Source organism: Variovorax rhizosphaerae (assembly GCF_037889975.1).
In the GTDB taxonomy this organism is placed as follows: Bacteria; Pseudomonadota; Gammaproteobacteria; order Burkholderiales; family Burkholderiaceae_C; genus Variovorax; species Variovorax rhizosphaerae.
The window spans coordinates 1-55,747 of sequence record NZ_JBBKZT010000020.1; the positions used below are offsets into that span (position 1 = coordinate 1).

At 66.0% G+C, this 55,747-nt stretch carries 52 protein-coding genes and 1 pseudogene (1 of these 53 cut by a window edge); 29 read left to right on the forward strand and 24 right to left on the reverse strand.

Annotated elements, in window-relative coordinates; translation table 11 throughout:
- Positions 1–198: pseudogene (locus WKW82_RS31215) on the reverse strand (tripartite tricarboxylate transporter substrate binding protein); the annotation flags it as partial.
- A 380-nt stretch (positions 199–578) separates the two neighbouring features.
- Here WKW82_RS31215 and WKW82_RS31220 point away from each other — a divergent pair.
- The 5 genes from WKW82_RS31220 to WKW82_RS31240 all read left to right on the forward strand — a co-directional run bounded on the left by WKW82_RS31220 (position 579) and on the right by WKW82_RS31240 (position 7,828).
- Complete coding sequence (locus tag WKW82_RS31220; protein WP_340346675.1) at positions 579–1,937, forward strand: TAXI family TRAP transporter solute-binding subunit; 1,359 nt, start codon at positions 579–581, stop codon at positions 1,935–1,937.
- Positions 1,938–2,140: 203 nt separating this feature from the next.
- Positions 2,141–3,163 (forward strand): alpha/beta hydrolase, encoded by a 1,023-nt coding sequence (locus WKW82_RS31225; protein WP_340346676.1) that lies wholly within the window; start codon positions 2,141–2,143, stop codon positions 3,161–3,163.
- A gap of 155 nt (positions 3,164–3,318) precedes the next feature.
- The gene (locus tag WKW82_RS31230; RefSeq protein ID WP_340346677.1) at positions 3,319–4,287 is read left to right on the forward strand and encodes a PQQ-dependent sugar dehydrogenase; all 969 of its coding nucleotides are present in this window, start codon (positions 3,319–3,321) and stop codon (positions 4,285–4,287) included.
- Positions 4,288–4,531: 244 nt separating this feature from the next.
- Entirely contained in the window at positions 4,532–6,928 is a 2,397-nt protein-coding gene (locus tag WKW82_RS31235) for a membrane-bound PQQ-dependent dehydrogenase, glucose/quinate/shikimate family (RefSeq protein ID WP_340346678.1), read from the forward strand.
- Between the two features lie 135 nt (positions 6,929–7,063).
- Positions 7,064–7,828 carry an SDR family NAD(P)-dependent oxidoreductase gene (locus WKW82_RS31240; RefSeq protein ID WP_340346679.1) on the forward strand — a complete coding sequence of 255 codons (765 nt, stop codon included), beginning with the start codon at positions 7,064–7,066 and terminating at the stop codon, positions 7,826–7,828.
- 28 nt (positions 7,829–7,856) lie between these two features.
- Here the strand turns inward: WKW82_RS31240 and WKW82_RS31245 are convergent, their stop codons facing one another.
- The 6 genes from WKW82_RS31245 to WKW82_RS31270 form a co-directional block, all read right to left on the reverse strand.
- The gene (locus WKW82_RS31245; RefSeq protein ID WP_340346680.1) at positions 7,857–9,464 is read right to left on the reverse strand and encodes a GMC family oxidoreductase; all 1,608 of its coding nucleotides are present in this window, start codon (positions 9,462–9,464) and stop codon (positions 7,857–7,859) included.
- A 183-nt stretch (positions 9,465–9,647) separates the two neighbouring features.
- Positions 9,648–10,685, reverse strand: a complete 1,038-nt coding sequence (locus WKW82_RS31250; RefSeq protein ID WP_340346682.1) for an amidohydrolase family protein — start codon at positions 10,683–10,685, stop codon at positions 9,648–9,650.
- A 58-nt stretch (positions 10,686–10,743) separates the two neighbouring features.
- Positions 10,744–11,436: an ABC transporter ATP-binding protein gene (locus WKW82_RS31255; RefSeq protein ID WP_340346683.1), complete on the reverse strand. Its 693-nt coding sequence runs from the start codon at positions 11,434–11,436 to the stop codon at positions 10,744–10,746.
- Positions 11,437–11,438: 2 nt separating this feature from the next.
- A complete protein-coding gene (locus tag WKW82_RS31260; protein ID WP_340346684.1) occupies positions 11,439–12,212 on the reverse strand; it encodes an ABC transporter ATP-binding protein in 774 nt (257 codons plus the stop codon).
- On the reverse strand, positions 12,209–13,204 hold the full coding sequence (locus WKW82_RS31265; protein ID WP_340346685.1) for a branched-chain amino acid ABC transporter permease: 996 nt from the start codon (positions 13,202–13,204) through the stop codon (positions 12,209–12,211). Before WKW82_RS31265 ends, WKW82_RS31260 begins: the two co-directional genes overlap by 4 nt.
- 1 nt (position 13,205) lies before the next feature.
- A complete protein-coding gene (locus WKW82_RS31270) occupies positions 13,206–14,072 on the reverse strand; it encodes a branched-chain amino acid ABC transporter permease (RefSeq protein ID WP_340346686.1) in 867 nt (288 codons plus the stop codon).
- 380 nt (positions 14,073–14,452) lie between these two features.
- On the opposite strand from WKW82_RS31270, the gene WKW82_RS31275 reads away from it, so the two are divergent.
- From WKW82_RS31275 to WKW82_RS31305, 7 genes are all read left to right on the forward strand, one after another.
- On the forward strand, positions 14,453–15,643 hold the full coding sequence (locus tag WKW82_RS31275; RefSeq protein WP_340346688.1) for an ABC transporter substrate-binding protein: 1,191 nt from the start codon (positions 14,453–14,455) through the stop codon (positions 15,641–15,643).
- A 52-nt stretch (positions 15,644–15,695) separates the two neighbouring features.
- The gene (locus WKW82_RS31280; RefSeq protein ID WP_340346690.1) at positions 15,696–16,574 is read left to right on the forward strand and encodes an SDR family NAD(P)-dependent oxidoreductase; all 879 of its coding nucleotides are present in this window, start codon (positions 15,696–15,698) and stop codon (positions 16,572–16,574) included.
- A 24-nt stretch (positions 16,575–16,598) separates the two neighbouring features.
- On the forward strand, positions 16,599–17,996 hold the full coding sequence (gene leuC, locus WKW82_RS31285; protein ID WP_340346691.1) for a 3-isopropylmalate dehydratase large subunit: 1,398 nt from the start codon (positions 16,599–16,601) through the stop codon (positions 17,994–17,996).
- A gap of 1 nt (position 17,997) precedes the next feature.
- Positions 17,998–18,618 carry a 3-isopropylmalate dehydratase small subunit gene (leuD, locus tag WKW82_RS31290; protein ID WP_340346692.1) on the forward strand — a complete coding sequence of 207 codons (621 nt, stop codon included), beginning with the start codon at positions 17,998–18,000 and terminating at the stop codon, positions 18,616–18,618.
- Between the two features lie 43 nt (positions 18,619–18,661).
- A complete protein-coding gene (locus tag WKW82_RS31295) occupies positions 18,662–19,216 on the forward strand; it encodes a carboxymuconolactone decarboxylase family protein (RefSeq protein ID WP_340346693.1) in 555 nt (184 codons plus the stop codon).
- Between the two features lie 211 nt (positions 19,217–19,427).
- Complete coding sequence (locus tag WKW82_RS31300; RefSeq protein WP_340346694.1) at positions 19,428–20,702, forward strand: CaiB/BaiF CoA transferase family protein; 1,275 nt, start codon at positions 19,428–19,430, stop codon at positions 20,700–20,702.
- Between the two features lie 22 nt (positions 20,703–20,724).
- A complete protein-coding gene (locus WKW82_RS31305; protein ID WP_340346695.1) occupies positions 20,725–21,699 on the forward strand; it encodes a Bug family tripartite tricarboxylate transporter substrate binding protein in 975 nt (324 codons plus the stop codon).
- A gap of 112 nt (positions 21,700–21,811) precedes the next feature.
- On the opposite strand, the gene WKW82_RS31310 is transcribed toward WKW82_RS31305, so the two are convergent.
- From WKW82_RS31310 to WKW82_RS31320, 3 genes are all read right to left on the reverse strand, one after another.
- Positions 21,812–22,609 (reverse strand): shikimate dehydrogenase family protein, encoded by a 798-nt coding sequence (locus WKW82_RS31310; protein ID WP_340346696.1) that lies wholly within the window; start codon positions 22,607–22,609, stop codon positions 21,812–21,814.
- Positions 22,610–22,671: 62 nt separating this feature from the next.
- Complete coding sequence (locus tag WKW82_RS31315; protein ID WP_340346697.1) at positions 22,672–23,646, reverse strand: Bug family tripartite tricarboxylate transporter substrate binding protein; 975 nt, start codon at positions 23,644–23,646, stop codon at positions 22,672–22,674.
- Between the two features lie 60 nt (positions 23,647–23,706).
- Positions 23,707–24,546, reverse strand: coding sequence for an enoyl-CoA hydratase/isomerase family protein (locus tag WKW82_RS31320; RefSeq protein WP_340346698.1), 840 nt, complete (start codon positions 24,544–24,546; stop codon positions 23,707–23,709).
- A 292-nt stretch (positions 24,547–24,838) separates the two neighbouring features.
- Here WKW82_RS31320 and WKW82_RS31325 point away from each other — a divergent pair, with 292 nt between their 5' ends.
- The gene (locus WKW82_RS31325; protein WP_340346699.1) at positions 24,839–25,618 is read left to right on the forward strand and encodes an SDR family oxidoreductase; all 780 of its coding nucleotides are present in this window, start codon (positions 24,839–24,841) and stop codon (positions 25,616–25,618) included.
- Between the two features lie 9 nt (positions 25,619–25,627).
- Here the strand turns inward: WKW82_RS31325 and WKW82_RS31330 are convergent, their stop codons facing one another.
- From WKW82_RS31330 to WKW82_RS31340, 3 genes are all read right to left on the reverse strand, one after another.
- Entirely contained in the window at positions 25,628–26,038 is a 411-nt protein-coding gene (locus WKW82_RS31330) for a hypothetical protein (RefSeq protein WP_340346700.1), read from the reverse strand.
- 73 nt (positions 26,039–26,111) lie between these two features.
- Positions 26,112–27,383, reverse strand: coding sequence for a serine hydrolase domain-containing protein (locus tag WKW82_RS31335; protein ID WP_340346701.1), 1,272 nt, complete (start codon positions 27,381–27,383; stop codon positions 26,112–26,114).
- A 25-nt stretch (positions 27,384–27,408) separates the two neighbouring features.
- A complete protein-coding gene (locus tag WKW82_RS31340) occupies positions 27,409–28,398 on the reverse strand; it encodes an NADPH:quinone oxidoreductase family protein (RefSeq protein ID WP_340346702.1) in 990 nt (329 codons plus the stop codon).
- Between the two features lie 403 nt (positions 28,399–28,801).
- Between WKW82_RS31340 and WKW82_RS31345 the strand changes: the two genes are divergently transcribed.
- Genes WKW82_RS31345 through WKW82_RS31385 form a run of 9 tightly spaced genes read left to right on the forward strand, consistent with a single transcriptional unit; the run spans position 28,802 to position 37,399 of the window.
- Entirely contained in the window at positions 28,802–29,968 is a 1,167-nt protein-coding gene (locus WKW82_RS31345) for a CaiB/BaiF CoA transferase family protein (RefSeq protein WP_340346703.1), read from the forward strand.
- Between the two features lie 12 nt (positions 29,969–29,980).
- Positions 29,981–30,760 (forward strand): enoyl-CoA hydratase-related protein, encoded by a 780-nt coding sequence (locus WKW82_RS31350; RefSeq protein ID WP_340346705.1) that lies wholly within the window; start codon positions 29,981–29,983, stop codon positions 30,758–30,760.
- A gap of 19 nt (positions 30,761–30,779) precedes the next feature.
- Entirely contained in the window at positions 30,780–32,456 is a 1,677-nt protein-coding gene (locus WKW82_RS31355; RefSeq protein WP_340346706.1) for a class I adenylate-forming enzyme family protein, read from the forward strand.
- A complete protein-coding gene (locus WKW82_RS31360; protein WP_340346707.1) occupies positions 32,453–33,217 on the forward strand; it encodes an enoyl-CoA hydratase/isomerase family protein in 765 nt (254 codons plus the stop codon). The genes WKW82_RS31355 and WKW82_RS31360 overlap by 4 nt, the downstream gene beginning before the upstream one ends.
- Positions 33,210–33,977 carry an SDR family NAD(P)-dependent oxidoreductase gene (locus WKW82_RS31365; RefSeq protein ID WP_340346708.1) on the forward strand — a complete coding sequence of 256 codons (768 nt, stop codon included), beginning with the start codon at positions 33,210–33,212 and terminating at the stop codon, positions 33,975–33,977. Before WKW82_RS31360 ends, WKW82_RS31365 begins: the two co-directional genes overlap by 8 nt.
- Positions 33,978–33,989: 12 nt before the next feature.
- Positions 33,990–35,156 carry an acyl-CoA dehydrogenase family protein gene (locus WKW82_RS31370; RefSeq protein ID WP_340346709.1) on the forward strand — a complete coding sequence of 389 codons (1,167 nt, stop codon included), beginning with the start codon at positions 33,990–33,992 and terminating at the stop codon, positions 35,154–35,156.
- An 18-nt stretch (positions 35,157–35,174) separates the two neighbouring features.
- On the forward strand, positions 35,175–36,050 hold the full coding sequence (locus WKW82_RS31375) for a 3-hydroxyacyl-CoA dehydrogenase family protein (RefSeq protein WP_340346710.1): 876 nt from the start codon (positions 35,175–35,177) through the stop codon (positions 36,048–36,050).
- A gap of 4 nt (positions 36,051–36,054) precedes the next feature.
- Positions 36,055–36,705 (forward strand): 3-hydroxyacyl-CoA dehydrogenase family protein, encoded by a 651-nt coding sequence (locus WKW82_RS31380; protein WP_340346711.1) that lies wholly within the window; start codon positions 36,055–36,057, stop codon positions 36,703–36,705.
- 34 nt (positions 36,706–36,739) lie between these two features.
- A complete protein-coding gene (locus WKW82_RS31385) occupies positions 36,740–37,399 on the forward strand; it encodes a DUF2889 domain-containing protein (protein WP_340346713.1) in 660 nt (219 codons plus the stop codon).
- Here WKW82_RS31385 and WKW82_RS31390 read toward each other — a convergent pair.
- On the reverse strand, positions 37,343–38,323 hold the full coding sequence (locus WKW82_RS31390) for a Bug family tripartite tricarboxylate transporter substrate binding protein (RefSeq protein ID WP_340346714.1): 981 nt from the start codon (positions 38,321–38,323) through the stop codon (positions 37,343–37,345). The two genes, WKW82_RS31385 and WKW82_RS31390, sit on opposite strands and share 57 nt — an antisense overlap.
- A gap of 44 nt (positions 38,324–38,367) precedes the next feature.
- Complete coding sequence (locus tag WKW82_RS31395) at positions 38,368–39,537, reverse strand: iron-containing alcohol dehydrogenase family protein (protein WP_340346715.1); 1,170 nt, start codon at positions 39,535–39,537, stop codon at positions 38,368–38,370.
- A 135-nt stretch (positions 39,538–39,672) separates the two neighbouring features.
- Between WKW82_RS31395 and WKW82_RS31400 the strand changes: the two genes are divergently transcribed.
- Positions 39,673–40,611, forward strand: coding sequence for a LysR substrate-binding domain-containing protein (locus tag WKW82_RS31400; RefSeq protein ID WP_340346716.1), 939 nt, complete (start codon positions 39,673–39,675; stop codon positions 40,609–40,611).
- A gap of 61 nt (positions 40,612–40,672) precedes the next feature.
- Here the strand turns inward: WKW82_RS31400 and WKW82_RS31405 are convergent, their stop codons facing one another.
- The 3 genes from WKW82_RS31405 to WKW82_RS31415 all read right to left on the reverse strand — a co-directional run bounded on the left by WKW82_RS31405 (position 40,673) and on the right by WKW82_RS31415 (position 44,108).
- A complete protein-coding gene (locus WKW82_RS31405) occupies positions 40,673–41,461 on the reverse strand; it encodes an enoyl-CoA hydratase/isomerase family protein (protein ID WP_340346717.1) in 789 nt (262 codons plus the stop codon).
- Positions 41,462–41,475: 14 nt separating this feature from the next.
- Positions 41,476–42,702: an acyl-CoA dehydrogenase family protein gene (locus tag WKW82_RS31410; protein ID WP_340346719.1), complete on the reverse strand. Its 1,227-nt coding sequence runs from the start codon at positions 42,700–42,702 to the stop codon at positions 41,476–41,478.
- 122 nt (positions 42,703–42,824) lie between these two features.
- Positions 42,825–44,108 (reverse strand): CaiB/BaiF CoA transferase family protein, encoded by a 1,284-nt coding sequence (locus tag WKW82_RS31415; protein ID WP_340346720.1) that lies wholly within the window; start codon positions 44,106–44,108, stop codon positions 42,825–42,827.
- Positions 44,109–44,174: 66 nt separating this feature from the next.
- Between WKW82_RS31415 and WKW82_RS31420 the strand changes: the two genes are divergently transcribed.
- The 6 genes from WKW82_RS31420 (at position 44,175) to WKW82_RS31445 (ending at position 49,621) form a co-directional block, all read left to right on the forward strand.
- The gene (locus WKW82_RS31420) at positions 44,175–45,416 is read left to right on the forward strand and encodes a CaiB/BaiF CoA transferase family protein (protein WP_340346722.1); all 1,242 of its coding nucleotides are present in this window, start codon (positions 44,175–44,177) and stop codon (positions 45,414–45,416) included.
- 459 nt (positions 45,417–45,875) lie between these two features.
- Positions 45,876–46,307, forward strand: a complete 432-nt coding sequence (locus tag WKW82_RS31425) for a Zn-ribbon domain-containing OB-fold protein (RefSeq protein WP_340346723.1) — start codon at positions 45,876–45,878, stop codon at positions 46,305–46,307.
- Positions 46,304–47,482, forward strand: coding sequence for a thiolase C-terminal domain-containing protein (locus WKW82_RS31430; protein ID WP_340346724.1), 1,179 nt, complete (start codon positions 46,304–46,306; stop codon positions 47,480–47,482). Before WKW82_RS31425 ends, WKW82_RS31430 begins: the two co-directional genes overlap by 4 nt.
- A 39-nt stretch (positions 47,483–47,521) precedes the next feature.
- Positions 47,522–47,995, forward strand: coding sequence for a MaoC/PaaZ C-terminal domain-containing protein (locus tag WKW82_RS31435; protein ID WP_340346726.1), 474 nt, complete (start codon positions 47,522–47,524; stop codon positions 47,993–47,995).
- Positions 47,996–48,420: 425 nt separating this feature from the next.
- Positions 48,421–48,816, forward strand: a complete 396-nt coding sequence (locus WKW82_RS31440) for a (R)-mandelonitrile lyase (protein ID WP_340346807.1) — start codon at positions 48,421–48,423, stop codon at positions 48,814–48,816.
- Between the two features lie 25 nt (positions 48,817–48,841).
- A complete protein-coding gene (locus tag WKW82_RS31445) occupies positions 48,842–49,621 on the forward strand; it encodes a carboxymuconolactone decarboxylase family protein (protein WP_340346728.1) in 780 nt (259 codons plus the stop codon).
- A gap of 57 nt (positions 49,622–49,678) precedes the next feature.
- Here the strand turns inward: WKW82_RS31445 and WKW82_RS31450 are convergent, their stop codons facing one another.
- The 6 genes from WKW82_RS31450 to WKW82_RS31475 all read right to left on the reverse strand — a co-directional run.
- Positions 49,679–50,671, reverse strand: a complete 993-nt coding sequence (locus WKW82_RS31450) for a tripartite tricarboxylate transporter substrate binding protein (protein WP_340346729.1) — start codon at positions 50,669–50,671, stop codon at positions 49,679–49,681.
- A 211-nt stretch (positions 50,672–50,882) separates the two neighbouring features.
- Positions 50,883–52,370, reverse strand: coding sequence for an NAD(P)(+) transhydrogenase (Re/Si-specific) subunit beta (locus tag WKW82_RS31455; RefSeq protein WP_340346731.1), 1,488 nt, complete (start codon positions 52,368–52,370; stop codon positions 50,883–50,885).
- The gene (locus WKW82_RS31460) at positions 52,367–52,690 is read right to left on the reverse strand and encodes an NAD(P) transhydrogenase subunit alpha part 2 (protein ID WP_340340206.1); all 324 of its coding nucleotides are present in this window, start codon (positions 52,688–52,690) and stop codon (positions 52,367–52,369) included. Before WKW82_RS31460 ends, WKW82_RS31455 begins: the two co-directional genes overlap by 4 nt.
- A gap of 16 nt (positions 52,691–52,706) precedes the next feature.
- Positions 52,707–53,837, reverse strand: coding sequence for a Re/Si-specific NAD(P)(+) transhydrogenase subunit alpha (locus WKW82_RS31465; protein WP_340346732.1), 1,131 nt, complete (start codon positions 53,835–53,837; stop codon positions 52,707–52,709).
- Positions 53,838–53,925: 88 nt separating this feature from the next.
- Positions 53,926–55,131: a 3-oxoadipyl-CoA thiolase gene (gene pcaF, locus WKW82_RS31470; protein ID WP_340346733.1), complete on the reverse strand. Its 1,206-nt coding sequence runs from the start codon at positions 55,129–55,131 to the stop codon at positions 53,926–53,928.
- Between the two features lie 44 nt (positions 55,132–55,175).
- Positions 55,176–55,747: the end of a 3-hydroxyacyl-CoA dehydrogenase gene (locus tag WKW82_RS31475; protein WP_340346734.1), read on the reverse strand. 955 nt of this gene lie beyond the right edge of the window; only the last 572 of its 1,527 coding nucleotides appear in the window; its start codon lies beyond the right edge, outside the window — the gene reads right to left on this strand; the stop codon is at positions 55,176–55,178.

The following is a 55,747-nucleotide window of genomic DNA, read 5'->3' on the forward strand; positions in this document are numbered from 1 at the left end:
CTTGCGCGAGAGCTTCTCGGCCACCACGCGGGCAATCGTGTCCGGTGCGCCGCCCGTCGGATAGGGCGTGACCAGGCGGACGGTGCGCGTCGGCCACTTGGCGGCGTCCTGTGCCTGGGCTGCCGGGCCCCAGGCGGCCAAGGTCATGGCGGAGAGGGCGAACAATGCGGCGCGCCGCTTGAGATGAGATGTCGTCATGGCGTTGGCTCCTGGAGTTGCGATAGGTTGTTTGCACCAAGCCGTGCGGTGATTGCTTGCTTGGGATGAGCAACGATATTCGGCTTGCCCGTCGGCAGGCATGCTTCAATTGCGCGTGCGGTATGAATGTCGTTCGCCGCCGATCGATGATCGCGCGTTGTTCGGGACTACCACTACGCAGATGCTGGCTACGAGTCCGCTTCCAGTCAGCCTCATGTCCACGCTGATGAGATTGGGTCATAGGCCCTTCCCACTGGCGAGAGGAACTGCGGGCGCCTCTGCAGATAGACTGCCTTGAGCGGGCGCGATCGGCTGCAGCGAGTGAATAGTGCGGTCGTCCATGTCGTCGACTTCGCACGCCAACCCCGAAGGTAAAGCAGATGCGGCACTTGCCCTGGAAGCCCTCGGCCATTTCGATACTGTGGGCGATCGTCGTGGTCGGCGTGCTGTGCATCGTCTATCGCCTGGTGGACCCCTTGCCTCCGCGCCAGTTCACCATTGCGGCCGGCATTCCCGGGACCACCTACGACGTCTACGCCAGGAAGTACGCTGCCATCCTCGCGCGCGATGGTGTCGACCTGAAGGTTCGGAACTATCCGAGTGCGATACAGCACTTCGTTGCGTTGCGCGACAGCACGTCGGGCGTCCAGGCAGCCTTGACGAACTTCAGCTTCACGCAACCGGGCGATGCAGCCATCCTGCAATCGCTCGGAGGCATCTCCGACACGCCGATCTTCATCTTCTTCAAGGGGGCCGAGCCGTTGGAGCGCCTTGCCCAGCTCCGGGGAAAGCGAATTGCCATCGGCCTGCCCGGGTCGGCCCTGCGCGCGCTGATGCTCGATGTGTTGCGTGCCACGGGCGCGTGGGACGACTCCATCCACCTTGCGGACCTCGACTACAGCGACGCCTTGCAGGCATTGAAAGCCGGAACGCTCGACGTGGCGATGATCCCGGCGCAGATCGATGATCCGGTGGTTCGGAGCGCGCTGGACGCCGCCGACCTTCAACTGATGAACGCCGCCCAGGCCGATGCCGTTGCCAAGACGGTACCGGGCCTGAAGCACGTCGTCCTGTCGCGAGGCCTCATCAGCCTGAGCCGCGACATTCCGAGTGCCGACGTGGACATGCTGGCCCTGCACAACCGCCTGCTGGTTCGCAACGACCTTCATCCCGCGCTGCAATACCTGCTGCTGCGTGCGATGCGCGAGGTGCATGGTGGGCCGGGGCCCTTCAATCGCCTGGGCGAGTTTCCGGCCGAGCAGTCCGGCGACCTGCCGCTCTCGCCGACGGCGGAGGCCTTCTATCGAAGCGGGCCGAGCCTCTGGCAGCAGTACACGTCGTTCTGGCTATCGTCGCTGCTCAACCGGATCGGCTTCTTCGTGATCCCGATTCTTGCGACCCTGATTCCGTTGCTGGGCGTCGCGCCGAGGATCTACAAGTGGCTGCATCTTCGGCCGGTGGGTCGCTGGCATCGAGGACTCACGGATCTCGAGCGGGATGTGAGGCTGCGTCACGACGATGTGCAATGGGAAGAGCTCAGCAGCAGGGTTGCCGAGGCGGACGCCGAGATCGGCAAGCTTCGACTTCCGCGCGCCTACGAGTCCGAACTGCACCTGCTTCGTTTGCACCTGCGCTCGGTGCAGGACCTCCTGGCTGAGAACGCGCCTCTGGCGGGAAGGTCCGTGAAGAGACCCCTGAGGAGGCAGGGCCCGAACAGAAGCCATCGCATGCTGTCCTGAAGCCCGTGGCCGAGACGGGGCCTGTCGTTCGATGGCGCGCGCGTCGACTGATGCATGGAGGTCATAGGTGCATGCGGAATGGGGCATCTAGTCCTGGAAGGCGCGAGCGCCTAAATTTCACTGAACAGACGTTGCTGGCTTCATCCACCTGTATCAGGCCGCGGAGCCACTTCGATTCGCATCAACTTCGGAGGCTCAGTGATATGTCGATTGTGAAACGCACCGCCGCCTCGGCGGCCATCCTGCTCTCCCTCGCTTCAGCAGCGCCTGAAGCCGGCGCCCGCAGCGTGGCGGAGGGCGCGAACACCGTGGGCGCCGTGAAGGTCTCGTTCAAGAACCGCGCGATCACGATGGTGGGCCATCTCTACACCCCGCCCAACTACGATCGGAACAGGAAGTACCCCGCGGTGGTCGTGACCCATCCATGGGGCGGCGTGAAGGAGCAGACCGCCGGCCTGTACGCGCAGAAGCTGGCTGAGAAGGGCTTCGTGACCTTGGCGTTTGACGCCTCCCACTACGGAGAGAGCGGGGGAGAGCCGCGCGACCTGGAGAACCCCGCGGACCGTGTCCAGGACATCCGCAGCGCGATCGGGTATCTCAGCAATCTACCCCAGGTGGATCCCAAGCGCATCGGCGCGCTGGGCATCTGCGCCGGTGGCGGCTACACGCTCGACGAGGTGCAGACCGACCTTCGCGTAAAGGCGGTCGCGGGTGTCGTGAGCTACGACATCGGCGCCGCAACGAGGGAAGGCATCGAAGGCGTTCCGGTCTCAGCGCAGGATCGCCTCGACCTCCTCGCCAGCGTCGACCGCCAACTCAACAAGGAGGCCGGTGGCGAACCCGTCCTGGTCGAGCAACTCATTCCGGGACGCGACAAGTGGACCGATGCCACACCGGGCTTCTTTCGCGAAGCCTACGACTACTACCTGACGCCGCGGGGCGCGCATCCGGGCGCGCGCAACCGTTATGTGGTGACGAGCCCTGGCTTGCACATGGCGTACTTCCCGTTCTCGCAAATGGACGCGATTTCGCCCCGGCCGCTGCTGCTGATCGCAGGCAGCAAGGCCGAGACGCTCAAGTTCAGCCAGGATGCGTTTGACAACGCGAAGCAGCCCAAGGAGCTGATGGTGATCCCGGGCGCCTCGCACTTCGATCTGTATGACAAGCCGCAGTACGTGACGCCGGCGGTGGCAAAGCTGGCCGAGTTCTTCGGCAGGAACCTGTAGGGCATTGCCCGCGGCGCGCCATGTCAAGAGCAGGGCACAAGGCAATGGGCAAGGGGACGCGGCTGTACCTCGTCGGGTGGCTCTGTGCGATTGCCGCCTGCCTGCCTGTCGCCGCGGTTGCACAGGTTCTAGGCAGCGACAGGCCGCTGCAACGGATGACCACCCCGGACTGGTCTGTGGAGGTCGTTGCGAAGGGTCTCGTCTATCCGTGGGACATCGAGCGATCGGGCAAGCAACTGCTGATCACTGAAGCTGCCGGCAACATCGTCACGATCGAGAACGGCCGGCTCACACGGCACGCGCTCAAGACCTCGGATCCGGTTGCGCGGGAGGGCGGCGCAGGCCTGCTCGGCATGGCCCTTGCCAAGGACTTCCGGCAGAGCGGCGTCGCCTACGTGTACCACTCGTACCGCTCTGATGCAGGTCTCGCCAACAAGGTGATCGAGGCGCGCTTCGACGGCAACGCGTGGCGAGAGACACGTGTGCTGCTTGCGGGCATCCCCGGCCACCGCCTCTACAACGGCGGCCGGGTGGTCATCGGGCCCGACGGCCTGCTCTACGTCACGACCGGCTGGACCGAGAGCCGCGAGCGACCGCAGGACCTGCGCAGCATGGCGGGCAAGGTCTTGCGCATGACGCTCGATGGCCAGGTGCCGAAGGACAATCCGTTCCCGGGCTCCCTTGTGTATTCCTACGGCCATCGCAATCCGCAAGGCCTGGCCTGGAATGCGCAAGGCGTGCTGTTCGTGGTCGAGCATGGCCAGTCGGGTCATGACGAAATCAACATCGTCAAGCCAGGTGCCAACTACGGTTGGCCATTGGTCGAGGGCAGCGCGAAGCGCACAGGCATGGAAGCCGCATGGCTCGAATCGGGCAGCGACACCTGGGCGCCATCGGGTGCCGCCTTTGCAGGAAACGACCTGCTCGTCGCGGCGCTGGGTGCGCGTGGGGTCTACATCGCGGATGACGCGAGCAAGTCACTGAAGCCGCTGTTCAGTTCGAACGATCGCATTCGCGACGTGCTGCCGGCGGGGCGGGATCTCTACGTGATCACGACGAATCGCTCGCCCCGTGCCGAAGGTCCTTCCGAGGACCGGCTGCTGAGGCTGTCGCCCCGTCGCTGAAGGCTGGTCACTGCGCCCGACTTGCGCGGCGGCATTCATGAGCTCTCATCATGGGGGCATGCGGCCCCGGGGGCTTTTTCCGCTTCGTCCCTGCGTCTCCAATGGAGGTCATGCTCGCCGGAGGATTGCGCGCGACGTGCGAGCACGGCGCTCCTGCGCAGACCTTCCTCACCTTCACCGCGGATCGGTTGGATGGACCGTCATCGATCCGCATCTTTTTTCAGAGTCCCAACACCCGATGGCAATGAACACCCTTTCGAATGACGACGAACCGACCGCAATGCGCTGGCTGAAGCGTGGCTACGCGACGCTGCTGATCATCGTCGGCGTGGCGCTTGCGGGCGCAGGGGCCATGCTCGTCAGCGACGGCGGGTCGCTCTACTACCTGCTGGCCGGCCTCGTGTTCGGCATCAGCGGCCTCCTGGTCTGGCGCCGCAATGGACTCGCGCCCTGGCTCTACGGCGCCATGCTCATCGCAACGCTGACCTGGGCCATCTACGAGGTTCGTTTCGATGCCTGGGGGCTCGTGGCGCGGCTTGCAGCCCCGGTCGTGCTGGGCCTGCCGATGTTGCTCCCGTCGCTGCGAATTCCCCGGCGCCACTCGACACCATCACGGCGTTGGACCAACGCGCGTGTGCTCGCCGGCGCGCTGATCCTTGCGCCGCTTGTCGGCCTCGGCCTGCAAAACCTGGGCCCGGAGCTGCCTATCGATCCGCTGTGGGAACGCGGCGCGACCGCCGCGCCCCGGCGACTTGCGCAACCTTTGGCGCAGGCGACGGACACCGACTGGAAGCACTACGGCAACGATCAGGGCGGCACACGGTTCAGCCCGCTCACCGAGGTCACGACGCAGAACGTCGACAAGCTCGAGGTGGCCTGGGAGGCCGATGTCGGCCCCTTTGAAGGCGTGCGTGGCAGTTTGCAGACCACGCCGATCAACATCGGCGACGCCCTCTATGTCTGCAACGGGCACAACGCGGTGATCGCACTCGATGCGGAGACCGGTCGCGAACGATGGCGCTATGTCATGGAGGGCCTGCCGTCGGGCAAACCGTGTCGCGGCGTGTCGTACTACCGGGTGCCGCAGGCGAAGGGCGCGTGCGCCGAGCGCATCCTGGCGACCAGCCAGACGCCGGAACTGTTTGCGCTCGATGCCGCCACGGGCCAGCCCTGTGCCGGCTTTGGCGAAGGTGGCCGGGTCAAGCTGCTGGAAGGGCTCGGCGATGTGCCTGCCGGCTACCACTACGTGAGTTCGGCGCCGCAGGTCGTGCGCGGCAAGGTGGTGTTCGGCGGGGCCATCATGGACGGGCAGTACTGGGGCGAGCCCTCGGGCGTCGTTCGTGCCTTCGACGCCGTGACCGGCCAGTTGGCCTGGGCCTTCGACGCTGGCCGGCCGGAGCGCCGTGGTGCCCCGCCGCCCGGCGAGAGCTACACCGCGGCTACACCGAACAGTTGGGCGCCCATCAGCGCCGACGAGGCGCTGGGCCTGGTCTACCTGCCGATGGGCAATGCCACGCCGGACTTCTACGGCGCGCAACGGCGGCCCTTCGACGACGATGTCGCCAGTTCGGTGATTGCGCTCGATGCCGACACCGGCCAGCGCCGCTGGCGCTTCCAGACGCTGCACCATGACATCTGGGACTACGACGTGCCCTCGCAGCCGACGCTGGTCGACCTGCCGACTTCCACGGGCGTGCGCCGCGCGCTGATCCAGCCGACCAAGCGCGGCGAGATCTTCGTGATCGACCGCGAGACCGGCGAGCCGATCAAGACCGTCGACGAGCGCCCGGTGCCGCGCGAAGGCGCATTGCCCGGCGAGCGGCTGTCCCCCACCCAACCGTTCTCGACCGGCATGCCTTCGTTTCGTGGCGCCCGGCTGCGCGAGGCCGACATGTGGGGCCTGACGCCGTTCGACCAGCTGGCGTGCCGCATCCTCTTCAAACGGGCCAACTACGACGGCACCCTGACGCCGGTGTCGCTGGATCGCACGACGATCTTCGATCCTGGCTATTCAGGCGGCATCAACTGGGGCAGCGTGTCGATCGATGTGGACCGCGGCATCATGATGGTCAACTGGATGCGCTTGCCGAGCATCGTCGAGGTCTTTTCGCGCCAAGAGGCCGAGAGGCGTGGCCTGCAGCGCTTCGACGGCACCAGGGGGCAGGGCGCACCCGCAGCGCCGCAGGAGAACACGCCCTACGCCGCGAGGAACGCGCAGTTCCTGTCCCCGCTCGGTGTACCGTGCAGTGCGCCGCCCTGGGGCTTGATCACGGCGGTGGACCTGCAGAGCGGCCAGGCCATCTGGAGCAAGCCGCTCGGCACCGGCCGGGACAGCGGACCGCTGGGCCTGCGCACGCACCTGCCTTTCACGATGGGGGTGCCGAACAGCGGGGGCACGGTGACCACGCGCGGTGGCCTGACCTTCATCGGGGCCAGCGTGGACAGCATGTTCCGCGCGTTCGACACCGCAACCGGAGAGGTGCTCTGGCAGGCGGACCTGCCGGGGGCCGGGATGGCGACACCGATGAGCTATCGATCGCCGGCCAGCGGACGGCAGTTCGTCGTCATCGCCGCCGGTGGGCGGGCCGCGCTGAAGACTCGCCTCAGCACCAGGATCGTCGCCTATGCGCTGCCGAAGTGAGCATGCCGGCACAGGGTCGCAAGCGGGGGCGCATTGATGAATCCGGCTTCTGGGTCCTTGCGCAATAGCGCCTTTTTCCACGGATGAACAAGACCTACAGTTCCTCATTCGCCGCTTTCGGCGTGGAGATACATGGTGAACATTTCATTTGAGAACAAGGTGGCGCTGGTGACCGGCGCCGGATCCGGCCTGGGGCTTGCAACCGCGCGCGCATTCGCCGCATCGGGTGCAGCCGTGGTGCTCGCGGACTGGGACGAGGCTTCGGTGCATGCGGCGGCCGCGCAGTTGACGAGCGAGGGCCACAAGGCCCTCGGCCTGCGGTGCGACGTATCGGACGATGCCGCGGTCGAAGACTTGGTGGCGCAGACGGTGGCGCGCTTCGGTCGGCTCGATGCGGCGTACAACAACGCGGGCGTCCAGAACGCATTGGCCGAGACGGCCGACGCGACGCGAGAGGACTTCGACCGCGTGACGTCCGTCAATCTGCGCGGCGTCTGGAGCTGCATGAAGTTCGAACTGCAGCAGATGCGCAAGCAGGGCAGCGGCGCCATCGTCAATTGCTCCTCGCTCGGAGGACTCGTGGGCGGCGCGGAGCGCGGCACCTACCACGCCGCCAAGCACGGCGTGCTGGGCCTGACGAAGAGCGGGGCGCTCGAATACGCCGCACGAGGCATCCGCATCAACGCGATCTGCCCGGGATTGATCTGGACGTCGATGGCCGAACAGATGGCCGCCTCCGGCCAGGCCGACGCGCTCGATGCGATGCTCAAGAGCGTGCCGATGGCGCGCTACGGCCGTCCCGAGGAAATCGCGGACATGGTGCTGTTCCTCTGCAGCGAAGCGTCGAGCTACGTGACCGGCCAGTCGATCTCGGTGGACGGCGGCTTCGTGATGCGCTGAGACTCCGGTTCGGAGTCTCTCTCAGCACCTAACGCGCCTTCGCGTCGGCCAGGATCAGATCGGCGGCCTTTTCCCCGATCATGATGGACGGCGCATTGGTGTTGCCCGCGGTGACGGTTGGCATGATCGACGCGTCCGCAACGCGCAACCGGCCCACGCCGCGCACGCGCAGCCGTTCATCCACCACTGCCATGTCGTCATTGCCCATCTTGCAGGAGCCGGCCGGATGGAAGGCGCAGTTGCCTTCGCGCCGCAGGTAGTCCAGGAGCTGCTCGTCGGTCACCGCGGCGGCGCCCGGTGTCAGCTCCTCGATCACACGCGCAGCAAGTGGCTGGGAGGCGAGGATCGAGCGGATCATGCGCAGGCCCGAGATCATTGCCCGCACGTCCGCAGGGTCCGCGAGGAAGTTGGGCACGAAGGCCGGCGGCTCCAGCGGATCGCGCGAGCGCAGCCGCACTTCGCCGCGCGAGGCCGGGCGCGTGTTGTAGACCGACGCGCTGATGGCGTCGATGCCGTCGATCTCGACCTTGCCGTTCGGATAGTGCGTGAACGTCATCGGCCGGAAGCTGATCTCGAGGTCGGAGTATTCGATCTCGGGCGAACTCTTCACGAAGGCTGCGGCCATCGACGAGGCGAGGGCGAGGTAGCCGCCCTTCGTCGCCACGTAGCGAACGCCCTCGGCGTACTTGCGCCAGCCGGCCAGTGCGCTGTTGTAGGAGCTCTCTGGTGTCGATCGCGCCTGCACCCGGGCCACGAAATGATCCTGAAGGTTGCGGCCGACGCCGGGCAGGTCCACCTTCGTCTCGATGGCATGGGCATGCAGCGCTTCGCCATCGCCGATGCCCGAGAGCATCAGCACCTGTGGTGAATTGAGCGCACCGGCCGAGACGATGACTTCGCGTGTGGCGCCGAAGGTGCGCACCTGGCTGCCTTGCAGGACCTCGACGCCGACGGCCTCGCCCTTGTCCAGGATCACGCGGCGGACGTGCACGCGAGATTCGACGACGAGGTTGGGCCGGTTGCGCACCGGCGCGATGTAGGCCTCGTAGGCCGACTGTCGGATGCCGTTGCGGATGCTTGCCGGGAGGAAGCCGACGGATTCCGGTTCGGTGCCGTTCGGCATCTCGACGTGCGGCACGCCGATGCGTCGCGCGGCCTCGATGAAGTCGACCGCGGTCGGATGCTTGACGGCGGGTTCGGTGACGGACACCGGACCGTCGTTGCCAAGCATGGAGTTGGAGAGGGAACCGTAGTTCTCCAGGCGCTTGAAGTAGGGCAGCACATCGTTCCAGCCCCAGCCCGGGTTGCCCAGGTCGCGCCAGTGATCGAAGTCGCGCGAATTGCCGCGCACGTACACCATGCCGTTGATGGCGCCGCTGCCGCCCAGCGCCTTGCCGCGCGGAAAGTAGACGCGGCGGTCGTTCAGGGTCGGCACGGGCTCGGTGAAGTAGCCCCAGTTGTAGCGCTTGTTCTTGAAAAGCTTCGCCATCCCCGCCGGGGTGCGGATCCAGAATTCGTTGGCCGGTGGTCCGGCTTCGAGCAGGAGGACCCTTGTTGCGGGGTCGTCGGAAAGGCGTCGTGCCACCGCGCAGCCGGCGGAACCGGCCCCGACGATGATGTAGTCAAAGTTCTGCAAATCTGCCTCGCTTGGTGTCTGGTCGTCAGCGTATCAATGGATGTCTTCAGTGCAATAAGCGCGCCCGTGCGGTTTGCCTGTGAAGCATCGGCGAGGCGATCCCGCAGTTGCGCACGATGCGCACAGCCTCGACCGATTGGTAGACAGTCGTGTCCTCTGGGACGACATGGAAAGGCCAAGCGGTCACGTCACGCTCGATGGCAACTCGATGCGATAGACCCGTGCCGCCGTGCCATGGAAGAGGGCCGCCTTGTCATCCGGGGAAGCGCCGCGCACGATGTGCTTCAACGCATTCCAGGCCGGCACGAATCCGGCGGAACGGGCGTCCGGTGGGTAGTTGCTTTCCATCATGCAGCGCTCGACGCCGAACGCCTCGATCGCGGTCTCGACAAAGGGACGCCAGAGCGTGGCGAGTTCCTGGTAGCCGATCAGGTCCTGGCGTTCCTCGAGCCGAAAACCCCAGAAGGGCATGCCCAGGCCACCGACCTTGCACTGCACGCGGGGCCGACGCGCGAGCTCGAACATCAGTGCGCGATGCTGCCGGAAGACCTCCGCCGCTTCTTCTTCACCCATGTCCATCGCCATGGCATGACCACAATGATTGAGCACGATCGCCGCATCGGGAAAGGCATCGGCAAGATCGATCACGTCTCGCAGCTGATGATGGAACACGGCCGCATCGAAGCTCAGCTCCCGCTCGACCAGGTGCCTGAAGGCCGGGCGGAAGCCGGGGCTTCGCATCACGCCGCTGGGTGGACGCACCGGGATGAACCGGTAGGGCGCGTCGGTCGGGTCTTCGATGGCCACCTGCCGAACGCCGCGGAAGCGCTCGGGGGCGGCCTGCATTGCGCGATCGAGCAACTCCGCGACCGCATCCCCGAGCCGCAGGTCGGCATGGCCGACGATGGCGGCGCAGACGCGGATGTCGCCGTAACGTCCGCTCGCGCACATGGCGCCGACGCCGTTCGCGAACTCGATCTCGCCGAGGGGGCGAAGCACGTCCGGCCCGTCAACGCGCGCGAAGGCCATCGTCTCGATATACACGCTCGCCACGATGCGATGGCCTGCCTGGGCATCCTCCAGGTAGTCGTCGAGCAGGTAGCGTTGCGTCGGTCGGTCGTACAGGTGGTGGTGCGCGTCGATGATCGCGAGGTCCGGATCGAGGATCGGTTCGTCGCGGCCCGCGAACAGTTGAGGGTGGGTACTTGGGGCGGTCTTCATGGACTCGGGGGCGCGCAGGGCATCGGCGGATTCTGCCGGGCGCGCGGGGCGACCGTTCTCAGAGATATTCCTCCGCCAGCGCAACATCGCGGATCTCGTCCACGGTGCCGCTGCGGCGCACTTCGCCGCCGCGGATCACGTAGGCGCGGTCGACCAGCTTGAGCGCGGGGCGGGCCATCTGCTCGGTCATGAGGATGGTGGTACCGCGGCGCTGCAGTTCACGGATGGCGTCGCTGATGTGGCCAATCCACACGGGTGCCAGGCCGAGGAAGGGCTCGTCGAGGAGCAGCAGTTTGGGCATGGTGCTGACCGCACGCGCGATGGCGACGATCTGCTGCTGGCCGCCGCTCAACTGGTTGGCCGGTTGGTTGGCGCGCTCGCGCAGCAATGGAAAGGTGTCCTGGATCCATTCGAGGTTGGCCTTCGCCTCCGCCATTGGCGTCCCCAGGGTGCCGGAGAGCACGTTCTCGGTCACCGTCAGCGACCGGAACACGCGACGGCCTTCGGGCGAGTAGCCGATGCCCAGCCGCGCGCGCACCGGGCAGGACGTCCCCGCGAGATCCTTGCCGTCGAACACGATGCGGCCCGAAGCGGCCGGCACAAGCCCGATCACCGCATTGATCAGGCTGGACTTGCCGGCGCCGTTCGAACCGACGAGCAGCACGGATTCCCCCTGCCGAACCTCGATGGAGACCTTGTTCAGGGCTTCGATGCCGCCGTAGCGGACGCTGAGATTTTCGATGGTGAGCATGTTCAATCCTCGCTGGCGCCCAGATAGGCATCGATGACTTCGCGACGGGACAGGACTTCGGCCGGCGGCCCCTCGGCCAGCAGCCGGCCGGCCTCCAGCACCAGGATGCGCGGGCACAGCCGCTTCACGAGATCCATGTCATGTTCGACGATCAGCACGCCGCAGCCGAGCTTCGTACGCGCATGCTCGATGAAGCGATCCACCTGCGTGCGTTCGCGTCGCTCCAGGCCCGCGGCGGGTTCGTCCAACAGAAGAAAGCGCGGGCGGGCGGACAGCACCATGACCAACCCCAGCATCTTCTGCAGGCCATAGGGCAGCTTGTCGCTCGGCTCGTCCAGATGCGACGACAGGCCGAATTCGTCGAGGAGCGCGTCGATCCCGAGATCCCCGCCGCCGTGAACCGCCCCGAAACGCTGTGCGCGAAACAGGTTCTCCTCGACGCTGACGCTGCGGAAGGTGTTCGTCTGTTGGAAGCTGCGCGCGACGCCAAGGCGCGCCAGCGCATGGAACGGCATGGCTGTGATGTCGCGATCGCCGAGGTAGATGCGCCCCGCGGTCGGCGCCAGCATGCCGCAGATCACGTTGATCAACGTGGTCTTGCCGGCGCCGTTCGGGCCGATCACGCCCAGCACGCCGCCTTGCTCGACTTCGAACGAGATGTTGTCGAAGACCTTCAGTCCGCCGAACTGCTTGGTCACGCCGTCCAGGCGCAGCTTTTGTACCCCTTGGCGTGCGGTGTGCGTCGCGACGGGGGAGGGGGCGAGTACCGAGCTCATGCGCGGCCCTCCTTGACGACCGGCGTGATCGTGGGTTGAATCCGCGTCTTCCGACGCTCGCTGAATTTCAGGAACAGGCCGACGATCCCGTTCGGCGCGCCCATCATCACGACCAGCAGCAACACGCCATAGAGCCCCGCGGAGAGGTTGGCGTAGCTACTGAAGATGTTCGTCATGAAGATGAGCAGGTAGCTGCCGACGACCATGCCGAGCATGGTGCCGCGACCGCCGACGAAGGCGTAGGCGATGTAGTTGTTGACCGACCACGAAGCGAATGAACTCGGATGCGCGGTGGCCAGCATGTTCACGAGCGCGAATCCGGCGAGACCGGACACACCCGCCGACGCGACGAAGCCGATCGTCCGGTACTTCCACACCGCGACGCCAAGGCTCTCCGCCAGCGTCTCGTTCTCTTCGATGGAGGTGAATTCGGCCCGGAAGCGCTGGGTTACCGCCAGGGTGCAGATCGTTGCCACGATGCAGACCGAGACCGTCACGACCACGAGCATCGAGGGCGAGCCCAGGCTCATGCCGAAAAGCGTGGCTGCGGGCACCGCGGGAATCCCGTCCGAGCCACCTGTCAATGTCGGCGTCTCGAAGAGCACGAGTTGCAGGATCTCGTTGAACAGGAAGGTGACGAAGATGAAGTAGATGCCCTTGAGGCGCAGCACCAGTGCGCCCAGCGGTATCGCGAACAACGCGGGAACGATGAAGGCGACACCCATGAGCAGGAGCAGTTCGCTCATTCCCGCCTTGGCGAACATCGCGGCCGCATAGCCGCCAATGGCCATGAAGGCGGGCACGGTGAACGACAGGAGCCCCATGCGCAGCATCACGTAGACCGCCATGGCGGCACTCACGCCGATGGCCGCCTGGTAGGCAAGCGAGTTGTAGAAGGGCTCGTTCGTGACCAGCGGCACGACGAGCAGTGGAAGCAGCAGCGCCAGGCCGCAGAGGTCGAGCTTGAAGTCGCGGCGACGATTCGAGGTCATGTCAGGCCTTCCGTGCAACGGTGCCGAGCAAACCCTGCGGGCGAACCAGCAGGATCAGCATCACAAGGATGAAGAGTGCGAGCGCGCCGAGCGAGCCGCCGAAGTAGACGCTGGTATAGGCTTCGACCAGGCCGACGATGAAAGCGGCCAGCACGGCGCCTGAGACGCTGCCGAGGCCGCCCAGGATGACGATCACGAAGGCCTTGCCGAGCACGCCTTCGCCGCTGGTGGGTTCGAGCGAGAGCATCGGCGTGACCAGTGCACCCGTGAGGCCTGCCAGCGCCGTGGCGATCGCGAAGGCCATCGGGAACATCCGGGCCGGCGTGATGCCCTGCGCCTTGGCCACCGGGCCGTCATCGGCCATGGCACGCAGCGCGATGCCGTAGCGCGTCTTGAACACGAGGTAGTAGACCGCCGAGATCGCCGCGGCGCACACCGCGAACACGATCAGGTTGGCATAGGGCACGTAGTAGCCACCACCGCGCAGCGAGCCCGAGATCGGAAACTTGAAGTCGACCGGCTCCGCGCCATAGGCCATCGTGATGCCGGTGGTCATGATCTGATAGATGCCGAGCGTGATCAGCATCGTGGCCAGGTGATCGACCACGTACTTCTCGACGAACAGTGTCTCGATCACGTAGCCGAGCACACCGGTCGCGAGTGTCGCAAGCAGCACGGCGGGCACATAGGGCATGCCAAGCGAATGCGACAACGAGAAGGCGAAGTAGCCGCCCAGGACGTAGAAGCCGCCGTGCGCGAAGTTGACGACGCCCATGATGCCGAAGATGAGCGTGAAGCCGATGCTGATGAGCGCGTACTGCGTGCCCAGGGTCACGCCGATCACGCCGGTGGAGACGATGCTTTCCATGAGGGTTTTCGCCTAGAGGTTGGAGGTGGTGGGCGCGCGGGATGCCTCGGCGTGCCGCGACGAATCGGAGGTTCCGCAATCAAGGCATGGACTGCCTGGGACTGTGGCAAAGAGGCTGGGTTTCATGGTCTGGTCTCCGTCATTTGTCTTGTTGCGGTCGACCAATCTGCAACACCCGTGCCATCGGCGCACCCTGTGTTTGGCGCGCCGGCGTGTCTTCATTGAAGACAAAAGTGTCCCGCCAGGTGCCCGGATGGCGTCGCCGAAGGCACGCGCTGGCGTGCGCAGACATGCTTTCACTGGGCAAGCCGTGGGTCTGACAACTGGCACTGCATTTGCTGATGCATGGTTGATCGACAACACGACATGGAGACACGCAGATGACATTGAATTTTCTGAACAAGGCACGAACCGCGGCCGCACCCGTCCTGCTGATGGGCCTGTGCCTGACCGGCCTGCCCGCATTCGCGCAGGATTGCGAGATCAAGCTCGGTACCGTGGGCCCGATGACCGGCGGTGGCGCGAGCTGGGGCTTGTCCGAGAAGGCAGGCGTCGAGTTCGAAGCCGCCTATGTCAATGCCAACGGCGGCGTCCAGGTGGGCAATCGCAAGTGCAAGGTGAAGGTCGTCGCGGTCGACGGCCTGTCGACCGTGGCCGGCGGCGCGGCTGCATCGAACTACTTCGCCAGCGAGAAGGTCTTTGCGATCAATGGTCCCGTGCTGTCCACCGAGATCACCGGCTTCAAGCCGGTGAGCAAGCGCAACAACCAGGTCAACTTCGCGACGGGCTTTGCCAAGGACGTCATCGGACCCGACTTCCCGCTGGCCTTCCACAAGATCCAGTCGCCTCCCGCCTGGGGGCCCCTGGTGGCGAAGACGGCCAAGGAACGCTTCAAGCTGAAGTCGGCGGTCGTGCTCGGCCCCAATGACCAGGGCGGCACCGACGCGGGCACCCAGCTCGCGAAGATCTACAACGACACCGGCGTGAAGACCGGCACCGAGTGGTACCAGCGCGGCACGACCAACTTCGGCCCGATTGCCACCCGGATCATGAACATGAACGTCGACGCCGTGGATGTGACGACGATGCCGCCTGGCGAGGCCGGCATCCTGATCAAGCAGTTGCTGGAAGCAGGGTACCCGGGCGTGTTTGCGCGACTCGGCGCGGGCGGTGACGTCGTCATCAAGAATTCTGGCGGCATCGAGAAGGTCAAGAATTTCTACTGGTTCGACCACGTTCCCACCGAGAATCCGGCCATCAAGAAGCTGACGGCCGATTTCGAGCGGCTCATGAAGGCGCCGGTCCCCGACAACGCGCTCGTCTTCAACGCGCAACTGGCCGCCGAGACCATGCTCAAGGCCATCTCGCTCGCGGGGACCGACCAGGACGGGGAGAAGATTGCCGTCGAACTGCGCAAGCTGACCCCCGATTCGCGCTACCTTGGCAAGGCCGGCTGGCGCGGCAAGGGGCAATACGGCATCAACCAGGAATTTTCCTTCCCGGTCGGCTTCAACTACATCCAGGATGGCAAGGTGGGTGCCCAGGTGAAGCTCGACATCCCTGCCGAGTAAGCATCAACCTTTGGTGATGCCACGTGAACATTCAAGCAACAGGAGTGACGACATGACAGAGACCACCCAATCCGAAGCCCCGGTCGACAACCGACCGCTGGACTGGATGCGACGGTCGACGATCGAGGGCTTCGCCGCGCTCATCGTCGGCGGCGGCAGCGGCATGGGTGCGGCGACCGCCCGGACCTTTGCCGCCAATGGCGGGCTTGTGATGGTGGCCGACCTGCGCAGCGAGCATGCCGAGCGGGTGGCCGCCGAAGTGGTGGCGAACGGCGGCAAGGCCATCGCGATCGCGATGGACGTGTCGAACCCGCAGGACATCGAGCGGGCCGTGAAGGCGACGGTCGACGCCTACGGGCGCCTGGACGTGCTGATCAATGCGGCGACCTGGAGCCAGAACGCACTGCTCGAGGACGTCGACATGGCGGACTGGGCCAATGCCTTCCAGACCAATGTCCATGGCCCGCTGCTGCTGGCACGGGCGTGCCTGCCGTACCTGCGCAAGAGCCCGGCACCGGCGATCGTCCACGTGGCCTCGCTGGCCGGTGTGGTGGGCTATGCGCGCAAGTCGGCCTACGGGCCGACGAAGGGCGCCCTGATCACGCTGAGCCGCCAGATGGCCCTGGAGTGGGCAGTGGACAACATCCGGGTCAACGTCGTGATCCCGGGCACCATCGATTCGCCGTTGGCGCGCAAGATGATCAAGCCGGAGGTGCTGGCGGATCGGCAACGAACGATTCCTCTGGGCCGCCTCGGCTTCCCGAGTGAAATGGCGGACTTGGCGGTGTTTTTGGCCTCGCCGGCAGCGTCGTTCATCACGGGGCAGGCGATCAATTGCTGCGGAGGGTTCTCGATCAATTCGTTCGTGGTCCCTGCGGGCATGACCGAGACGCTGCGCGAAGTTCGCCAGCGCGAGGCCAGCGAATCCTAGTTGGTGGCTGAACATCCGCCCACCATGCCCAAGACCCTCTACCAAAAGATCTGGGATGCCCATGTCATCCTCGAAGGTGAGGGCGGGCAAACGCTGCTGCACGTGGCGCGACACTTGGCCCACGATGGTTCCAATCATGCGTTCGCCTTCCTGCAGGAGCGCGGCCTGAGTGTGCGCCGTCCGGATCAGGTGTTCGCCTCGCCGGATCACGGCGTGTCTTCCCGCAGCCACGATCTCGCTTCGATCACCGATCCCGACCAGCGTCGCGTCGTCGAGCAGCTGGCGCAGAACACCCGCAAGTACGGCATCGTGCACTTCGCGCTGGACGATCCGCGGCAAGGCATTGCGCACGTGGTCGGCCCCGAGCAGGGCATCACCCAGCCCGGCATGGTGCTGGTGTGCGGTGACTCCCACACCTCCACGCATGGCGCGCTGGGCGCACTGGCGTTCGGCATGGGCGCCAGTGACATCCTGCATGTGCTGGCCACGCAGGCGACCTGGCAGCGCCGGGCCAGGACGATGCGCATCACGGTGGAGGGTGCGATGCCCGCCGGTGTCACCGCCAAGGACGTGACGCTCGCCATCACCGCGCGCCTCGGCGCCAACGGCGCGACGGGGCACGTGATCGAGTACGCCGGCTCGACCGTGCGTGCGATGTCGATCGAGGAGCGGCTGACGCTGTGCAACATGGCGATCGAGGCGGGCGCCCGCGCCGGCATGGTCGCGCCCGACGAGACGACCTACGCCTACCTGAAGGGACGGCCGTTCGCCCCGCAGGGCGCCGCCTGGGACAAGGCGCTGGCCTACTGGCGCACGCTGCCGTCGGACAGCGACGCTGTGTTCGACAAGGAAATCACCCTGGACGCCACCGCGCTCGCGCCGATGGTCACCTGGGGCAACAGCCCGAGCGACGGATTGCCGGTTGATGGACACGTGCCCGATCCGAAGCTTGAACCGGATGCCGAGCGCCGCGCCTCCATGCTGCGAGCACTCGACTACATGGGTCTCGAGCCAGGCATGGCATTGACCGACATCCAGGTCGACCAGGTCTTCATCGGCTCCTGCGCCAACGCGCGCATCGAGGACCTGCGGGCGGCGTCGAGCATCGTCAAGGGGCGATATGTAGTGGTGCCCTCGCTCGTGGTGCCAGGGTCGACGCAGGTCAAGCTTGCGGCCGAGGCGGAAGGACTCGATCGCATCTTTCTGGACGCGGGCTTCAGGTGGGGCGAAGCGGGCTGCTCGATGTGTGTCGCCATGAACGGCGACACGGTCGGGCCGGGCAAGCGCTGCATCTCGACCTCGAACCGCAACTTCGTCGGGCGGCAGGGCGCGGGAAGCCGGACGCACCTGGCCAGCCCGGCCATGGCGGCGGCGGCGGCGCTTACCGGCCGCATCACCGACGTGAGAAAGCTGGAGAGCTGAGATGGATCCCTTTGTCGTTCTCGAAGACGTGGCGGTTCCGCTCGACAAGTCGGATGTCGATACCGACCAGATCCTGCCTGCGCGCTACATGCGACGGCCGCGCAAGGAGGGGTACGACCAGTTCCTGTTCCGTGATCTGCGCTTTCGCGAGGATGGCAGCGAGAACCCGGATTTCATCCTCAACCAGCCGCCGTATCGGCAGGCGCGAATCCTTGTCGCCGACCGCAACTTCGGCGGTGGCTCGAGCCGCGAGCAGGCGCCCTGGGGCCTGCTCGACTACGGCATCCGATGCGTGATCGCCTCGGACTTCGGTGACATCTTCAATGTCAACGCGCTCAAGAGCGGCCTGCTGCCGGTGCAACTCGACATCGCGATCTGCAACAGGCTGCGCCAGCAATTGCACGAACGGCCGGGCACGAAGCTGCGCATCGATCTGCCTGCCCAGCTCGTGACCGGCCCCGATCGCGCCACCTATGCCTTCCGCATCGATGCGTTCCGCAAGCGCTGCCTGCTCGAAGGCCTGGACGACGTAGGACTCACGCTGCGCCAGGAGGCCGAGCTGAGCGCATTCGAGCAGGCCTACCGCGAGAAATTCGACTGGCTATTCACCGAGCGCGGCTGATTGCGGCGCTTCACCTTCACCCATTACGCACGAGTACAAGACCATGCCATTCTTCAAATCCCTCCCCGAGAACGCCGGACCTCCCGCGGTATTCACCAAGAATCCAGAGCTGTATGGCCCCTGGTCCACCATGAGCCAGACCATGATGAACGGGCCGTCACCGCTGAGCCAAGGCGAACGCGAGTTGATCCTCGGCTACGCGGCGGCCGTGGCGGGCTGCAAGTTCGTCCATGTGGCGCACTCCGAAGTGGCCTACGCATGGGGTATCGAGAACGGCCTGATCGAGCGCCTGCTCGAGAACCCCGATGCCGACATCGCCGACGCGCGCCTCAAGCCGCTGCTGGCCTTCGTGCGCAAGCTCACGCTCACCCCTTCCGACATGACCCAGGCTGACGCCGACGCGGTGTTTGCGGCGGGCTGGGACGAGCAGGCGTTGCACGATGCGATCGCCGTGACGGCGCGCGCGGCCTTCATGCAGCGGCTCGTCGAGGGTCATGGCTTCATCCCGATGTCGCGCGAGGCAGCAGTCAAGCGCGCCAAGGAGCGCATCGAGCACGGCTACGTCAACCTCTACGCGGCCTTCCGGAAGAAGGCCTGACGCAACGGCCCGCGTGTGCACGATGACGACAGGCAAAGACAACTGTCCGCGTCGAACACAACAAGGCAGCCAAAAGGACGCGGGAATGGCCCCCGGAGGCCGGCGAAAGGGCCTCCAGGGGCTTGAATGCGCCCGGGAAGGCCAATGGCGCCACTGGCACACGACTTGCGCTTTCAGCCCGATCTGCCGACCACTTACCCGACGACACACCATGACCAGCCAACTTGAAACCGACTTTCCCGAATATCGCCCGCGTCCCGCCGGAGCCGAACTGGCACTGCAGGGCATCCGCGTGGTCGACTTCACGCACTTCATCGCCGGCCCCTTTGCCACGATGATCCTGGCCGACATGGGCGCGGAGGTCGTCAAGGTCGAGTCGCCGGGAAAGGGCGATGACTTCCGGCAGTATCCGCCGATGGTGGCGGAGTTTGGCGGCGGCGCCCCGTTCATCTGGACCAACCGCAACAAGCGAAGCATCGCGCTGGACCTCAAGTCACCCGAGGGTGTCGCGCTGGCGCGCGAGCTCGTGGCGAAGGCCGACGTCGTCGTCGAGAACTTCTCCACCGGCGTCATCGAGCGCCTGGGCCTCGGCTACGACACGCTACGCGAAAGCAACCCCAAGCTGATCTTCTGTTCGGTCTCCGCGTACGGGCGCAAGGGCGCCTTTGCCGATCGATCAGGCTTCGACCCGATCGCCCAGGCTGAAAGCGGCTTCGTCTCGATGAACGGCTACACCGATCGCGAAGGCGTGCGTGCCCTGGCGCCGGTGATGGACATCAGCACGGCCATGATGGCCTGCAACGCGATCCTGGGCGCCCTGGTGGCGCGTGGACGGACCGGCAAGGGCCAGTCGATCGAGGTCGCGCTGTTCGACAACGCCTTCCTCATGACCGGCTACGCGCCGCTGCAGCAGATCTTCACGGGCAACGAGCCGCGCCGGCCCGGCAACACCAGCCCGGACACCTGCCCCTCGGGCGTGTTCAAGTCGACCGACCATTCCTTCTTCATCAACTGCGGCAACACACAGATCTTCCAGCGACTCATGACGCAGGTGGTCGAGTTGCCGGAAGTGGCGGCAGATCCGGCCTATGCGACCAACAAGGACCGCGTGGCCAAGCGCGAGACGCTCTTCGCGCTGCTGCAGGAGGCCTTCGAGAAGCAGCCGTGGGCCCATTGGCAGGCGCGCATGCGCGCGGCCGGCGTCCCCTGCGGCGAATTGCGCACGGTCGGCGAGGCGATCCGCTCGCCCGAGGCGCGCGAGCGCGAGATCGTCACGCGCGTGGCCCATCCCGAACTCGGCTGGGTGCCGAACGTGGCGCTGCCGATCCGCTACTCCAGCACCCCGCTGGCAGACCCGGTGCTTGCGCCGCGCGTCGGGGAGCACACGGACCAGGTGCTGGCCCAGTGGCTCGGCCACGACAGCGCGCGCATCGAGGAACTGGCCCAGGCCGGCGCCTTCGGTGCGGCAGCCAAGGTGGCCGCATAGGCGTCGGCTCGAGAGGAGACACATGACAAACCGCAGACAGGTGCTTTCGCTGTCGCTGCTCGCGCTGGCCGGCGTCGCATCGGCCGAGGCGCAGACGCCACCCTATCCCTCGCGTCCGATCACGATCGTGGCACCCTTTCCGGCTGGCGGCGGGGCCGACGTGGTCGCCCGCATCATCTCCGACCGGTTGCGCGAGTCGTTGGGCCAGCCGGTCATCATCGACAACCGCGTGGGCGCCGCCGGATCGATCGGCACCACCATGGTGGCGCGCGCGCCGGCCGACGGCTACACGCTGCTGATCGCCAGCCAGTCGCATACGGCGAACCCCAGCCTCTACGCAAAGCTGCCCTGGGATCCGATCAAGAGCTTCGCGCCCATCGTGCTGGTGGGTGTGATTCCCAATGTGGTGGCGGTCTCCGCCTCGTCGCCCTACAAGACGCTGGCCGATTTCGTGGCCTATGCGAAGACGAAGCAGGGGCAGGTCAACTACGGGTCCGCGGGCATCGGCACCTCGATCCACCTCACGGCGGAGATGCTCAAGCAGGCGGCACAGATCAATCTCACGCACATTCCCTACAAGAGCGACTCCGAGTCGTATGCCGCGCTGCGCGCCGGTGACATCGCGATGGCACCGCTTGGGCTCGCGTTTGCCAAGGCTCACATCGACTCCGGGGAACTGCGAGCCCTCGCGGTCACGACGCCCAAGCGCTCGCGCCTGCTGCCCAACGTGCCGACCGCGGCCGAGAGCGGCTTCCCCGCCTTCGACGTGCGGCCGTGGTATGCCTTCCTGGCGCCCACCGGCACACCGCCGGCGGTGGTGGCCAAGCTCAACGCGGCCATCACCGAAGCGATGAAGACGCCGGCCGTGCAAGCCAAGCTGCTCGACCTGGGCCTCGACCTCGATCCCGGCACGCCCGAGGCACTGACGCAGTTCCTGCAGGCCGATGCCTCGCGCTGGGACAAGGTGATCAAGCAGGCGGGCATTCGTCTCGAGTGAGCCGCCAAGGCGCTGGCCGCACCGTTTGCCGCTGGCGCTTCATGTGGCATCCCCCACGCAAAAAGCGCGTCCTGCCAGGCAAGACGCGCTTGTTGCGTTGGGAGGGGTGGGGTCAGTTCTTGTGGAGCATGAAGTCCAGCATGATGTCCTGTACGGCCTCGACCATCTGGTCACCATCGGCCGTCTTACAGCCCACCGCTTGCGCTGCAGCGAGGAAGGGCGTCACGCCGTGTCCGGCGATGACGTCGCCGACGAACATTGTGCCGGCGAGCAGGTGCGCGGCCACCGGCAGCGGATCGCCATCGGCCATCCCCATGGGCGTCGCGTTGCAGACCATGTCGCAGCCGGTCGGATCTGCCGGCCCTGCCGAGACGCGGCCCCGACCGAGTTCGGAGACCAGTTCGAGCAGCTTGTTGGTGCGTGCCTCGGAGGTGTCGTGAATGATCAGCTCGCGCACACCGGCGTCGAGCAGCGCGATGGCGATGGCGCTGCCCGCGCCGCCGGCGCCCAGCAGAAGCACGCGTGCCCCATCGGGCTTGGCACCGGCATCCTTCTGCGCCTTGACGAAGGCGAGGCCGTCGAGCATGTCACCGTGCCAGGTGCCATCCGCGTTGCGACGAATCACGCTCACGACGCCGAGCATCCTGGCGGTCTCGGAAGCTGTCGCGCAGTAGGCGAAGGCGGTGAACTTGTGCGGCATCGTGACCAGCAGGCCATCGACGTTGGGCGTGTGCGTGAAGGCGCGCATCGCGACCTCCAGGTCGGCGTCCGCCACCTGCATGGGAAAGCAGATGCCGTTGTGGCCGCGCGCAGCGAAGCCGGTCGTCAATCGCTTGGGCGATTGAACGTATCGGATCGGGTCGCCGAAGATGGGAAACAGTCGGCTCTCGCCGCTCAAATGATCCAGCATGTGTGTTCTCGTTGTTGCTCGGGTTCGAGGGCCATCGCTTGGGGCGATGGCTTCGGTGGGGCTTATTCCTTGGGCAGGCGAAGGTCTGCGACCAGCTTGCCCATGCCGGCGGCCTCGTCCTTGAGGAAGTGCGTGAACTCGTCTGGCGACATCTGCATGGCCTCCGCGCCGTCGTCGCGGAATTTGTTCTTGACTTCGGTGGTGGAGACCGCGGCGCGCAGGGCCTCGTTCAACTTCTGGACCACGTCCTTCGGGGTTCCGGCGGGTGCCATGAGGCCGACCCAGAAGTAGAAGCTGTATCCGCCCACGCCTTGCTCGGCAATGGTCGGTACATCGGGCAGCACCTCCAGGCGCTTGGTCGACGTCACGCCGAGCGCTTTCATGCGGCCTTCGCGGATCATCGCGGAGGACGTGCCCCAAGGCTCGAAGATCATGCCCACGCGGCCTGAGACCACATCAGGCCAGGCTGCCGAATTGCCCTTGTAGGGAACGTGCGTCAGGTCCACGCCCGCCTTCTGCGCGAAGTAGGCCGCGACAAGGTGCGTCGTGCTGCCGTTGCCGGCGGATGCGTAGTCGAGCTTGCCGGGATTGGCCTTGGCGCGCGTGATCATCGCGGGCAGCGTCTTGTCGGGCTGGCTTGGCGAGGTCAGCAGCAGGAATGGAGTGCGCGTCATCGGACCCACACCCGTGAAGTCCTTCGCGAGGTCGTAGCCGGGCTCATGGTTCACGGCCTGCTGGATCGCGACCGTGTTGCCTGCGGCGAGCAAGGTGTAGCCATCGGCGGGTGCTGCCTTTACCGTGCGGAAGGCCAGCAAGCCGCCGGCGCCGGGGCGATTTTCGACGATGACCTGCTGGCCGAGCTTGTCGCTCATGTAGCGTGCGACGAGGCGCACATTGACGTCGAGGAATCCGCCGGCCGCCGAGCTCACGATGAAGCGGACGGGCTTGGTGGGGAAGGTGTCGGCCGCGAGGGCAGGGGCCGTGCCAAGCAGCGCCAGGGCGGCGATGGCGAGGCTGTGCTTGAGAAGCGTTTTCATGGGGAGTCTCCAGATCTTCAACTGTTTGGCGTGTGCAACCGCGTGTTGGTTCCGTGGACGTCAGGCCACACGCGCCTGCGGCGCGTCGCTGCTGTCAGCGGGTTTGGAGGTTCCGGCTGCGGCGCCGGCGAAGTCGGCGCGGCGGCCTTCGATCGCAGCGTTCAGGCCTTCGCGGAATTCAGGATTCGACATCGCCAGTGCCTGGCCCAGGCCTTCGAAGGCGAACATGTCGTTCAGCGAGGTCTCGAAGCTGCGCGCCATCAGGGACTTCGCCAGGCCCATCACCTCGGCGGGGCCCTGCGTCAGGCGGTGGGCTTCGGCCAGGGCGACGGCCTCGAGCTGATCGTCCGGGACCACTTTGGCCACGAGGCCGAGGTCGAGTGCTTCCTGGGCCGAAAGGGTCGCGCCGCTGAACAGGAAGTTCTTCGCGCGCGCCATGCCGATGAGCCTCGGCAGGTGGTACATCATGCCGATGTCGGGGATCGTGCCGAGGCGGAAGAAGCCGGACATCAGCTTCGCGCTCTCGCCGGCGATCACGACGTCGCCCGTGAGGGCCAGGCCCATGCCGCCTCCGACGGCGTAGCCACGCATGCCGACCACCACGGGCTTGTCCAGCGTGATCAGCGGCATGAGCCAGCGGCTCAGGTTGCGAAAGCGCCGGTGCACTGGCCACGGATCGCACTGCGTCTTCAGCATCTTGAAGTCGCCGCCCGAGCAGAAGGTGGGGCCCTCTGCCGTGAGGAGAACGGCGCGCACGTTGCGGTCGTTCTCGGCGAGCTCCATCGCCTGGCCCAGTTGCTGGCGCAACTCGGCCGTCAGGGAATTGCGGTTCTCCGGGCTGCACAGGCGCACCTTCAGAACGGATTGGTCCATCTCGGTCTTCACTACAAGTTCGCTCATTTTTTGCCTTTTGCGCTGCGCTCAACTGCAGCGATGAGTGCCTGTCCGCAAACTGCGTGCCACGCGGGAATCCCCCTTCCACGGCCCGTGGGCGGCCTTTGACTTGCCTTCGAGTGTTCTCACTGAAAGCACTCGGTGTGCGCTTGCAAACACTGCGTGTGTTCAAAAGACACGACGCGCTGCCCGGAGACTGCTTTTGCCCGGCGCGCGGAGCCACGAAGCCATTGGCACACGATTTGCGGACAAGCCACACCACCGGATCCGAAACACACGAAACACAGGAGAACACAGAATGTTCACGAACGACACCTTGCAGGGCCGCGTCGCCTTGATTACCGGCGGCGGCACCGGGATCGGCCTCGAGATTGCCACCGCGTACGCCCGCCTTGGCGCCTCCGTCATGCTGGTGGGCCGCAACGAAGAGCGCGTCCAGGCCGCTGCCAAGTCCATTTCGGACGAAGGCGGCAAGGCCGCCGCGATGAAGTGCGACGTACGCAATTACGACGAGGTCAAGCAGGCAGTCGAGGCGACCGTGGAGCGCTTCGGCGCGCTCGACATCATGATCAACAACGCGGCGGGCAACTTCGTCTGTCCTACCGCCGAGCTGTCGCCCAACGGCTGGAAAACGGTCATCGACATCGACCTCAACGGCACCTTCTATTGCTGCCATGCGGCCTACCCGCACCTCAAGGCCTCCCGCCATGGCGGCTCGGTCATCAGCATCATCACGATGCTGGGCGTTTCCGGCTGGCCCGCCGCGGCGCATGCGGCCTCGGCCAAGGGCGGCATCCTTTCGCTGTCGCGCACGCTGGCGGTGGAGTGGGGCGGCGACAACATCCGCGTGAACACCATTTCGCCCGGCCCCATCGGAGACACCGAAGGCACGAAGCGCATGTACATCGACGGCGGCAAGGGCGACCTGGAAGCCAAGAAGACGGCGCTGGGCATCTTCGGTCGCAAGGTCGACATTGCGAATGCGGCCGTCTACCTGGCCTCGGACCTGGCCTCCTACGTCACCGGCGACAACCTCATCGTCGACGGTGGTCGCTGGCTCAAGTACGTGGCCGAATAAGTGTGCCGCTCAGGCGGTCGGTTCCGTTGCGGGATCGATCGCGTTGCGGCACCGGATCATGCGGACGGCTTCGTATTCGAGGGCGAGATGGCCTTGATCGGTGATCACGTGGTGCCCGGTCACCACCACCCCGCGACCCGGTTGAAGCGCTAGCTGTTTCGACTTGAAGTGCATGCGATTCACGAGCGTATCGCCCGCTTGCACGGGTTGTTTGAACTTCGCGCTGATCTGCATCAGGTAGAGCATGCGCTCATGGGTGACGCCAGACTCGGACACCATGCGCTCCGCCAACTGCAGGACCATCGATTCCGGCACCATCAACCGATCGCCGTCGCGGCTCGGTTCCTCGGCATCGTGCAGAGTCGTTCCGAGGGTGTAGAGCGCAAGGAAGCAATGAGTCTCTGCGAGCCCGATCCGCAACGGCCCGGTGACATGGCCCCAGCCGGGCCCGTAGTCTTCGTAGCAGGGCCCGGGCTTCAATGGACTGTGTGGCTCAGGCAAGACGCATCTCGCGGTAGACCGCTTTCTCGAACGCCGCATGGATCTTCTGAAAGCGGGGCTCGATGAAGGGAATGTGCTGGCTCGAGAAGAACGCCGCGATGCCTGAGGAAGGGTCGATCCAGTAGTGGGTGTTGAGAATGCCCGCCCAGGTGAGGGAGCCCGCACGCCGCATGCCCGGCACATCCGCTTCATTGCGCACGAAGCCGGCGGTGTGAGTCAGCGGAATGTTCAGGCCAGGAAAGAGGTCCAGGTCGGCACTGATGACGGGCTCGGAAGATTTCTTCGGGAACGGCAGCCGCATGGGGCCGATCTGGTTCTGCTTCATGAACGACATGGTGTTCGCCGAAAGGATACGGCGTCCATTCGCCATGCCATCGTTCAGTACGAGACGCGTGAACTTCAGATAGTCGGCCGCGGTGCCATGGCAGGCCTGCCCCATGCCGTAGCGCTGGGGGCGCGGAGGCGGGACCATGAAAGGCGCGTCGGTGAAGCCGCCGTCTGCCGCGCGCTGCTTGACGGCGGGAAGGCGACGGGCGACGGTGTCCGTCTCGAACATGGTGTCGTTCATCTGCAGTGGCTCGAAGATCTCCTCGCGCACGAAGCGGTCGATCGTGCGGCCGTCCACCTTCTCGACCATGAAGCCCGCCCAGTCGATGCCGACGCCGTACGTCCAGTCCGTTCCCGGGTCGAACATCAATGGATGGGTGAAACCCTGCAGCGTGCCGACGTTCGGCGGCGGCGTCTTCGAGAAAGCCTCCCAGGCGCTTTCCTTGGCATCCCAGGGACTGTAGGCGAGGCCCGAGGTATGGGTGAGCAGATGGCGCAGCGTGACGGGGGTACTCGGTGCGCGATACACGGGTCCGGTGGGGCCCATCGACACCAGCACCTGGACCGACCGGAACTCCGGCAGGACATCGACGACGCGCGTGTCGAGACTCAGCTTGCCGCGATCGACCAGGATCAGGCAAGCGAGGCTGCCGATGGCCTTGGTCGCCGAATAGAGATGCAGGACCACGTCCTGGTTGGCCTTGAGGTTCGGACTGGCCCGACCGGCCGCACCTTGCCATACGACCTTGTTGCGATCGCTCACGGCCGCGACGAGGAAAGGGGCGTCCTTGGCCGCGACAGCCTCGGCGAGCAGGCTGTCGAGACGATCCCAGTTGGGTGTCGGGCGACCGACCGCACAGGCCGCCAAGCTGGTGGTGGCACCGGCGCCGCAGGCGGCGAGCAGTGAACGGCGGGACATGCGGGAGTCGGGGGTCATGAGTGTGCCTTTGGGCGGGTTGAATTCAAGCCATGGTCAGCACGAGGCGACCCTCGGCGCGCCGCATGTCGATCAGGGTCAACGCCTGCGCGATGTCGCGCAATGCGAAGGTGTGCATGACCTGCGGCCGCAGAACACCACGCGTCCAGAGCGCGGTCAGATCGTCGTGAGCCTGCGCAACGCGTTGCGGTTGACGCTCGAGGTAGTCGGTCCACTGCAGGCCGGATGCGGCAATGTTCTTGACCAGCAGGTAGTTCGCCTTGACTTCGGGAATCCTTCCCGCGGCGAAGCCGACCGTGACGATGCGCCCGCACCATGCCAATGCGCGCAATGAGGCATCGAAAACATCCCCACCCAGGGTATCGATGACGACGTCCGCTCCCTTGCCGTGGGTCGTTGCGTGCACCTGTTGGCGCAGGCCGTCGCGCAGGTTCGGCACGCCGAGGTCGACGAAGTGGCAAGGCGTTCCTTCAAGGAGGCCTTGGGCGCGCGGGAGGTTGCTGGCTGCCGCCAGTACCGTGCAACCGTGCCCATGGGCGATCTGGGCGGCGGCCTGGCCGACGGCGCCGCTGGCGCCGGTGATGAGGACTGTTTCGCCACCTTGCAGATGCCCGCGCTCGAACAATGCGAACCACGCGGTCTGGGCCGCCAAGCCCAGCCCCACGGCGTCGACAAAGCCCATGGCCTCGGGCAACGGAAAGCAATGGGCTTCGGGCGCGATGCATTGCGTCGCAAAGCCGCCGTGGTCGAGATGGGCGAGCACGCGAGCGCCGACTTGCACGCGAGTCACCCCCGGCCCGATGGCGCGAACGATGCCCGCCGCTTCCTTGCCAGGCGTGAAGGGAAGCGCCGGCGACGACTGGTAGCGGCCCGTGATGACAAGGAGGTCGGGGTAGTTAACGGCCGCGGCTTGGATGTCGATGAGCACCTCGCCCGCACCTGGTTGGAGGTCGGGCAGTTCATCGATGACCAGTGTTTCGGGCGGCCCCGGCTTCAAGACCTGAACGGCGTGCATGCGCGAATCCTTTTATATATGGCGTAAGGCGCTGGAGGTGCAAGTCCCATGCCGCGCGAGCGAGTGGCGCTGCATGCCCAACGAATCGTTGCGATGCGCGGCGAAACGAGCTCGTGACAGACGGCAGGAAGGGCAACAGGTGGTGGTGCCCGTGGTGTCTCCATTGAAGTCACGCGCTTTTCACCGGGCTGCATGTCCTGTCCGTGGCGAAGACAGTGCAGCCATCCCAAGCTCGCGAAACGCTTCCGAACGCGTTGTTTCTCCAGATTTGCGTGCGTTTTAGGTGTCTGGGCGACGTGGCACACGCCTTGCAAAAAGTCATGCAATGTCTACCACCACAACCTCCCTACCGCTGCACGATCTTCCGTTGCGATCAGCGCCTGCGCTTGATCTGCTGACGGGAGTGAAGGTCCTTGATCTCACCACGTCGATTGCCGGACCGTCGGCCGGCCAGTTGCTAGCCGACATGGGCGCCACGGTCGTGAAGATCGAGAAGCCCACGACCGGCGACGACGCGCGCGCATGGGGCCCGCCCTTCCTGCATGGCGAGTCGCTCTGGTTCATGAGCGTCAACCGCGGCAAGCAGAGCGTCACGCTCGACATCACCGCCCCCGAAGGCCAGGAGGTGCTGCGCCGCATGGTGGGCCAGTGCGACGTGATCCTGCTCAACCTGGTCGCCCGCGCACAGCGCAAGCTCGGCGTTGACGCGGCGACGCTGCGCGCGCTCAACCCACGCCTAATCCACCTTTCGCTGACGGGTTTCGGCGTCAACGGTGATCGTGCGGACCTGCCTTGCTACGACCTGATCGCCGAGGGCTATTCGGGCGTCATGGACATGACCGGCGAAGCCGAGGTGGGGCCGCAGAAGGTCGGCACGCCGGCCGCCGACCTGCTGGCCGGCAACGACGCCGCGATGGCCGTGCTGGCGGCCTTGCTGCGGCGCGAACGTGAAGGCACCGGCTGCGAGATCGACGTCTCGATGGTCGAAAGCATGTCGCGCTTCATGTCGCCCCGCTTGATGCCGTACCTCGGTTCCGGCGAGCTGCTTCGCAGGTCGGGTGGTCGCGACAGCGTGATCGCCATCTACCAGGTCTTCGATACCGCTGACGGCCCCATGACGCTTGGCCTCGGCAACGACGGCATCTGGAAGCGCTTCTGGCAGGCGGTGGAGCAGCCCGAGGTCGGTGCCGACCCAGCGTATGCGAGCAACGCACAGCGTCGTGCCAAGCGCGACGAGATCGTGCAGATCATCGGTGACCTGCTGCTCACCCAGCCGCGCGCTCACTGGCTCGCGCTGCTGGCCAAGGCGCGCGTGCCAGCGGGACCTATCCAACGGCTCGATGAACTCGCGCAAGACCGCGCGTTGCACGACGCCGGCTTCATGTACCGCACGGAAGGCCCCGACGGAGCGATTCCGAATGTCGGCCTCGGCATCCGGTTCGACGGCCGCACCGAAGGCACCGGCTCACCGCCACCCAAGCTCGGCGCCCATACCGACGACGTCTTGCGCACATGGCTCGATTGCGATGCCACGCAGATCGAGCAACTCCGCGCCCAGCGCATCATTTGAGAGGACTACCCCATGCAATTCCAAGAGATCACCTACACCGAAGACGGCCCCATCGGCACCATCACGATCAACCGGCCGCAAGACGGCAACATGTTCACCCCGCTGATGTGCCACGAGATCCGTGATTGCATCAACGCGATCCGCCGCGAGACGCGCACCCGCGTGATCGTGCTGACCGGCGCCGGCGACAAGTTCTTCTGCATTGGCGGGCGCAAGGAAGGCATGGAGGACTCCATGCTGTATGCGGGCGTTCTGCCGACGCTGGAGATGTACGAGGCCATCGATCGCCTGCAGAAGCCGGTGATCGCCTGCGTCAACGGCTTCGCGGTCGGCGGCGGCAATGTGCTCCAGATGGTCTGCGACATCACGATCGCCAAGGAAAGCGCGGCCTTTCGTCAGGTCGGTCCGATGATGGGCAGCTTCGATGCCGGCTACGGCACCTGGTACCTGGAAGACCTTGTCGGCAAGAAGCGCGCGAAGGAGATGTGGTACCGCAATCCCAAGCTCACCGCCCGCCAGGCGCTCGATTGGGGTCTCATCAACCACGTCGTGCCGGATGCCGAGCTGCACGAGTTCACCCGCAAGATCGCGCTGGAAATCGCCGATCGTGGCTCGTTCGCCCTGGCGGCGGTGAAGAGCGCCTTCAACGCTCGTCATGGTGGCGTGGGTGGACTGTCGCGCATGGCGCACGACCTGTTGCTGCGCCCCTACCTGGAGACCGACGAGCACGCGGAACTGGCGGCATCGTTCGCGGAACGCCGCGCGCCCGACGCCTCGAAGTTCGGCCACTGAACCAGTAGCGGGGCCTTCGATGTCGCACCTACTCACACTGCACGATCCTTCCGCTGCCAGGGAGCGCTATCTCGAAGGCGTCTGGCAGACGGACACGATGTATTCGCTGGCGCATCGGCACGCGACCGAGCGCGGCAACGCCTACGCGCTGCGTGACAGCGCAAGACGGCTCACTTGGAGCGCGCTGGTCGCCTGGGTCGACGCCGTCGCGACTGATCTCCATCAGGCCGGCCTGCGCGCTGGCGACCGGGTGTCGGTCTGGCTGCCCAACCGGCTGGAGACGGTGGTCGTGCTGCTGGCCTGCTCGCGCAACGGCTACGTGTGCAACCCTTCGCTGCACCAGAACTACACGGTGGCCGAGATCGTGACGCTGCTGTCGCGCATCGAGTGCCGTGCGCTGGTCGCGCAGCCCGGATGGGGCGCCGACGCGGCGACCGCGGACATCTTTGCCAGGGCCGCCGAACTGTCTCATATGAAGCGGATCTATGCGCTGCCCGGTCTGCGGACGCCGGATGCGGAATTGCCACCGGAAACGCATCCGATGCCCTTGCCCGCATCGCATCCGCGCAGCGACGTGCCGCTCGCCAGCACGCACTCGGACCAGGTCGTCTACCTCGCCTTCACGAGCGGAACTACCGGGACGCCCAAGGGCGTGATGCACAGCGACAACACGCTGCTGGCCAACGGCCGCGCGATGGTCGCCGATTGGAAACAGGACCACAGCACGGTGCTGGTCACGCTGAGTCCGATGAGCCACCATATCGGCACGGTGGCGCTCGAGCAGGTGCTGGTGGCGGGCTGCGAGCTGGTCTTGCACGACCCGCTCGCGGGCGTGATGGCGCTGGACTGGATCGAGACCACCAAGGCAACCTACGTGATGGGCGTGCCCACGCATGCGATCGACCTGCTCCATGAAATTGACAAGCGCGGCTTGAAGCGCCTCGGCGCGGTCAAGGTGTTCTACATGGCCGGCGCCCCGATCCCGACCGAGACGGCACGCCGGCTGCTCTCGCTCGGCGCCACGCCGCAGAACGTCTACGGCATGACCGAGTGTGGCTCGCACCAGTACACCAAGCCCAACGACCCGGTCGAGATCATCACGACCACCTGCGGCAAGGCCTGCGTGGGCTACGACGTGCGGATCTGGCGGCAGGAGAACACCGACCTGGAAGCCCCGCGCGGCGAGGTCGGAGAAATCGGCGGCCGGGGCGGCGTGCTGATGCTGGGCTACTTCAACAACCAGAAGGCCACCGAGTCATCGTTCAACAGCAGCGGCTGGTTCATGAGCGGCGACCTTGGACGCCTCGACGCGGCGGGCAATCTGCAGATCGTCGGGCGCGCGAAGGACTTGATCATTCGCGGTGGCCACAACATCCATCCGGCGCACATCGAGGAGTACGCCCATCGCCACCGTTCGGTCAGGAAGGCCGCGGCCTTCGGCGTCGCGGATGAACGTCTCGGCGAGAAAGTGTGCTTGGCGCTGATCTGTCACGGCGAGGCACCCGAGCCCGGCGAGATCCTGCAGCACTTGGCGCGTGAGGGCCTGTCCAAGTTCGACATGCCCGAATACTTCGCGGTGGTCTCCGAATTCCCGATGACCGCGAGCGGCAAGATCCTCAAGCGCGAGCTGATGGAATGGGTCAAAAGCGGTCGCCTGCAACCCCAGGCAGTCCGGTACCAGGCGGTGGCGCAATGATCGAACTCACCCGTGACGAGGAATTCGCCGTCCTCACCATCCGGCGCCCGTCGGCCCTGAATGCACTGAGCTTCGAGCTGATCGGCCAGATCGGCGAATGCATCCGGCAAGCGGCCAAGACCGATGCGCGCGCGCTCATCGTCACCGGCGAGGGCGAGAAGTCCTTCTGCGCCGGCGCCGACATCAAGGAGTTGCAGCAACGCAAGCTCGCGGCCCAGCGCGAAGGCGCGGAACTCGGCCAGGCCGTGTTCGCGCAACTCGACCGGCTGCCGATTCCTTCCGTGGCCCTGGTCAACGGATTCGCCTTCGGTGGTGGCTGTGAACTGGCGATGGCCTGCACGCTTCGCTTGGCATTGCCGAACGCCAAGTTCGGGCTTCCCGAAGTCAAGCTCGGCCTGATCCCTGGCTATGGCGGCACCCAGCGCCTGCCGCGCCTCGTCGGTGTGGCACGCGCGGTCGAGCTGGTCATGACCGGCCGCACGGTCGCGGCCGAGGAGGCGCTGGCGATCGGCCTTGTCAACCGCATCGTGCAAGCGCCCGGCATGGCCGCGGCAAAGGCCTATGTGCGCGAGTTCAGTGGCCATGGCCTGCGCGCGCTTCAGTTCGCCCGCGAAGCGGTGCAACGTGCGATGGACGTGCCCCTGCACGAAGGTCTGCGCATGGAAGCCGACCTGTCGACGCTCGCCTACCGGACGCGCGACGCGGAAGAGGGCATGCAGGCCTTCGTGGAAAAAAGAAAGGCGGAATTCCGCGATGAGTGATTCGAACCCCAATCCTTCCCGTGACTGCGTCGTGGTGACCGGCGCGAGCCGCGGCATTGGCGCCGCGATTGCCGTCGCACTGGCGCAGCAGGGTCGCCATGTGGCCTGCCTCTCGCGCTCGGGTGCCTTGCCGGCAGTGCCTGGCGTGAACGAGGTGCTTGCCGCGCGCTGGATCGGCCTCAAGGCCGACGTCACGCAGGCGGGCGACGTCGCCAAGGCCTGCCGCCAACTCGCCGACGACGGCTGGCGTGTGACGGGCCTCGTGAACAACGCGGGCGTCCATGTCGAGGCGCCGTCCGCCGAACTGACGCTGGACACCTGGAACCAGATGATGGACGCCAACGCGACATCGGTGGTGACGGCCTGCCAGGCGGTCTACCCCCAGCTGGTCGCGGCCGGCGGTGGCGTCATCGTCAACATCGGGTCGTTCTTCGACAAGCTCGGCGTCAAGCGCAACCTGGCCTATTGCGCGAGCAAGGCCGCCGTCGGTGCGATCACGCGCGTGCTGGCCGTCGAGTGGGCCAGCAAGGGCATCAAGGTCATCGACGTGGCTCCGGGCTACATCCAGACCGACCTCAACGCTGACGCCATGGCGCCGGGCGGGCCACTGCGGGCCTACCTCGACAAGCGCATCCCGGGGCGGCAACCGGGCACCGCAGCCGATGTCGGCGCGCTGGTCGCAACGCTTTTCTCACCCGCCGGTGGCTTCCTCACCGGCGAAACGATCTATGTGGATGGTGGGCAAGGCATTGCGCACTGAGAGGCACAAAACATGAACATGCTGCAACGACTGGACAATCGCATCACGCTCAACGATGAGGAGCGCATGCTGCTCGAGAGCGTGCGCGCGCTGGCGCGCGATCAGATCGCGCCGCGCGCGGAGCACTACGACCGCACGGCGGAATTCCCCTGGGAGAATGTCAACGCCATCAACGCGCTCGGCCTGAACGCGATGTTCATCCCCGAGGCCTATGGCGGTGCGCAGATGTCGTACACCGCCTACCTCGCCTGCGCCCGTGAAATCAGCCAGGCCTGCGCCGCTACGGGCATCGTCTGGGCCACCAACTACCACGGCATGAAGCCGCTGATCGACTGGGGCACGGAGGAGCAGAAGCAGCGCCTGCTGCCGCGCATCGCCGAAGGCGGACTGGGCGCACTGGCCATCACCGAGCCGGGCGCCGGCTCGGACGCCACCGGGATGCGCACCTCGTTCCGCGAGGAGGGCGACGAGATCGTGATCAACGGCGGCAAGACCTTCATCACGAACGGCGACGTGGCCGACCTCTACCTGCTGTTCGGGAAGTGGGAAGGCATTGCCGGCGCCAAGGAAAGCATCTCGGTGCTGGTGCTCGAGAAGGGCACGCCGGGCCTCTCGGTCGTGCGCCTCGAGGACAAGATGGGCACCCGTGCATCGAGCACCGCCACGCTGGCCTTCGACAACTGCCGCGTCCCGCGCGCCAACCTGCTTGGCCAACCCGGCGACGGTCTCAAGATCCTGTTCGCCTCGCTGAACAAGTCGCGCCCGAGCGTCGCGGCGCATGCGCTGGGCATCGCCCGGGGCGCCTTCGACGATGCGATCGCCTACATCAACGAGCGCAAGCAGTCGGGCCGCAAGATCCTCGAGTTCCAGGGCATCCAGTTCATGGTGGCCGACCTGGCTGCCGAGATGGCACTGGTCGAAGGCTGGCTCTGGCAGGTCGCCGGCTGGGTTGACGCGGGCGCGACCGACTTCGGCATGGAGGCCTCGCTGCTCAAGATGCGGGCCAGCGACCTCGCGATGCGCGTCACCACGGATGCCGTCCAGTTGCTCGGTGGCTACGGCTACTGCAAGGATTTCCGCGTCGAGCGCCTGATGCGCGACGCCAAGATCACCCAGATCTGGGAGGGAACTAACCAGGTTCATCGCCAGCTCATCGGCCGCAGCTTCCTGCAGCGCTGAAACATTCAAGGAGAGTTCATGAGTGAGATCAAGACCATCGGCGTGGCCGGCGCAGGCACCATGGGTGCGGGCATCGCCATCGTCTGCGCGCGTGCGGGCTTTCGCACCCGCGTGTTCGACGTCAACCAGCAGTCGATCGACCGTGCCCGCGGCCAGACCGAGGCGTTCCTGCGCAAGAGCGTGGAGCGCGGCAAGCTCGCGGCCGAGAAGCTGCCCCAGATCATGGAGCAGTGGCACGGCAGCACCGACCTCGCGGACTTCGCCGACTGCGACCTCGTGATCGAAGCGGTGTTCGAAAGCCTGCCGGTCAAGCACGACCTGTACGGCAAGCTCGACAAGATCTGCCCGCCGCACACGATCTTCGCGAGTAACACCTCCACCATCAGCATCACCGAGATCGCAGGTGGCTCGGGTCGGCCCGACCGCTTCGTCGGCATGCATTTCTGCCTGCCGGCGCAGCTCATGAAGCTGATCGAGATGTCGCCCGGCCTTGCCACGACCGAAGACACCTTCAAGCGTGCCTGGGCGGTGGCCGAGGCGCTCGGCCAGAAGCCGGTGCGCACGCAGGACACGCCGGGCTTCGTGCTCAACTACTTCCTGATCCCGTTCAACAACGACGCGATCCGCCTCGTCGAGCAGGGCGTGGCCGAGCCCGCCGACATCGACCTGGCCATCAAGACTGCGATGGGCTATGCGATGGGCCCGATGGAACTGCTCGACCTCGTCGGCATGGACACCCAGAAGCTGCTGTGCGAAGCCATGCACGGCGTCACCAACGAGCCGCGCGCGGCCTGCCCGCCGCTGGTGAAGCGGATGATTGCCACCGGATGGCTGGGCAAGAAGAGCGGACGTGGTTTCCACCACTACGCAGACAGCAAGATGTTCGGAGCTTGAACGCATGACCACCTACAGAATCATCCAGGCGGGAGAGAGCCGCTCGTTCCCCGCACCGCATGCCTTCCAGGAGAAGGCTGACGAACAGGGCGCGGCCCGCGTCTTCATCGGCGAGGACGCTGGCGCCGCACTGGCGCAGGCCGGCGAACTCGCGGCTTGCCCCTTCGTCGCCGTCGAACTCGGCCAAGAATGCCTCGGTGACCACACCGGCGAATCGGGCGGGCGCGAGGGCTCCAACGTGGTCGGGTTCGCCCGCTTCCGGTTGGGCCGCGCCGATCCGACGGCGCTGGTCGAACTGGTTCGCCAGCCCCAGACCCGCGACAGTGCGGTCGCTGCGGCGCGCTCGGCCTTCGAGGCCGCAGGGCTGAAGGTCGCGGTGTGCGGGGATTTCCCCGGCCGCATCGTTGACCGGCTGATCCGTCCGTACCTCAACGCGGCGCTGCGCCGGCTCGACGAAAAGCTCGCCAGTGCCGAGGACATGGACAAGACCCTGTGCCTGGGCCTGGGCTACCCCGAAGGCCCGATCTCGCTGATGGAGCGCACGGGCTTGGCGGAGCACCACGATGTCACGCAGGCGCTCTACGTGGCGCTGGGACAGGAAGCCTACGCACCGGCGCGGCGCGCCCAGGTCGCGAAGGCGCGCCAGGGCCGTTGAGGCCGATCGGCAGAAGAATGATTGCGAGGAGCCCATGGTTGCCATATCCCACTTCCTTCCTCCGCCTGCGTCGCCACGCCGCCAGTTGCATCAGCGCGAGATCAAGTTGCAGGCCTTCGCGCGCGAGGACGGCCTGTTCGACATGGAAGCGATGATCGAGGACGTCAAGCCCGAGCCCTTTGCAACGCCGACGCGTCATTTCGACGCGGGGGTGCCGATCCACCTGATGGCCGTGCGCCTGACGGTCAACAGCGCCTTCGAGGTGGTTCACGTCGACGCGACGATGGCGCGAACGCCGTTCCAGGCGATCTGCCCGGAAGCCACGCACGCGATGCAGTCGCTGGTGGGGTGCAACCTGCTCAAGGGCTTCCGCCGAGCCGTGGCCGAGCGACTGGCGCCGCGTGTGCGCTGCACCCATCTGGCCGAACTGGTCACGCTGCTGCCGACCCTGGCGGTGCAAGCACTGGTCCAGGGCAAGAGCGAGGCGGACATGCCCAGCGACAAGCCGCCGCTCAAGCTCGACGGCTGCCAGGCTTGGCGCTCGGACGGCGAACTCGCGCGAGAGTACCTGCCGCGCTGGTACACCGGGGCTGGCCAGAGCCGTCAGGCTGCAGGTCCTGCGATCCCTGCCGCGGGCTCACTCGGGCTTGATGTGCGCGGCCTTGATCACGGGCTCCCAGCGCGCGATCTCTGACTTCATTCGGGCCGTGAGCACATCCGGCCCCCCTGCGCCCCTGGAGTTGGCGCCGACGGCCGCAAGGCGTTCCTGCATGGCCGGCCGACCCAATGCCTTGGCGATGCCGTCCTGCAGTTGCCTGACGATCACAGGCGGCGTGTTCTTCGGGACCAGGAAGCCCCAGCTTGTGGTCGGCGTGAAGTCCTTGTAGCCGAGCTCGACCATCGTCGGCACGCTGGGCAGCGTCGGATCGCGCTGCGTCGACGTGACCGCCAGCGCGTGCAGGCGCCCGGCCTTGATGTTGGGGAGGACGTCGCTGACGGTGGCGAAGTAGTAGTCGAGCCGGCCGCCGATCAGGTCGGTCATCGCCGGAGCGTTGCCCTTGTAGGCGACGCTGACCGCGTCGATGCCCATGGAGCGCTTGAACAGCTCGCCCGAGAGGTGGCTCATCGATCCCACGCCGCCATGGCCGAACGAGACGCCCTTGGAGTTCGCCTTGGCGAAGGCGACCAGTTCGCTGACCTTCTGGTAGGGCCCGGTGGCCGGCGTCAGCAGGACCAGGGGCGCTTCGAAGGTGTACGCGACCGGCGTGAAGTCGCGGAACAGGTCGTAGGGAAGACCCGGCTGCAGCGCCATGTTGACGGCCAGCGTGCTCGAATACTCCAGGATCGTGTAGCCGTCCGCGGGGGCCTTGGCCGCGTACTCCGTGCCTGGAATCGCGTTGCCGCCTGCGCGGTTCTCCACGATCACGGGCTGGCCCAGGATCTCGCCCAGTTCCTGCCCCAGCGCACGCGCGAGCAGGTCGCCGGAGCCGCCGGCACCAAAGGTGACGATGATGCGCAGCGGCTTCGAGGGAAAGGCGCCCTGCGCGCACGCCTGCCCCGTCATCCCCAGGGTCAGGGACAGCAGGGCGGCCTGGATTAAATGCTTTCTTTGAATCATGTCTCTCGTCTCGGTTGTCGTTGACTTCGGCGCCTACCAGGCACCTACCAGGCGGCTTCGAGCAGCGTCAGCAGCTCGCCATGCGATTGCACTCTCCTTGCGCCACGCCCGATGAACCAGTCGGCCATCGCGGCGTCCGCGATCTGCGTGAGATCCGCCTCCGCAACGCCGATGTCGCGCAGCCGCGAAGCAAGTCCGAGACGCGCGAACAACGACTCGAGGCACTGGGCAGCGAGCGCGGGCAAGGCGTGCGCGCCGGCAGGGTCGGTCGGTCCGGGCGGCAGGCTTTCGACGATGCGGGTCACGGCGTGGCCCGTGGCGGGCGCATTGAAGCGGATCGTATGTGGCAGCACGATGGCGTTCACGAGGCCATTGGCGACGTGGGTGCGATGGCCGATCGCGTGGGCGAGCACCGAGGCGAGCCCGCCGCCGGCCTGCTCGGTGCCGCGGCCGCAGAGCAGGGCCGCGGTCGCGAGTTGCTCACGCACCGCCGTATCGTCCGTCGACAGCTGATCGAGATGCGCGACCGTCAGGCGCAGCGCCTGCCGCAGCATCGCTTCCGAGATCGGATCGCATCGCGGCGACTCGAGCGCCTCGACGGCGGTCGACAGCGTGTTCAGGGCGGCACTCTTCACCAGGATGGCAGGCGCGGAACCGAGGAAGTCGGGGTGCAGGAACAGGGCCCTGGCACGCGTCTTGGGGTCGAACAGGGCGAGGCGCTCGCCGCTGTCGGGGTCGAGCACCGCGCTGCCCGCCTTGACGAAGGCAGTGCTGGGCGTGGTGAGCACGCCGAACTGCGGCAGCTTGGGGGCGGCCAGGCGGGGACTCTCGAACGTGCCGTCCGCCAGCCGGCGGGTGCAGAGCGCGCGGGCAGGCTGCTGCTCGGCAAGGAGAATGGCTGCCGCGCGAGCCGTCACCACGGCCGACCCACCGCCGACGGCAATCACCGCGTCGGCATCAACTGCCGCCAACGCTTGCGCCGCAGCTTCGATCGCCGGCACCGGGCTGTTGGAGCGCACGCCGTGGAATTCGCTTGCCAGCAGGGGTCCGAGCGCCTCACGCAGGCGTTTCATGCCTTCGCAGTCGGCAACCGATCGGCCACTGATGACGACGGCACGACGGCATTGGGCGCGCTGGAGTTCCCGGGCGAGCGCTGCAAGGCTGTCCGGGCCGCTGTAGACGCGAAGTTCGGCTGCAATGTGCTGGAAAGGCATGGTGGGTGTTTGCGGTCAGGAGGAATGAGGTGGCCCGATGGCTCGCATCGGGTTGCAGGCCATGCGCAACGCACGAAGCCGGCGGTATGCTCCGTGCGCTTCTTCAATCAGACCCGAACGGATCCTCTCGCCAGCATGGAACTTCGACATTTGCGCTACTTCATGGCCGCTGCGGAGGAACAGCACTTCGGCCGTGCTGCCGATCGGCTGCACGTCACGCGTCCCGCGGTTTCTCAGATCATTGCCGACCTCGAGAGCGAGCTCGGCACTGCGCTGTTCGAGCGCCTGGCCCATCAGGTCAGGTTGACGGCCGCGGGCCGGGCCCTTTTGCCGAGGCTGCAGACGGTCATGGACGACCTGCACGAGTCGCTGTCCCTGGCCAAGCGCGTCGGCGAAGGCAAGATCGGCGCACTCAACATCGGGTATGGCGGTTTGACGCTGCTGCACGGGCTCTTCCGTGCCGCAGTCAAGAGATTTCATGAGACCTGTCCGGACGTTGCGCTGTCGCTGATCGAGCTGTCGACCATGGCGCAGCCGAGGGCCTTGGCCGAAGGCAGGATTCACGCGGGCTTCATGCACTTCGGGCCGGGATCCGCGCCCATGTACAGCAAGCGCGATGGCGGTGTGATGGCGCAGGACGAGGCGGTGCTCGACTGGATCCCGATCCAGTCCGGCGGCCTGGGTGTCGTGGTGCCGAAGGACCATGCGCTGGCGAAGCGCAAGCGTGTCGCGCTGGGCGAACTGGCACATGAGCCCTTCGTCGTGGTGCCGAGGTCGAGCAGCAGCCCGGGATACGGGCCGATGTTCACGCTGTGCAAGGAAGCGGGATTCGAACCTCGGATCGTGCAGGAAGTCAGTTCGGTGGCTTCGCAGCTCAACCTGGTGTCCGTGGGCATCGGCATCGGCCTGGCGGTGATGGGGCGGGGCTTCAGCTATCCGCCGAGCCTCGCGATCATTCCCTTGCAGGACGTCGACTACGTGACCAATTTCGTGTTCGGCTGGGTGAAGGGCAAGCGCGACCCGGTCCTCGATCGCATGATCGGCGTCGTCGAGGAGCTGGCCGGATCCCTGTGAATCGACGGTAGTCTTCGTCGGGTCGGCCATCGCGCAAGGATGATCCATTTGCGGTTCGGTCTCAGCGACCCTGGAAAAGCGGTTTGCGCTTTTCCTTGAAGGCGCGCACGGCTTCCAGGTGGTCCTCGCTCGTGCGTGCGATCGGCAGGTTGGAGGCGGCAATGTCGAGCGCCGTGTCTAGGTCCTGACCGAGGCTGAGCCGTGCCACGCGCTTGATCAGTTGCACCGAGATCGGCGCGGCTTCGGCCACCTTGCGCGCGAACGCGTGGGTGCGTTCCATGAGTTCAGCGTCCGGAAAGACCTGGTTGACGAGGCCGATGCGCTCGGCCTCGCGGGCGTCCACCCAGTCGCAGCTCCACAGCATCTCCAGCGCCTTCGCCATGCCCACGATGCGCGGCAGCAGGTAGGCGCCGCCGCCGCCCGGGATCAGTCCCATGCGTGCGTAGGTCTCGGCCATCCTGGCGCTCTCGGCCGCGAAGCGGATGTCGCAGGCCAGCGCGATGTCGAGGCCGCCACCGGTGGCAAAGCCGTTGAGCGCGGCGATGATGGGCTTGTCGATCTCGGCCATCTTGCGCGGCAGGCGCTGGATGCCCTGGACCAGTCGCTGCTTGATGAGAGCGGGCGTCAGCGCCGCGCTGGCGCCGAAGCTGTCAACGTCGCCGCCCGTTGTGAAAGCGCGGCCCGTGCCCGTGATCACGATCACGCGCACTTCAGCGTCGACACGGCACGCCTCCAGCGCCTCGACCCAACGGTCCAGCATCTCGTCGGTGAAGGCGTTGAGCTTTTCCGGGCGGTTCAGCGTGATCGTGGCGACGCCGCGATCGATCTCGAACCTGAGCAGTTCCGACATGGCGCTGCGTGCCCTTAGCGCACTGCTTCAGCGGCCACGTCGTCCTTGCGGATGTCGCGCAGCCCGGTCTTGCCATGGTGGCGGTCCGCAACCTTGTAGCCCAGCGCGTCCTCGGCAATCATGATCTTCTGCACATTGGCGGAGCCTTCGCCCGTGAAGAACAGGTCAGCATAGGACTTGAGCCAGGAGACGCGGTATTCGCGCGCCAGGCCATAGCCGCCGAAGATCTGCTGCGCCTTGTCGGCGCACATCTTGGCTGTCTGGGAAGCGTGGTACTTGGCCATCGCGGCGATGCGATTCGACGGCTGGCTGGCATCCATCATCTGTGCCGCCTTGTACACGAGCGCACGGCTCGCCTCGATGGCCACGGCCATCTCGGCGATGTCCGACTGGATCATCTGCAGGCGGCCGATCGGTTGTCCGCGCAGCATGCGATCGTTGGCATAACGCACCGCGTCCTCGAAGCAGGCGCGCGCGACGCCGAGTGCCTTGCCGGCCACGGTCACGCGGCCGGCCTGCAGCGTGCGCATGATGATCTTGAAGCCGTCGCCTTCCTCGCCGAGCCGGTCCTCCACGGGCACCACGAAGTCGTCCAGGTACAGGACGTTGGTGCGCAGCGCGTTCGACAGGCCGAGCATGGCGATCGGCTCGGCCTTCCAGCCCGGGTATTTTTTCGGCTGGACGATGAATGCCGTGACGCCCTTGGCGCCCGCGTTGCGGTCGGTACGGGCCAGCAGGATTCCGACGTCGGTCTCATTGGCCATCGATGCCCACATTTTCTGGCCGGTGATGCGGTAGACATCGCCTTCGCGCCGGGCGAAGGTCTTGAGGTTCCCTTCTGCGTCGGAGCCGCCGCCCGATTCCGTGAGCGACATCATCCCGATCGTCTTGCCTGCGAGCAGGTTCGGAACGTACTTCTGCACCTGCTCCGCGGTGCCGCCGAAGTAGATGGTGCTCGGGCAGGTCGACCCCTGCTGGTTGTTGCAGGAGGAGAAGCGCACGTCGTTGCGCGCCATTTCTTCCTGGATCACGACCGCGGCCAGGTAGCCCATGTCGCTGCCGCCCACCGACTCGGGAAACACGGCGCCATAGAGGCCCGCGGCGCCGGCCTTGCCGATCACTTCGCGCGGGAATTCGCCGCGCTGCTCGTAGCCGTCCATGACCGGATTCACTTCGGTTTGCATGAAGCGATTGACCATGTCGCGCACGGCCTCGATCTCCTCGGAATTTGCGGGGTCCATCGGGTTCTCCTGTTCGATGTTCTGGGTGTCATGGCCGGCCGAAGCGGCCGGCGGTGGATGCAGATGTCGTTGCCGATCTGCTTCCTTGTCTGTTTCGAATGCGTCCGACGGGCGCGCGAAGTTCAGGCGGACGGCACTGCCGCCGGTGCCGGCCGCTTGGCATCTCGCGGCACGGCGTTCTTGCCCGCACCGAAGGCACCGGCCTGTTCCATGCGCGCAATGTCCGCGGCACCCAGGCCGAGCACCTGTGTCAGCACTGCATCGCGTTGTTCGCCCAGGCGGGGCACGCGCGACACCGGGTTGCCGTCGTCGAGCCAGGCGGCATTGGCAGGCAGCGTGAAGGTGCCTCCGAATCCGTCCTCCACGGTGCGCAGGGCGCCGCGTTGTTGCAGGTACTGATCGTCCACCACTTCCTCCATGCTCAGGATGCCGGCCACCGGCACATCGAACTCGACCAGCTTGGCAGTGATCTCGGCGCGCGTATGTGCACGGGTAAAGGCTTCGGTGATGGCATGCACCTCTTGCTGGCAACGCATGCGATCGTTGTAGGTGGCATAGCGCGGATCGGATCCCAGCTCGGGCCGGCCCATCGCGGCGCAGAGGCGGCGCCAGAAGTCGTCGCGGTTGCAGCCGATGTTCACTGCGCCATCGGCGGCGGGAAAGGCGCCATACGGCACGCCGTGGAAGTTGTTGGAGCCCGCGAAGTCGGAGACGGCCTCTTCTTCGACCTGGGCGCGGCTCAACGCGACCGACACCATCGGAAGCATGCATTCGACCAGGGCCACGTCGATGACCTTGCCGACCCCGTGGCGCTCCTGGTTGCGCAGCGCGAGCAGGATGCCCGCATGGGCGGACACCGCGGCCATGATGTCGCCGAGCGCGAATCCGCACCACACGGCATTGCCGCTGTGATCGCGCGTCAGGCCGGTCGCACCCGCCATGGCTTCGGCGACCATCGCGAGGCCCGCGCGATCGGCGTACTCGCCGGAGTTCTCGAGGCCGAAGCCGGAGATGCAGGCGATCACGAGGCGCGGATAGCGCGCGTGCAGTGCATGGGGATGAATTCCGAGGCGCTCCAGCGCCGAACTGCGCATGTTCGTCACGAACACGTCGGCCTTCTTGAGAAGTCGATCCAGCACCTCGGCCGCTTCGGGGTTCTTGAGGTCGAGCACGACGCTGCTTTTGCCGCGGTTGAGCGAGGCGTAGTACGCCGTGACTTCCCCATCCTCTGCCTGGCGCGCAGGTGGCCGATGCCGGGTGAGCTCGCCACCGGGTGGCTCGATCTTGATGACGCTGGCGCCTTCGTCGGCAAGCATCTGGCCGCAGTAAGGCCCTGCAATGAGGTGGGCAAGTTCGACCACCTGGATGCCCTCGAGAGGGCGTGTCGCGAAGCTGGCAGTTGGCATTGGGGGCTTGGAAGTTGACGGCGGGTATGGCGTCAAATTCTCGGGATCTGGCCGCGTCGAGTCGAGTTGGAATTTCTGGTGCTGACGGTTAGTTCTTCTGACCATGTGCAACAGCAAGAATGGCATGGAGCTTGCGGTTTCGTCGGCATGAATACGCAACACACACAGACAGGCCACAGTGCGGCTCGAGCTCCACTGGCGGGCATTCGCGTCGTCGATTTCAGCACCTTGCTGCCGGGGCCGATGTGCAGCCTGCTGCTCGCACAAGCCGGCGCGGAAGTCATCAAGATCGAGCGGCCTGGCAGCGGTGACGAGATGCGCTCGTACACGCCCAAGCTCGGCGATGACGCCGTGAACTTCGCACTGTTGAACCAGGGCAAGCGCTCCTTGACGCTGGACCTCAAGGACCCGGGCGCACGCGACCAGGCGATCGAAGTTGTGCGCACCGCGGATGTCCTCATCGAGCAGTTCAGGCCGGGTGTGATGGACCGTTTGGGCTTGGGCTATGCGTCGATGCGTGCCGTGAATCCGCGGCTCATCTACTGCGCGATCACCGGCTGGGGGCAGGACGGGCCGCTTGCCAATGTGGCGGCGCACGATCTGAACTACCAGGCGGAGACGGGCTTGCTGGGCTTGACAGCCGGTGCAGATGGATCACCTGGTGTTCCCAACACGCTTTCCGCTGATCTCTCGGGCGGCGCCTATCCGGCGATGATGAACATCCTGCTGGCCCTGAGGGCGCGTGATACGGACGGGCAGGGCCGGTTCATCGACGTCGCCATGGCCGACAACCTGTTCACCTTCATGTACTGGGGGCTGGGCAATGGCTTCGCGGCCGGCGAATGGCCCACGCCGGGCGGCGACCTTGTGACCGGGGGCACGCCGCGCTACCAGGTGTACCGGACGCAAGACGATCGCTTCCTCGCATGTGCCCCGCTCGAGCAGAAATTCTGGGATAACTTCCTTCGCGTGCTGGAGGCGCCGCATCTGCGTTCCGACGCGGCGGATCCAGTTGGCGTGCGCACGGCGATCGCAGCCATCATCGCGACGCAGACGGCTGACGAATGGATGCGCCGCTTCGAAGGCGTCGATGCCTGCGTCTCCATCGTGAAGTCGCTGCAGGAGGCCGTCGAGGCCCCGCACTTTCGTCATCGCGGCGTCTTTTCGGCGCGCCTGGCCGCAGCGGACGGCACCGAGATTCCGGCCCTGCCGCTGCCGTTGGCGCCGTCCCTCCGGCAGATGGATCCGTCGCATGGGTATCCGGCGCTCGGAGAAGCCAATGCCGGTCTTGAACAGGCGGTCGAGTAATGGCGAGAAGGCCTTGCGTCATGGCTTCGAGATGTCTTCGTGGCGTGCACGAGCGGCTTTGCAGTCGGCGATCTGTCTTCGCGAAGGACATGGGCGAGCATCGGTGGAATCACTCCATGTGTTCATCCGGCTGGGCCGTGAGCGTGTCGGGGCTTCAACGGACATGGCACACAGATTGCGGAATCCATCGCATGACCCCGACCCTCGTGTCAGTTGCTGAAAGTGAGGCATAGATCATGGCCTTCCTGCGTGCATGCCTGTGGGAGCTTCGTGCCGTGCGTGGCGAGCTGCTTGCACCACCCTTGCCTGATTGCGGCAAGCCTCTTGCGGCCGCGAACGATGAGACCACCGCTCGACCGGTTTCGACCCAGACGCTCGTGATCGAGAAAGCGTCGGGCTCGGTCGCACGCTCAAGTCCTGGTCCTGCCAGGACGCCCCAACAAAATGGAGATTGAAACGATGGACATGACTTCGCTGCCCACACCGGTAGCCAACGCCGATTCGACCGTGTACTGGAACGCCGCGCGCGAGCGCAGGCTCGTGATCCGCAAGTGCAAGGCCTGCTCGCAATTCCACTTCATGCCGCGGCACCTGTGCCCGGTCTGCTGGTCGGATGACCTCGAATGGGTCGACAGCAAGGGGACTGGCACGGTCCACAGCTTCACGGTCGTGCGACGGGCGCCGCTGGCCAACTTCGCCACGCGCGTGCCCTACGTGGTCGCGTTGATCGACCTCGACGAGGGCCCGCGCATGGTGACGAACATCGTGGGTGAGGACGCGCTTTCCGTGCGCATCGGCGACCCTGTGTCGGTCGAGTTCGAGGAGCGCGGGGAGGGCGCGATGCTGCCGCAGTTCAGGCGCGCCACCACCGCCGGGGAGGCGAAGCCATGAAAGCACCTGCATCCTTGAAGAACAAGGTCGCGATCGTCGGGGTGGGGGAGTCCGACATCGGCCGTGTGCCGAACATGACGGGCCTGGGCCTGAATGCGCAGGCAGCGAAACGGGCACTGGATGAGTCGGGCCTGAAGGTCTCCGACATCGACGGCGTGCTGACGGCCTACTCGTTCACCGAGCCCTATTTCATGCTCGGCTCGGTGATCTGCGAATACCTCGGCATCAAGCCGCGCTTCAATGCGTCGCTCATCTGTGGCGGCGCAAGCCCGGCGGTGATGCTCAAGCATGCGGCCGAAGCCATCGCAGCCGGGCAGGCCGAGACCATCCTGGTCTGCGCCGGCGAGAACCGCGCGACCGGCCAAAGCCGCGACGCGGCCGTGGCCGCCCTCATGGCGGTGGGCCACCCGTACTTCGAACAGCCTTATGGCGCATCGATCCCGGGCTTCTACGCGATGATCGCCAACCGCCACATGCACGTGTATGGCACCACGCGCGAGCAGATGGCGCAGGTGGCGGTCAACACGCGCGCCCACGCGCTGCTGCATCCCAACGCGCACATGAAGAAGCCGCTGTCGCTGCAGGAGGTGCTCGATGCCAAGCCGATCGCCGATCCCCTCGGCATGCTGGACTGCTGCCTGATCTCGGATGCAGGCGGCGCCTTCATCGTGACCTCGGCCGAACGCGCCGCGGACTTGAAGGCGAAGCCCGTCTACCTGCAAGGCATAGGCGAATTCCACACGCACGAGCACCTGATGTGCGCGCCGAGCCTGACCGAGTTCGGCGCCGTCGAATCCGGCCGCGTGGCCTACCAGATGGCCGGACTGGGGCCGCAGGACATCGACGTTGCGGAGCTGTATGACTGCTTCACAATCGTGCCGATCATCGAGCTCGAGGAACTCGGCTTCTGCAAGCCCGGCGAGGGCGGCGCTTTCTTCGCCGAGGGCCATGCCCGCATCGGCGGCAAGCTTCCAGTGAACACCCATGGCGGGATGCTTTCGCACGCGCATGCCGGCGCGGCAGGCGGGCTGTTCGGCATCGTGGAGGCCGTGCGCCAGCTGCGCGGCGGTCTCGGCGAGCGGCAGGTCCAGGATGCCGAAGTCGCGATCGTGCACAACGAGGGCGGCATCCTGTCGTCGCACTGCACCGTGATCCTGGCCAACGCCAAGGGCTGAGTCCGACCACCCATCCAAGAGACACAAAAAGGAAACACCATGACCATCGAAATCCGACCGCGCGGCCGCTACTTCGAAGACTTCGAAGTGGGCAGCGAGTTCGTCACGCCCGCACGCACGATCACCTCGACGGACATCGTGAACTTCGCCTGCCTGACCGGCGACTTCAACGAGGTCCACACGAACTTCGAGTACTGCAAGACCACGCCTTTCGGCGAGCCGATCGCACATGGCCCGCTGATCTACGGGATCATGGGCGGCCTGACCTATGCAAGCGGCATCAACGACGGCACGCTGCTCGCGCTGCTCCAGATTGACAACTGGCGCATGCTCAACCCGGTCAAGCACGGCGACACCATTCGCATGCAGTCGCAGGTGCTGGAGAAGAAGGAGTCGAGCAAGCCGGATCGCGGCGTCGTCACCTTCCTGCGCAAGTGCGTGAAGCAGGACGGGTCGGTGGTTCAGGAGATGAAGGCGACGCTGATGTACAAACGCCGGCCCAGGGAGGCTTGAGCGCCGGCGGCGCCCGCTAGAGCCCGGCGCGCCGCGACTGATGAATCGCATTCATAGGCTCTTGCGGACCGGGGCGTCTAGTAGGCAGCGACCCGGCCCGGTAGATTAGACCGGTCGGTACCGGATCTTCACAACAACGCCAACTCAGCAGATCCGGCAGGCTTGCGTTGTCGGAGGCCATGCAGCTTCCCCGCGCGGATCTCCGGAGTCAATCCGCTTGCTTGCACATCTCGACATCCCGCACCGCCCTGCGCTGGTTTCCACCAGCCGGCCGCGTGGCATTTCACGATTCTCAGACTGCAAGGATTCTCATGAAGTTCACCTCCGCCTTCGCAACATACGCACTGCTGGCCGTGGCCGTAGAGGCGCAAGCGCAGACTCCGCCGGCTGCAACCGGCCCCTCTGCCACGGACGCGTCGCGCGCCATGGTCGTGCAGCGGGCAGGCTCGCAGCCTTCGGCCAAAGGCCCGGCCGCCAACTTCACAGGCGCCGTGCGCGTCGACCCGCTGATCGCACCGCGCGACCCGGGTCGGACATCCGCGGCCTATGTCACCTTCGAGCCGGGCGCGCGCTCCGCCTGGCACACCCATCCGCTTGGCCAAGGTCTGATCGTGACTGCGGGCGCCGGTTGGGTCCAGCAGGAGGGCGGTCCAAAGCAGGAGATCCGGCCGGGTGATGTGATCTGGACACCCCCTGGCGTCAAGCACTGGCACGGCGCGACGTCCGCAAATGGACTGACCCACATTGCCGTGACGGAGTCGCTGAACGGCAAGAACGTCGAATGGATGGAAAAGGTCAGCGATGAGCAGTATGCGAACTGAAGCCATGTCACCGAAGGGGTACACCATGAAGATCCTGTCGATCGCCACCGCTTCGCTCTCGCTGTTGGCTTCTTCCCTCGGACACGCCCAAGGCAATGCCTCGTCGCCATCGACCGTGACTTCCGCCGATGTGCGCAGCGTGGCGCCTGCAATGGACAAATACGCGACCGTCGTGCTTGAGGGCGAGATCTGGCGGCGGCCGGACCTGTCGGCAAGAGACCGGAGCATCGTCACCGTGGCCGCGATGATCGCGCGCAACCAGGTGATCGAGATGCCCGCGCAGATCAACCGGGCGCTGGACAATGGCGTGAAGCCGAGCGAGCTGTCCGAACTGATCACGCATCTCGCGTTCTACTCGGGCTGGCCCAACGCGCTGCAGGCCGTGGCCATCACCAGGCCGATCTATGCGAAGCGCAGGATCGGCATCGACCAGCTGCCCGCGGTCTCTCCGCAACTGCTTCCGATCGATGTCGCATCCGAAGCGCAGCGTGCAACGTCGGTGGAAGAGAACTTCGGCTCGGTCTCGCGCGGCGTCGTGAAGTACACGGGCGAGGTCTTGTTCCAGGATCTCTGGCTGCGGCCGGCTCTGGCGCCGCGGGACCGGAGCCTGGTCACGATCAGTGCATTGATCGCGACGGGCCAGGTTGCACAACTGGGCGCCCACCTGAACCGGGCCATGGACAACGGCCTGACGAAGCCGCAGGCCTCGGAGGTGCTGACGCACCTGGCGTTTTACGGAGGCTGGCCCAATGTGTTCACGGCGATGCCGATCGTGAAGACCGTTTTCGAGAAACGTCCCGGCTGAGCGACCCGTCGGGACGAAATGGCGTGTTTCCGGGCCCGCCGGGCGCCCGGCAGCGCGTCATTCCTTGACGACGATGTTCTTGTCCTTGACGAGCTTGCCCCAGCGGTCGTACTCGCCGGCAACGAACTGATGGAAGGACTCCGGCGTCGCCATCGGTGCCGGAACGATCGCGTTCTTCAACAGCATGGCTCGCACCTCCTCGCGAGCCAGCACCTTCACGAAGGCCGCGTTGATCGCCTCGATCGCAGGCTTGGGCGTCTTGGCCGGGGCGAACAAGCCCTGCCAGTTCATCACGGCGAACCCCGGCAGGAACTCGTTCACCGTCGGAACGTTCGGCAGGAACTGGTCGTGCTTGTCGCTGGTCACGGCCAGTGAGACGAGCTTGTCCTGCTGGATGTAGGGGTACAGAGCCGAAACATCCATCACGATGCCGTCCACATGCCCTGCGAGTGCATCGTTGATGGCTGGCCCAGCGCCCTTGTAGGGGACATGGACGATGTTGGCCCTGGAGGCCTGTGCCAGCAGTTCGATGGTCAGGTGGGGAAAGCCGCCATTGCCGTTGGACGCCAGCGTGACCGGTCCCTTGCGTGCGCGTTCGACCAGGTCCTTCAACGTCTTCATGCCACTGGATGGATTCACGGCGATGGTCTGGGCCGTGAGGCCGACCCGGTTGATGCCCACCAGGTCGGTGACCGGGTTGAACTTCGCCTGGTTGGTCAGCGGAGCGACGACGACCGGCGTCCCCGCGCCGATCAGCAGCGTGAACCCGTCGGGAGGCGACTTGGCGACATAGTCGTCGTTGATCAACCCGCTGGCACCGGCCTTGTTCTCCACCAGCACGGGCGTCTTGAGCAGCTCGGAGAGCCCGGGGCTGATGAGCCGGGCCACCAGGTCGAGGGCACCACCGGGCGGGGCGCCGACCATGAGGCGGATGGGCTTCGCGGAAAAATCCTGGGCGAGTGCCGCGGTGGGCAGCAACGCTGCCAGCACGGACGCAAGCAGTAGCCTGCGAGTGGCGGAGTGCGAGGACTTCGCGACGATCGAATGCATGGTGTCTCCTGACTGGTTGAATAGCGTTTGTCCTCGGCCGCCGCCGACAGGGTTCAAGGATGCGTGCACGGTGATGCAGGCAAGGCGCGTGCCGCGCAAAGCGCGGCCTTTCCCGTGTCTTTCACCCTGCGAGTTGTGCGCAGTGCAAACATCGAAGGCTGGCGTGTCCTTGCTGAGGGCAGGGGACACGCGCCCCGCGCGCGCCCATGGGTCATTCGATCGCCTTGCCCATGTCCTCGACCACCTTCTTGGCGTCGCCGAAGACCATCATGGTCTTGTCCATGTAGAACAGCTCGTTGTCCAGGCCGGCGTAACCGGCGGCCATGGAGCGCTTGTTCACGATCACCGTCTTGGCCTTGTAGGCCTCCAGGATCGGCATGCCGTAGATCGGCGTGCCCTTGGTGAGCGCGGCTGGGTTCACCACGTCGTTGGCGCCCAGGATGATGGCCACGTCGGCCTGCGCGAACTCGCCGTTGATGTCTTCCATCTCGAAGACCTGGTCGTAGGGCACCTCGGCCTCGGCCAGCAGCACGTTCATGTGGCCCGGCATGCGACCCGCCACCGGATGAATCGCGTACTTCACCGTCACACCCTTGTGGATCAGCTTCTCGGCCAGTTCGTTGACCGCATGCTGCGCCCGCGCCACCGCAAGGCCGTAGCCCGGCACGATGATCACGGTCTCGGCGTTGGACAGCATGTAGGCCGCGTCGTCGGCGCTGCCGCTCTTGACCGGGCGCTGCTCCTTGGCGCCGCTGGTCGCGGCGACCGCCTCGCCGCCGAAGCCACCCAGAATCACGCTGAAGAAGGAGCGATTCATCGCCTTGCACATGATGTAGCTCAGGATCGCACCCGAGGAGCCCACCAGCGAACCGGCCACGATCAGCATCGCGTTGTTCAGCGAGAAGCCGATGCCCGCCGCCGCCCAGCCCGAGTAGCTGTTGAGCATCGACACCACCACCGGCATGTCCGCGCCGCCGATCGGGATGATGATCAGCACGCCCATCACGAAGGACAGCAGCACCATCAGGAAGAAGGCCAGCCAGCTTTCGGTGAAGACGAACACCAGCCCCAGGCCGATCGTGATCAGGCCCAGCACCAGGTTGACCATGTGCTGGCCCTTGAACTGCACCGGCGCGCCCTGGAACAGGCGGAACTTGTACTTGCCCGACAGCTTGCCGAAGGCGATGACCGAGCCGCTGAAGGTGATCGCGCCGATGGCCGCACCCAGGAACAGTTCCAGTCGGTTGCCCGCGGGAATCGCGAAGCGCAGGAAGCCGTCGACGATCATCGCGCCTTCGGGCGTGTTGACCGTGCCCGCGGCCTGCACCGGCAGTGGCGTGATGCCGAAGGCCCAGGGCTCGACCACCGCGGCAACGGCGATGAACACCGCCGCCATACCGATCATGCTGTGGAAGAACGCGACCAGTTCGGGCATGGCCGTCATCTCGACGGTCTTGGCGCGGTACGCGCCGTAGCCGCCGCCGGCCACCAGGCCCAGCAGCACCCAGGCCATGCCGCCGAGGTTGCCCGCGGAGAGCTGCAGGATCAGCGCGGCCGTGGTCAGGATGGCGATGGCCATGCCGACCATGCCGAACATGTTGCCGCGGATCGACGTCGTGGGATGCGACAGGCCCTTCAAGGCCTGGATGAAGCAGATGCTGGCGACGAGGTACAGCAGCGTGACGACATTCATGCTCATTTGGCCGCCTCCTTCGCCGCAGGCGCCTTCTTCTCTTTCTTCTTGAACATCTCCAGCATTCGCCGCGTGACGAGGAAGCCGCCGAAGACGTTCACCGCGGCCAGCGCCACGGCCAGCACGCCCATGGTCTTGCCGAAGACGGAGCTGGTCATCGCGGCCGCCAGCATGGCGCCGACGATGACGATCGCGGAGATGGCATTGGTCACGGCCATCAGCGGCGTGTGCAGTGCGGGCGTGACGGTCCAGACCACGTGGTAGCCCACGTAGATGGCCAGCACGAAGATGATCAGGTTGATGACTGTGTGGGAGACGGGATCCATGGCTTCTTCCTCCTCGTTATGTGCGGGTGACCTGGCCGTCCTGCGTCATGCGGCAGGCGGCGACGATGTCGTCCTCGAGGTCGATCTTGAGCGTGCCTTCCTTGGTGATGACCAGCTTGAGGAAGTCGAGCACGTTGCGCGCGTAGAGGGCCGAGGCGTCGGCCGCCACGAGCGCGGCGAGGTTGGTTTCGCCCACGAGTGTCACGCCATGCTTGATCACGGTCTTGTCGGCTTCGGAAAGCGGGCAGTTGCCGCCGATGCCGTCCGGGCCCTTGCCTGCGGCGATGTCGACAATGACCGAGCCGGCCTTCATCGACTTGACCATGTCCTCGGAAATCAGCGTCGGTGCGGCGCGGCCCGGGATCAGCGCGGTGCTGATCACGATGTCCGCCAGCGCCACGCGCTTGGCCACCTCGACCTGCTGGCGCGCCAGCCAGCTCGGCGGCATCGGCTTGGCATAGCCTCCGACGCCGACCGCGGCCTCCTTCTCTTCATCCGTGTCGTAGGAGACCTCGATGAACTTGGCGCCCAGCGATTCGATCTGTTCCTTGACGCTGGGGCGCACGTCGCTGGCCTCGATGACCGCGCCCAGGCGCTTGGCGGTGGCAATGGCCTGCAGGCCTGCCACACCGACGCCGAGAATCACCACGCGGGCGGCCTTCACGGTGCCGGCCGCCGTCATCAGCATCGGGAAGAAGCGTTGATAACGGTCCGCCGCGATCATCACGGCCTTGTAGCCGGCGATGTTGGCTTGGGAGGAGAGCACGTCCATGCTCTGGGCGCGCGTGGTGCGGGGTGCGGCCTCCAGCGCGAAGCTGGTGAGCCCGGCGCTGGCCAGGCGTTGCAGGCCGGGGGCGTCGAAGGGGTTGAGCATGCCGATGACGACGGTGCCGGGCTTCATGCGCGCGGCTTCGGCGTCAGAGGGGCTGCGCACCTTGAGCACGATGTCGGCGGCGAAGGCGCCATCGGCATCGGTGATCTCTGCGCCGGCCGCCTGGTAGGCGGCGTCAGTGACGCTGGCGGCAACGCCGGCGCCGGATTGCACGCGGACCGTATGGCCCTGCGCTGTGAGTTTTTTCGCCGTTTCGGGCGTGACAGCCACGCGGGTTTCGCCCGCCATACTTTCGGCGGGAACACCTATCTGCATTGCAGACTCCTGGTTGTAAGGGGGAGAGTGGGGGTCTGTTGGAGACCCGCGAGGGTCGCGTTCGCGGCGGCCAGCCGCCTGCGCGCGATCACACCCGTTCGAGGATCACCGCGATTCCCTGGCCCACGCCGATGCACATCGTGCACAGCGCGTAGCGGCCGCCCTGCTTGTGCAGTTGGTTGACCGCGGTGGTCGCCAGTCGCGCGCCGCTTGCGCCCAGCGGGTGGCCCAGCGCGATGGCGCCGCCGTTGATGTTGACGCGGGCATCGTCGTCCTTCAGGCCCAGCATACGCAGCACCGCGAGACCTTGCGCGGCAAAGGCTTCGTTGAGTTCGATGACGTCGATCTGGTCCAGCGTGAGGCCGGTCAGCGCCAGCACCTTCTGCGAGGCCGGGGCCGGGCCGATGCCCATGATGCGCGGCGCGACGCCGGCCGTGGCCATGCCGACCACGCGGGCGCGCGGCGTGAGGCCGTACTTGGCGGCGCTGGCTTCGTCGGCCAGCAGGATCGCGCAGGCGCCGTCGTTCACGCCGCTGGCATTGCCGGCGGTCACCGTGCCGTCGGGCCGCACCACGCCCTTGAGCTTGGCCAGCGCTTCCATCGTGGTGTCGCGCGGATGCTCGTCCTTGCTGACGATGATCGGATCGCCCTTCTTCTGGGCCACGCTCACGGGCGTGATCTCGGCATCGAAGAAGCCGGACTTCTGCGAAGCCACGGCGCGCTGCTGCGAGGCCAGCGCCATGCGGTCCTGCGCCTCGCGCTCGATCTTGTAGTCGGTGGCGACGTTCTCGGCCGTCTCGGGCATCGAGTCGACGCCGTAGGCTTCCTTCATCTTCTTGTTGACGAAGCGCCAGCCGATGGTGGTGTCGTACACCGCGTTGGCGCGGCCGAAAGCCGACTCGGCCTTGGGCATCACGAAGGGCGCGCGGCTCATGCTTTCCACGCCGCCGGCGATCATCAGGCCGGCCTCGCCGGACTTGATGGCGCGTGCCGCCGTGCCCAGCGTGTCCAGGCTGGAGCCGCACAGGCGGTTGATGGTGGTTCCGCCCACTTCCAGCGGCAGGCCCGCGAGCAGCGCCGACATGCGCGCGACGTTCCGGTTGTCCTCGCCGGCCTGGTTGGCGCAGCCGTAGATCACGTCGCTGACGGCTTGCCAGTCGACGTTCGGATTGCGCGCCATGAGCGCCTTGATCGGAACCGCGCCGAGGTCGTCGGCACGCACGTTGCTGAGCGCGCCGCCATAGCGGCCGAAGGGGGTGCGGATGGCGTCACAGATGAAGGCTTGTCGAGTCATTGGAAGTTTGAATGTTGAGAGAGGGGCCGCACGCGATGCGAGAGTCAGGCCAGGCGATCCGGCGCCGACAACGGCAAGGACAGGCGGGCGCGGCGCACCAACCAGGGCGAGGGGCGATACCGCGGGTCCTCGAAGGTGGCGTGAAGGCCCTTCAGGATCTGAAGGACGCGATCCGCGCCCAGGCGATCACCCCACTCGAGTGGACCAAAGGGGTAGCCCAGGCCCAGCCGCACGGCTGCGTCGATGTCATCGGGCGCTGCGATGCCTTGCTGGGCCATCTCACAGGCGAGATTGACGATGCAGGCCACGACGCGTGGCGCGACATAGCCGGGCGAATCGGCGATGACGAAGCTGGGGATGGAGCGCGCAGCGAACACGCGCTGTGCGGCATCGACGGTCGCCGCCGAGGTTGCAGGGCAAGACATGAGCGTGACGCCGTTCGCGCTGCCGAAAACCGGGTCGATCGCGATGACCTTCGACGCGTCGAGGCGAAGTTCCGCCACCGCGGACGAGAGATCGGTGTCGAGGGGGGCTAGCAGAAGGACGTCGGCCTCATGCGCTTGCGCAACCCTGCGTTCGACGGGCAGCAATGCCGTGATCGAAGAAGGCAGGGCCG

Excerpts from the sequence above, each read along its gene's own strand:
- WKW82_RS31445 (WP_340346728.1), top strand. The coding sequence starts at position 48,842 with ATGAAGATCCTGTCGATCGCCACCGCTTCGCTCTCGCTGTTGGCTTCT.
- WKW82_RS31315 (WP_340346697.1), bottom strand. The coding sequence starts at position 23,646 with ATGAAAACGCTTCTCAAGCACAGCCTCGCCATCGCCGCCCTGGCGCTG.
- WKW82_RS31305 (WP_340346695.1), top strand. The coding sequence starts at position 20,725 with ATGACAAACCGCAGACAGGTGCTTTCGCTGTCGCTGCTCGCGCTGGCC.
- WKW82_RS31230 (WP_340346677.1), top strand. The coding sequence starts at position 3,319 with ATGACCACCCCGGACTGGTCTGTGGAGGTCGTTGCGAAGGGTCTCGTC.
- WKW82_RS31465 (WP_340346732.1), bottom strand. The coding sequence starts at position 53,837 with ATGCAGATAGGTGTTCCCGCCGAAAGTATGGCGGGCGAAACCCGCGTG.
- WKW82_RS31395 (WP_340346715.1), bottom strand. The coding sequence starts at position 39,537 with ATGCCTTTCCAGCACATTGCAGCCGAACTTCGCGTCTACAGCGGCCCG.
- WKW82_RS31360 (WP_340346707.1), top strand. The coding sequence starts at position 32,453 with ATGATCGAACTCACCCGTGACGAGGAATTCGCCGTCCTCACCATCCGG.
- WKW82_RS31355 (WP_340346706.1), top strand. The coding sequence starts at position 30,780 with ATGTCGCACCTACTCACACTGCACGATCCTTCCGCTGCCAGGGAGCGC.
- WKW82_RS31410 (WP_340346719.1), bottom strand. The coding sequence starts at position 42,702 with ATGGACCCCGCAAATTCCGAGGAGATCGAGGCCGTGCGCGACATGGTC.
- WKW82_RS31460 (WP_340340206.1), bottom strand. The coding sequence starts at position 52,690 with ATGGATCCCGTCTCCCACACAGTCATCAACCTGATCATCTTCGTGCTG.
- WKW82_RS31300 (WP_340346694.1), top strand. The coding sequence starts at position 19,428 with ATGACCAGCCAACTTGAAACCGACTTTCCCGAATATCGCCCGCGTCCC.
- WKW82_RS31435 (WP_340346726.1), top strand. The coding sequence starts at position 47,522 with ATGACCATCGAAATCCGACCGCGCGGCCGCTACTTCGAAGACTTCGAA.
- WKW82_RS31320 (WP_340346698.1), bottom strand. The coding sequence starts at position 24,546 with ATGAGCGAACTTGTAGTGAAGACCGAGATGGACCAATCCGTTCTGAAG.
- WKW82_RS31265 (WP_340346685.1), bottom strand. The coding sequence starts at position 13,204 with ATGACCTCGAATCGTCGCCGCGACTTCAAGCTCGACCTCTGCGGCCTG.
- WKW82_RS31295 (WP_340346693.1), top strand. The coding sequence starts at position 18,662 with ATGCCATTCTTCAAATCCCTCCCCGAGAACGCCGGACCTCCCGCGGTA.
- WKW82_RS31440 (WP_340346807.1), top strand. The coding sequence starts at position 48,421 with ATGGTCGTGCAGCGGGCAGGCTCGCAGCCTTCGGCCAAAGGCCCGGCC.
- WKW82_RS31450 (WP_340346729.1), bottom strand. The coding sequence starts at position 50,671 with ATGCATTCGATCGTCGCGAAGTCCTCGCACTCCGCCACTCGCAGGCTA.
- pcaF (WP_340346733.1), bottom strand. The coding sequence starts at position 55,131 with ATGACTCGACAAGCCTTCATCTGTGACGCCATCCGCACCCCCTTCGGC.
- WKW82_RS31270 (WP_340346686.1), bottom strand. The coding sequence starts at position 14,072 with ATGGAAAGCATCGTCTCCACCGGCGTGATCGGCGTGACCCTGGGCACG.
- WKW82_RS31250 (WP_340346682.1), bottom strand. The coding sequence starts at position 10,685 with ATGAAGACCGCCCCAAGTACCCACCCTCAACTGTTCGCGGGCCGCGAC.
- WKW82_RS31350 (WP_340346705.1), top strand. The coding sequence starts at position 29,981 with ATGCAATTCCAAGAGATCACCTACACCGAAGACGGCCCCATCGGCACC.
- WKW82_RS31405 (WP_340346717.1), bottom strand. The coding sequence starts at position 41,461 with ATGTCGGAACTGCTCAGGTTCGAGATCGATCGCGGCGTCGCCACGATC.
- WKW82_RS31455 (WP_340346731.1), bottom strand. The coding sequence starts at position 52,370 with ATGAGCATGAATGTCGTCACGCTGCTGTACCTCGTCGCCAGCATCTGC.
- WKW82_RS31310 (WP_340346696.1), bottom strand. The coding sequence starts at position 22,609 with ATGCTGGATCATTTGAGCGGCGAGAGCCGACTGTTTCCCATCTTCGGC.
- WKW82_RS31275 (WP_340346688.1), top strand. The coding sequence starts at position 14,453 with ATGACATTGAATTTTCTGAACAAGGCACGAACCGCGGCCGCACCCGTC.
- WKW82_RS31260 (WP_340346684.1), bottom strand. The coding sequence starts at position 12,212 with ATGAGCTCGGTACTCGCCCCCTCCCCCGTCGCGACGCACACCGCACGC.
- WKW82_RS31365 (WP_340346708.1), top strand. The coding sequence starts at position 33,210 with ATGAGTGATTCGAACCCCAATCCTTCCCGTGACTGCGTCGTGGTGACC.
- WKW82_RS31220 (WP_340346675.1), top strand. The coding sequence starts at position 579 with ATGCGGCACTTGCCCTGGAAGCCCTCGGCCATTTCGATACTGTGGGCG.
- leuC (WP_340346691.1), top strand. The coding sequence starts at position 16,599 with ATGCCCAAGACCCTCTACCAAAAGATCTGGGATGCCCATGTCATCCTC.
- WKW82_RS31235 (WP_340346678.1), top strand. The coding sequence starts at position 4,532 with ATGAACACCCTTTCGAATGACGACGAACCGACCGCAATGCGCTGGCTG.
- WKW82_RS31280 (WP_340346690.1), top strand. The coding sequence starts at position 15,696 with ATGACAGAGACCACCCAATCCGAAGCCCCGGTCGACAACCGACCGCTG.
- WKW82_RS31335 (WP_340346701.1), bottom strand. The coding sequence starts at position 27,383 with ATGACCCCCGACTCCCGCATGTCCCGCCGTTCACTGCTCGCCGCCTGC.
- WKW82_RS31340 (WP_340346702.1), bottom strand. The coding sequence starts at position 28,398 with ATGCACGCCGTTCAGGTCTTGAAGCCGGGGCCGCCCGAAACACTGGTC.
- WKW82_RS31385 (WP_340346713.1), top strand. The coding sequence starts at position 36,740 with ATGGTTGCCATATCCCACTTCCTTCCTCCGCCTGCGTCGCCACGCCGC.
- WKW82_RS31390 (WP_340346714.1), bottom strand. The coding sequence starts at position 38,323 with ATGATTCAAAGAAAGCATTTAATCCAGGCCGCCCTGCTGTCCCTGACC.
- WKW82_RS31325 (WP_340346699.1), top strand. The coding sequence starts at position 24,839 with ATGTTCACGAACGACACCTTGCAGGGCCGCGTCGCCTTGATTACCGGC.
- WKW82_RS31370 (WP_340346709.1), top strand. The coding sequence starts at position 33,990 with ATGAACATGCTGCAACGACTGGACAATCGCATCACGCTCAACGATGAG.
- WKW82_RS31380 (WP_340346711.1), top strand. The coding sequence starts at position 36,055 with ATGACCACCTACAGAATCATCCAGGCGGGAGAGAGCCGCTCGTTCCCC.
- WKW82_RS31255 (WP_340346683.1), bottom strand. The coding sequence starts at position 11,436 with ATGCTCACCATCGAAAATCTCAGCGTCCGCTACGGCGGCATCGAAGCC.
- WKW82_RS31430 (WP_340346724.1), top strand. The coding sequence starts at position 46,304 with ATGAAAGCACCTGCATCCTTGAAGAACAAGGTCGCGATCGTCGGGGTG.
- WKW82_RS31375 (WP_340346710.1), top strand. The coding sequence starts at position 35,175 with ATGAGTGAGATCAAGACCATCGGCGTGGCCGGCGCAGGCACCATGGGT.
- WKW82_RS31415 (WP_340346720.1), bottom strand. The coding sequence starts at position 44,108 with ATGCCAACTGCCAGCTTCGCGACACGCCCTCTCGAGGGCATCCAGGTG.
- WKW82_RS31225 (WP_340346676.1), top strand. The coding sequence starts at position 2,141 with ATGTCGATTGTGAAACGCACCGCCGCCTCGGCGGCCATCCTGCTCTCC.
- leuD (WP_340346692.1), top strand. The coding sequence starts at position 17,998 with ATGGATCCCTTTGTCGTTCTCGAAGACGTGGCGGTTCCGCTCGACAAG.
- WKW82_RS31400 (WP_340346716.1), top strand. The coding sequence starts at position 39,673 with ATGGAACTTCGACATTTGCGCTACTTCATGGCCGCTGCGGAGGAACAG.
- WKW82_RS31425 (WP_340346723.1), top strand. The coding sequence starts at position 45,876 with ATGGACATGACTTCGCTGCCCACACCGGTAGCCAACGCCGATTCGACC.